Here is a 57,500-nt window from a genome sequence, read left to right on the forward strand (position 1 = left end):
TCTATATTCAATAACCGGATTTCCATGGATACTCAAAGGATTTCCATTACGCTCGGCTGTAGTCAAAGGAATCCACTCCACGGAAAAAGCGGATACGTGCGAACTGAACAACAGCAGCGTGATTACTAAAATTCGTGTCATTTTCTATCTCCAAAAACAAACAATACAACGCAATCAGTGGTCAGCACATCAAACTTGAAAGAATTATCGCCTTATCTTAAATAAGAGCTAATAAATTAAATACTTAAAACTTTAACCTTATTCTAACCGCTTAAAAGCACAGTATAGGTTTGTTATTGTATTAAAACCATAAGCAATCATTCCCTTTTTGCTAGGACATCCATATCGTCTAATCCAGTACATTTGTAATGATGCCATAGCTATAGTAAGGATTATTAACTCGATACTTGAATTCAATTTCAAGAATAAAGAGGAATTTCCCTGCTATTTCTGGAAATCAAAACTCACTCGAACCAGGAAATCTTACTGAATGAGTGAATTGTACTCATTTCGATGACTGAATACCGGTCTTGATGCATAAAATGCGCCCCCCCGATTAAGTAAGTGTGAAACCTGAAAATTTGATTGGAACCTTGGGTATACTAATTTGCCCAATGTGGACAATCCATTTTATTTGGACGGTGTCGCGGTCCAAGCAAGATACGAATATTCGATAAACCAAACTATCCTCTTTTTTAAATGAAAATTATTTTGGAATTAATTATATTTATTGTTGTTTTAAATATTTTCTTCAAAATATTTGCAGAAATACTTGGCGGCATGATTAAAACAGGTATTTAGATTAACTAATTGCTGATGTATAGTTTCTAACCATATCAAAATAAAGTAAAAGTGAAAATAAAAAAGCCGGTGTTCTCAGCTTTACAGAACACCGGCAAAATATAAGGAGTAAAATTATAATGAATACGACTGATAGGCTTTATTTCTTTGATCAAGAATGATCAAAGAAATAAGTATGACACAGAAATATACTTCTTATTACAGTTTAATAGGTTGTGCTTTAATTCTAATGTATTTTCAGAAGATTCCACTCTGCACTTGAACCCAGTGGTATATTCATGATCGCAATAATCCTCCAGGCAAATGAGCAAAGGATGCGCATCCTACCAAGCCAATATAACAATGACTATTGGGAAATCTATTGTTTTTAATCATTAGATCCTGATACGGCAAGATATGATCACATTAATCTGATAAAGATCAATGCAGTATTGACTCCACTACACGCCGATACACCGGTGAAAGCAGCAACAACAGCGCAAACCCGATTGGAAAAGCAATACCCCATGAATACAGCCATTCTTCGACAAACGCCCCGGAAAAACCAAGATTCACTGCGGTGACAGTGGCCGAAACACAACCGGTCATGGTCGCCGACATAATAAAACAATACAGACAATGCGCTAGAAATTTTTGTTTCATGTCAGTTTATCTACTCATACCAAATGTTCAGAGCCGTGCGGTGCGATAAAGCCTGCAAAATCACGTAAAATATCATAATTTAACCGCCATGGTCCTGCTTGGCGCATAAGTGACTGTTATAAATTTCCCCGTGGTAACTTTGTAACACTCTCATTGCCTCCGGACGCATCACCTCCCGCGTCACGCGAATGCCATTTTGCTGCAACTCTGCTTCCCAGTTCAACGAGCGTGGCCCTTCGTTAAAACCGATCGCTTGCGCATCTTCGGAATGCGCGCCGCAGACAAGCGCAGCTACACCGCTCCATAACAACACGCCCAAACACTGGCAACACGGCTCTACGCTGGTTACCAGTTCGAATGAACCGTGACTGGCCAGCTCATAACTACCCAGCAATTGCTCGGCTAAAGCGAGTGCCATGACTTCCGCATGTAGCAATGAAGACTTTCCCGGCACAACCCAATTGACGCCGGGTGCAATGAGTTCATGTGTGCGCCGATCAAAAACAGCGGCGGCAAACGGTCCTCCGCCGTGCTGCACGTTGGTGCGCGCCAGATCGATAACCAGCGCCATGCGCTGGTTGATTTCAGGAAAAGTCTGCGGAATACCGGCAGCCCAAGTATTGAGCCAGTCCGGTATTGGCAGTTCGATAGTAGTCCAGTGTTTCACAACGCGCATTGAATAAAAATGCCTAGACTAGCAGATACAATTTGTTAGTCCAGAGTTCAGGCAAAATTTAACCGGTTTTGACTGAAAGCGCGAAACTTTTCAGCGCAACGAATCACAACTTGACAGCCCCTGACCGGATCAAGTCTACTATCAATCAGCTGTTTAAATTTATTGGTCCGCCCTGCTGCGAAGCATTTATCCCCAGTTGTCTATCATGAAGGAATCACGTGGTGTTCTCTGCACTTAAGAGTTTTAGTTTTGTGAGGTTTATCGGTTATTTGGCTTTTGCCGCAAGCTGGCTGGCATTTGCGTATTTCTTGGGCCGGTTGATCCCGGACCGGCAGTTGTGGTTCGCTTTATTAGTGACACTGTTATTCGGTTTGCCGATTTACGTTGCGGCAATTTATGCGGTGACGATTGAAAGAATTTATTTGTCCAGTCAATTCAAAAAATTGGGCATGCTGCACTGGTTTTTTACCCGGCGGATTCTATCGTACATCGGGTGGTTGTTGTGGTCGGTTGTCTTCGCTTTTTTACTGTTGTTTTATCTCGGTTCCGCTGAGAAACAGGAATGGATTGTATTTTTTGCCGCCATTCCGGTTTTTGCCCTCATTTATGCGGTTCTTTATCCCATCGCGGCGCGTGAATACAAGCCCTACATCGCTGTGCATAAAACGCTGGCCTGGTCGCGCTGGGCGGCTGCATTAACGATGGCGGTATTTTTTGTCCTATTGGTCAACCATAGCGATGTGAACCGCCAGTATGCCTCGTTAACGGAAGCCATTGCGCAGGAAAGCCAGCGGCTGGATGGCACCACAAACAGCATCTTGATCCTTGAAACCAACCGGCTGCTGGGTTTCATCGAAGGCATGAAACGTTACGCGCTGGGCAGTCTGCATTCATTCAACGACCTGCTTTATCTCGGCGCTGTTTTCTTCGGCAGCTTGCTGTTTTTTTATAATGTAGCGTTGGGAATTTCCAGCTTCATGGTGCCCCTATCGGAATACCGTCGTGTATTTGCGCCGCTGCAGGATAGCGATGAACCGCCCGTCGTCTCACCATGGGCGTGGGCGATCACTTCGGCATTTGCCACTTTTTTTGTTTTCTTTATCTATGTGCCGTCGACGGTTTATGTCGATGCCTGGCTGCGCTCCAATCCTGAGACTATCGAAGAGATACGCGCTTCACGGCAGGTTGCCATACAAAAAGTGGAAATGATCGGTGATGAATACTATAAGCCCGGAACCGCCGGGCAGATTGAACAAGCTTACCTCGATAGCCTTAGCAAAATGGAAGCATCGCTGGGAAAGCTGCGTGAAACCACCGGCACCGGTTTTCAACAAATGACCGATAACGTCGATGCCTATCTCGATTGGTATTACAGCCTGCCGGGCGAATATGAACGGATTGTGGCATTGGCAACCGGCGTGCTGGAAAATTGGATGGCTGAGAAACTGCAAAATTACCTCATGAAAGGCAATGTGTTCGGTCCGGTACAACAATCCATCGAGGAAGTTTTGCAAAGTAATCAGCAGTTACGCACCGAGCACATGCAGAAAGTGGAACAGATTCTGGCCGAGAATCGCGTTGAGCGGCTCGATAATTCTCAACTCGAAGTCGTCCGGCACGCTTCATTAAGCGCACTCAAGGAACCGCCGGCGCATAGCGTGATTGTGAATCTGGAAAACCGTATGCTGATTTCCGGCGGCATTGGCACCGCCGGTGCGATCACCGGCGCCATCGCCGGGAAAATCACCGCTAAAGTGGCTGGAAAAGGCATTATCAAGCTCGGCGCGCAAGCCCTGATCAAAGTAACTGCCGGTAAAGCAGTCAGTGCTTTAGGCGGCGCTGCGGCTGGTGCTGCGACGGGAGCTGCATTGGGATCGTTCATTCCCGGCATCGGCACGGCCATCGGCGCGGCTATCGGTGGTATCATTGGCGGTATTACCATTGGTTTGACCGTAGAGAAACTCCTGCTGATGCTGGAAGAAGCATTTTCACGTGAAGAATTTAAACTTCAAATTCTGGAAGCGATCGAAGAAGAACGCATCGAATTTGAAAAATTCTTGAACACACCGGCTTTGTCGGATAAAACTCCCGGCAACACCGTTACAATTGAAGCGCCCTGAAGTTCAAGCCAATAAACCATAACCTTGGGATTTGAATGGAACATAACGTTGCCCTGATCACGACGATTGCAGCCGGCTTTGGCTTGGCTTTGATTTTCGGCTTCATTGCCGAACGGCTTAAAACGCCCGCACTGGTAGGCTATTTACTGGCCGGGATTGCCATCAGCCCAACTACGCCAGGGTTTGTCGCTGATGTCGGCATTGCTTCGCAATTGTCGGAAATCGGTGTGATGCTGCTGATGTTCGGCGTCGGATTACACTTCTCACTGGATGACTTGCTGTCAGTCAAGCGCATCGCAGTCCCCGGTGCCATCGTGCAAATGGCCGTTGCAACCGGTCTGGGCATGGCCGTGGCTTCCTGGTGGGGCTGGACTCCCGGCGCCGGATTGGTGTTGGGTTTGTCACTATCCTGCGCCAGTACCGTCGTGCTGTTGAAAGCATTGGAATCGCGCGGCTTTTTGGAATCGATGAACGGGCGTATTGCCGTCGGCTGGCTGATTGTCGAAGACCTGGTCACGGTGCTGATCCTGGTGTTATTGCCGTCATTTTCGACCATGCTGGGCGGATCGAATGAAAACGCCGATGCCGGTGATCCTATATGGAAAACCATTGGAATCACATTGTTGCTGGTTTCCGCGTTTATCGCTTTGATGCTGATCGTGGGCCGCCGCTTCCTGCCTTGGCTGCTGTGGCAAGTCGCCCGCACCGGTTCGCGTGAAATGTTCACACTGGCGGTTGTCGCAGTCGCCATTTGTATCGCCTATGGCGCCGCCGCGTTGTTCAATGTGTCGTTTGCATTGGGCGCCTTCTTCGCCGGAATGGTAATGCGCGAATCCAAATTCAGCCAGCGCGCCGCCGAGGAATCATTGCCGTTACGCGATGCGTTTGCGGTGTTGTTTTTTGTTTCCGTCGGCATGTTGTTCGATCCGGCGGTATTAATCGAAGAACCGATGCGCGTCCTTGCAGTGGTCGCCATTATCATCGTCGGCAAATCGATGGCCGCCATGCTGCTGGTTCTTATTTTGCGTTACCCGCTCAATACCTCGCTGACGGTTGCCGCCAGCTTGGGGCAAATCGGCGAATTCTCCTTTATTCTGGCCGGATTGGGCTTATCGCTCGAGTTGATGCCGCCCGAAGGAATGAGCCTGGTGCTTGCTGGCGCATTAATTTCCATCGCTTTCAATCCGATTGCGTTTGCAGCGATTGATCCGTTTAGAAATTGGATCTTGAAACATTCCGCTTTAGCGCGCAAATATGAAAATCGCGACGATCCTTACGCGGAATTGCCGATGAGCACAGAGCGCAAGTTTCTGAAAGGGCAAGTGGTGCTGGTCGGTTACGGACATGTCGGTCAGCGTATTGCTCTGGCATTGAACGAGAAAAATATTCCGTACATTGTCGCGGAGCAAAATCGCGAGCTGGTGCAGGATTTACGTAAACAAGGCACTACCGCGGTATCCGGCGATGCCACGGAACCCTCCGTGCTGATCCAAGCACACATTAAGGATGCCGCTATGCTGGTTATCGCCACAGCAGATCCGTTGAATGTGCGGCAAATGATCGATACCGCGCGCACATTGAATCCGGATATTGAAATCGTATTACGCAGCCGCAGCGAGGATGAAACAAACCTATTGCGCAAAGATCAGATCGGCACGGTATTTTTTGGCGAGGAAGAACTTGCCAAAAGTATGTCGTATCACATCCTGAACCGGTTCAACACAAAATCGGAATCGGCATCGTAGCATCAGGTCTGATTGTTAAGTTTTAAACAGCTTTCCGTAAATTGAAATTCTTATGAGATTATTGCAATGACAGAACAACTGTATGCCGGTATCAATCACGATGAAAATGAAGGACTCACGCATTTAGGCCGCATCGTGCGTGACGCCTGGGTGTTTGGTATTCTGCCGGAAACGGAAACCTGCGAGGGTTGGAGCGGTTCGCAGATGCAGGCATTGTACGAGAAAGTCCACACTGCTTGGGAGCCCTACGCACACTTACCCAGCCGCTTGCCGGATGAACTGCGCGAGCGTCACGCACAGCTGTATTCCGAAGCGATAACGAAAGCCAAGGCGAAAGGCTGGGATACCGAGTTAAAAGACGACGATTAATTTCTCGCCGGGAAATGAATAATCCGCGCCGGACCCTCAAGCGTGGTTTTATTGACCAGCAGCTGCAACGCTGCAGGAAATTCACTTTGTAATCGCTTCATCACAGCCAGCATGTTCTCGCGGTAATACACGGCATCGTACGCAACCGGCTGATCCAATGCATCACGTGCTTGCCGGTTAAAATTCCGCCACGCGATATCGACCCAGCATTTACGTTCGCCATCAATGAATACAAATTCTTCATTGTCGACGATTGCCATATACTGCATGCTGCGGATGGGAACGAACAAATGCCGCGTCGGACAACGCGACAATAAGGTGATCGCCAGATTGTAAGTGCTTGCCGGCAAGTGACGCGCTTCCCGGCTGATTTCAAGATCTCGATAACAAGTGATTTCCATAATGAATGCGACACAACATATTAAAATTTCATCGGAATAGTGCTTTGTTCATACTCAATCCAACAACAAAAAGCAGAGTAACCGCACTTATGTTACCTTAATGCCGTAACGCAAAGAAACTCCATTTCCACAATCATTTTATATTCAGTTACTTCCATACTTTACATCGTTGATCGCTTCTGATGCGCCCCACCCGTCTTGAAAAACCTGCCGCCACGCGCAATAACCTGAAAACCATCGCCACACTATTGCCCTATTTATGGGAATTCAAAGTGCGGGTGATCTTGGCGCTCAGCTTGCTGGTATTGGCTAAACTGGCCAATGTCTCGGTACCGCTGGTTCTGAAGGAAATCGTCGACGCCCTGGATCAGCCGCGCGCGGAACTGGTGTTACCGGTTTTTTTGCTGATCGCTTATGGTGTTTTGCGATTGTGCAGCACTTTATTCGGTGAATTGCGTGACGCCATCTTTGCCAAAGTGACGCAACGGGCGATCCGGCGGGTTGCCAACAAGGTATTCAGCCATCTGCATTCACTGTCGCTGCGTTTTCATCTGGAACGCCAGACCGGCGGTGTTTCGCGCGATATTGAGCGCGGCACGCGCGGTATTTCCTTTTTACTGAATTTCATGCTGTTCAATATTCTGCCGACGCTGCTGGAAATCGGTTTGGTATTGGCCATCCTGATCAAGCAATACGATATCCGGTTTTCCATCATCATTTCCCTGACGCTGTTGGCTTATATCGTGCTCACTTTGATCGTCACCGAATGGCGCATGATTTTCCGCCGCACCATGAACAATATGGACTCCAAAGCCAATACCCAGGCCATCGATAGCTTGTTGAATTACGAAACAGTGAAATATTTCGGCAACGAAGCCTGGGAAGCGCGGCGCTACGACGAGCATTTGCAATCGTGGGAAAAGGCCGCCGTGCGCAACCAGACTTCACTGGCGACATTGAACGCCGGACAAAGCGCAATTATCGCAATCGGCGTTACTTTGCTGATGCTGCTGGCGGCTGATCAAGTCATCGACGGCGTCATGACATTGGGAGATTTGGTGCTGATCAATGCCTTTATGCTGCAACTGTATATGCCGCTGCATTTTCTCGGCTTTGTTTACCGCGAAATCAAACATTCGCTGGCTGATATGGAACGCATGTTCACGCTATTAGACGAGAATAAGGAAATTCAGGATAAACCGGATGCCCAAACACTCGATGCCGGTCATGCAACCATCCGCTTTCATCATGTCGACTTCAGCTATGAAAACAATCGTCAGATACTGTTCGATGTCAGTTTCGATATTCCCGCCGGGCAAAACATTGCCGTGGTCGGTCACAGCGGTTCCGGCAAATCGACACTGGCGCGCCTGCTGTTCCGTTTTTATGACGTGCAATCGGGATCTATTCAAATCAATGATCAGGACATTCGCGCGGTGACTCAGCAAAGCCTGCGCGCCGCGATGGGTATCGTGCCGCAGGATACCGTGCTGTTCAACGACAGTATTTATTACAACATCGCGTACGGACGGCCGGAAGCTACGCAGGAGGAAGTGTTTGCCGCCGCTCGTGCTGCCCATATCCATGATTTCATTGAAAGCCTACCGGAAAAATATGCCACGATTGTGGGCGAGCGCGGCTTGAAGCTATCCGGCGGTGAAAAACAGCGCGTCGCCATCGCTCGCACCATTCTGAAGAATCCAGTTATTTTGATTTTTGACGAAGCAACGTCGGCGCTCGACTCCAATTCCGAGAAGCGCATTCAGGCGGAACTGAAACGCATCGCACAAAACCGCACCACACTGACCATCGCGCACCGGCTATCCACGATCGCCGATGCCGATCAGATTCTAGTGATGGATCATGGCCGCATCATCGAACGCGGCACACATCAGCAGTTACTGGCAACCGGCGGCACGTATGCGCAGATGTGGGAATTACAACAGCAGGAAGAAATCGATCAACACACGCAAGAAAGCACTATTTCCGCATCATAATCAATCGTTATTCATACGAAAGCTATCTTTTGCATGAAGAAATCACAGCATCTTCTTGAACAACCTTACCTGTTGTTTCCGTGAAGGAAATCCGCAAGCAATGAAAAAACCCGGAAATACCGGGAAAAAACCGACCTTATCCCCAAGAATGAATTCCAAGGTGATGTGTTAACTTCTCACTCCAGAATTTGCCATCAAAAAATTGCGTAATTACATTCGAGGGAGTCATCGCAATGCTTGTATCCGTTGGTTATCTCATCATCATTATTTCTGTTTTTGGCGGTTTTGCACTGGCGGGCGGGCATCTTGCTTCGCTGTGGCAGCCGGTGGAATTGCTCATGATTGGCGGTGGCGCAGTGGGCGCGTTTGTCGTCGGCAACTCGAACAAAGCGCTCAAGGCCACGTTGAAAGCGTTACCGACCGTTTTCAAAGGCTCCAAATATACCAAAGCACTGTACATGGATTTGATGACGCTATTGTACGAAGTGCTTGGAAAAATCCGCAAAGAAGGCCTGATGTCAATTGAAGGCGATGTCGACGATCCCGCCAGCAGCCCTATTTTCACCAAATACCCGGATATTCTCGCCGATCACCACATCACCGAATTTATCACCGACTATTTACGCTTAATGGTCGGCGGCAACCTCAATTCGCTCGAAATCGAAAGTCTGATGGACAGTGAACTGGAAACGCACCACCAGGAAGGCGAAGTGCCGATTCATGTGGTCGCCAAACTCGGCGATGGGTTACCGGCTTTCGGCATTGTCGCTGCGGTGATGGGCGTGGTACATACGATGGAATCCGTGCACCTTCCGCCCTCCGAATTGGGCATTTTAATCGCGGCGGCGCTGGTCGGAACATTCCTGGGAATTTTATTGGCGTATGGATTCGTCAGTCCGCTGTCGAGCAAACTGGAACATAACCTTCATGAATCCAGCAAGATGTTTGAGTGCATCAAAATCACATTACTGGCCAATTTGAACGGTTATTCACCGGTTCTGGCCATTGAGTTTGGCCGCAAAGTGCTATTCACCACCGAAAGACCGTCTTTCTTGGAACTGGAAGAGCATGTCAAACAAAGTAAATCAAAATAACCGCTCCGGAATGATGATCTATTTGAATTGCGAGAATAATTATGGCTGATGATCTTTCACAACGCCCGATAGTCATCAAGCGAATCAAGAAAGTTGCCGGCGGTCACCATGGCGGCGCTTGGAAAATTGCGTACGCTGACTTTGTCACTGCCATGATGGCATTCTTCTTACTCATGTGGCTGCTAGGATCGTCCACCAAGAGTCAATTAGAAGGTATCTCGGAATATTTCAAAACACCACTCAAGGTCGCCATGACCGGCGGATCGTCCATAGGCGAAACCAGCAGCATACTGAAGGGTGGTGGCACCGATCTGACCCGTCAACACGGTGAAGTGAAAAAAGGTGAAATCAAAGACGATATTCAAGCCAAGAAAATCATCAAGGAGCGCATTGAGCGCATCAAATTGGAAGGGCTGAAGAAAAAAATCGAAGAAGCGGTTGAAAACAACCCTACATTGAAAAAATTCGCCAATCAGCTTTTACTCGATATCACGTCCGATGGCTTAAGAATTCAGATTGTCGATGAGCAAAATCGTCCCATGTTTGCACTGGGAAAAGCCGATTTACAGCCCTATACCAAAACCATTTTGCGCGAGATTGGCAAAATGCTCAATGATGTCGAGAACAAAGTCAGCCTCTCCGGCCATACCGACGGCAAACCTTTCCCTTCCGGGGACAAAGGTTACAGTAACTGGGAGTTATCGGCGGATCGTGCGAATGCTTCGCGCCGCGAGTTGATTATTGGCGGCATGGATACCAACAAGGTTCTGCAAGTGATCGGCTTGTCGTCCGCGGTATTGTTTGACAAGGAAGACCCTGTCAATCCGATCAACCGCAGGATCAGCATCGTCGTGATGAACGAAAAGGCCGAGAAAGCCGTGACGATGGATGGCCAAACCATTGATGTCGATATGCAGGCCGAACCGAGTAAAGAAATACTGCAAAATCCATAACTCACTTAATCACTTACCATGCTAAAACGAATCCATCCCGGCATTGTTGCATTAGCTGTTCAGATGATGACCATTCTGACGGTTTATCTGGTTATCCTGTCACAAGCTTTTCCCGGTTTGAGTGTATTTGAATGGAGCTTGGCGCAAGGACTATTGGCGGGATTATTCAGTTACTTCATCCGCATGCCGGTATGGTGGACTGCTATTCATTTGGGTTTCATACCACTGGTTGTCGTCGCATTGGCATTGAATATTTCCTCGACATGGTTCCTGGTATTTTTCCTCAGTCTATGGCTAATTTATGGAAAAACCTATAGAACCCAAGTACCGCTGTATCTTTCCAGTCAACGTGCCAATCAAGCATTGGAATCGCTACTGCCGGGAAAAGAGCGATTTTCTTTTGTCGATTTGGGCAGCGGGTGCGGCGGTCTATTGAATAATCTAGCCAGAACACACCAGAATGGCCAGTTTCACGGTATTGAATCAGCTCCCTTACCTTTCCTGATCAGCAAGTTAAGAAGTTTCTTGGGCGTGCCAAATTGCAATATCGTGTGGGGAGATTTCTGGCAGCAGGATTTCTCACAATACGATGTCGTATACGCTTATCTGTCGCCGGTGCCGATGGCGGCGTTATGGGAAAAGGCCGGGAAGGAAATGCGTCCGGGAAGTCTGCTGATCAGCAATACATTCACGATTCCCGGTGTGACAGCGGATAAAAGCATCAAACTCGATGATTTTTCCAATTCCACGCTATATCTGTGGAAAATTCAGGTTCCGTGAGATAGGTTCGCTAGGTGCGGCGCCAAGTCGTTCCCTGCGCACTGTCTTCAAGGATGATGCCTTGTTGTTGCAGGTTTTTACGAATCGCGTCGGCATCGGAATAGCGGCCTTCTTCACGCGCGCTGGTGCGCTGTTGAATCAGCAGTTCAATGTCATCCGGAGTCAGTGCATCCGCTGGGCCGGTAGCGATTGCATTTTGCAGATACTCTTGCGGATTCTGCTGCAAAAGACCGAGTAACCCTCCCAGTATTTTCAGTAGCCCGGCATTCTCTTGTGAGCCTGATTTATTGATATCGCTCGCCAAATCGAACAAAACGGCGATTGCGTCCGGCGTATTGAAGTCATCATCCATGGCCATTTTGAATCGCCGCGCGTAGGCATTATTCCAATCAAGCGCTATTGCATCAACCGGTCCGGCATCTTTGAGCGCGATATACAAACGATCCAGCGCAAGCTTAGTGTCTTTGAGATGTTGATCGGAATAATTCAATGGACTGCGATAGTGCGCGCGGAGAATAAAAAAACGCACCACTTCCGGCTGGTAAAATTTTAAAATCTCCCGGACAGTGAAGAAGTTACCCAAGGATTTCGACATCTTTTCGTTGTCGACGCGCACGAACCCATTATGCATCCAGTAATTGACAAAAGGATGATCATGCGCGCCTTCACTTTGCGCGATTTCATTCTCATGATGCGGGAACTGCAAATCCTGTCCGCCGCCATGAATATCGAAGTGAATGCCGAGTAACTGTTCGCTCATCGCGGAGCATTCGATGTGCCAGCCCGGACGCCCTTTGCCCCAAGGAGATTCCCAGGACGGCTCGCCCGGCTTAGCCGATTTCCACAGCACGAAATCCAGCGGGTCTTTTTTATTGGAATCGATCTCCACACGCTCACCGGCGCGCAGGTCGCTCAGTGATTTACCGGAAAGTTTTCCGTAACTGGGAAAATCATGCACGGAATAATACACATCGCCATTTTTCGCTGGATAAGCCAAACGTTTTTCCACTAGCGTGCTGATCATTGCGATCATATGCTGTACATAATCCGTCGCGCGCGGCTCGTGGTTCGGCAGTAAAACACCCAACGCGGCCGAATCCTCATTCATCGCCTGAATGAAGCGTTGTGTCAACGTTTCGATCGACTCATTGTTTTCCTGTGCACGCTTGATAATTTTGTCATCAATATCAGTCACATTGCGCACATAACTGACTGCAAAATCATTGGCTTTGAACCAGCGGATGACCGTATCGAAAACCACTAAAACTCGCGCGTGTCCCAAATGACAATAATCATAAACCGTCATACCGCACACATAAATTTTTACTTTTCCAGGCGTTATTGAAACAAAATCTTGTTTTTCCCGGGCGATTGAGTTATAAATTTTGAGCATAAGGTCAACAGATAAAATTGTAGAGTTAGCCATCTTCTTGATAGAATCTAGCCGTTCCCACGCTATTTGAAATAGCCTGCGAGTATAACATAACGTAGGCGCAACGCCCTTACCCGCTACTTGCCAATTAGGATACTTAACTATGCATCGCTGTCAAATTCTGATTTTTTCGTTGTTAATTGCATTGTGTTTGCCCGTTCATGCCGCAGAAACCCGGGTTGAAATGAAAACCAATTTGGGGAGTATCGTTCTCGAGCTTTACCCGGATAAAGCACCGAAAACTGTTGAGAATTTCCTGCAATATGTTGAAGATGGGTTTTACAAAAATACCGTATTTCACCGTGTGATTGCCGGCTTCATGATTCAAGGCGGCGGATTCGATACAGCATTGAAGCAAAAACCGGCGCGAGCGCCGATCCAAAACGAGGCCGATAACGGTTTGAAAAATGAACCCGGAACCATAGCGATGGCGCGTACTTCCGATCCGCACTCCGCATCCGCGCAATTTTTCATTAATGTCGCCAATAATGCATTCCTGAATTATAAAGCGCCGAGTCAGAATGGCTACGGATATGCGGTATTCGGTAAGGTGGTTTCCGGTATGGAAGTTGTCAACAAGATCGCATCGCTACCGACCGGATCCGGCGGACCTTTTGGCGGTGATGTCCCGAAAAGCAGCGTCATTATTGAAGATGTGATAAAACTGCCCGCACTCGAGAAAAATACGCAATAACAACAATCATCACTTTACATAGGATAAATATGGTCAGATTACAAACCAATTATGGTGTTATTACGCTTGAACTGGATAGCGAGAAAGCGCCGGAAACCGTACAGAATTTCTTAAATTACGTGGCCAGCGGATTTTACGACAACACATTGTTTCATCGTGTTATTGATGACTTTATGATTCAAGGTGGCGGATTCGAACCTGGAATGAAGCAAAAAAAGACTCAATCGCCTATTCAGAACGAAGCTGCCAACGGGCTTAAGAACGATGCGTATAGTATCGCGATGGCTCGCACGGCCGATGTTCACTCCGCGACGGCGCAATTCTTCATCAATGTCGCTAATAACGGCTTTTTGAATTACAAATCTTCAACGCCGCAAGGTTTCGGTTATTGCGTGTTCGGTAAAGTGATTGAAGGTCAGGATATCGTGGATAAAATCAAGAAAGTTAAAACCGGTGATCACGCAGGCCACCAGAATGTTCCGCTTGAAAATGTCATCATCGAGAAAGCCGAAGTGATTTAACCGCAATCCGGCAGCCGCTTATCGCCCTGACATAGCGCCTTATGTCAGCAATCCGCGCTGCAAATCAGCTTGCAGATCCTGCACCGCTTCAAGCCCCACCGCAATACGCAACAATCCATCGGTAATGCCGGCAGCATCCCGTGCTTCCTGACTGATACGCGCATGGGTTGTTGTGGCCGGGTGGGTCAGTGTGCTTTTCGCATCGCCCAGATTGGCGGTAATCGATATCAATCGCGTCGAATCGATGACACGCCAGGCGGCTTCCTTGCCGCCTTTCACTTCAAATGTCACAATCCCACCGCCGGATTTTTGCTGACGTTGTGCTAATGCATGTTGCGGATGCGAGGCTAAGCCGGGATAAAAAACACGCGTTACATGCGGTTGTGCTTCAAGCCATTGCGCCATCTGTAACGCATTTGACGAGTGCGCTTCTATGCGTAACTTGAGCGTTTCCAGCCCCTTCAGTATCACCCAGGCATTGAAGGCGCTGAGTGTCGGCCCGGCGGTACGCAGAAATCCATAGATTCCGCCATCCATCAACAATTCGCGCTTACCGAGCACAGCACCGCCCAATACTCTACCCTGCCCGTCCAAATATTTGGTCGCGGAATGAATCACGATGTCAGCGCCTAACTCTAGCGGCTTCTGCAAAATAGGGGTACAAAAACAATTATCGACCACCAGCCAAACGCCTGCTTTCTTGGCGATTTTACTCAGTTCCGCGATATCGGAGATTTCCGTTAACGGATTGGACGGTGTTTCCAGAAAAAACAGTTTGGTATTGGGTTGTATCGCGGCTTGCCATGACTGTGCATCGGTCGCCGATACGAAAGTTGTGTCGATATTGAAGCGTTTCAATATGTTATTGAATAAATTGACTGTTGCGCCAAATAAACTGCGCGATGCGACGATATGGTCGCCCGCCGACAATAGCCCCATCGTGCAGGCCAATATTGCCGACATGCCGGAAGAAGTTGCGATGCAGGCTTCGGCTCCTTCCAATGCGGCCAGCCGTTCTTCAAACGCAGTGACGGTGGGATTGGTGAACCTGGAATAGATGTTACCCGGCTCGTTGCCGGAAAATCGCGCAGCCGCTTGAGCAGCGCTCTCAAAAACGAAACTGGAAGTCAGATACATGGCTTCGGAGTGTTCGTTGAATTGACTGCGATGAACTCCGGTGTGGAGCGCCAGCGTTTCAGGCTGTAAATGATCAGACATAAGATGAACCTTGAGCGAAAACGATAGTAATAGAAATCAGAAAAAGTAGAAATTCAATGGCCAATAGCAAAACTCAAAATGACATGATGGTTATTGAATGCCCTGCTCAGTATGCTATTCGGAAAAAACCAAGCTCAAATCCAATTGCGTATTGAGTTTAGCCTGTAATACCGAATGATTGGAATTCCGCTGTAATTCCAGGGTTTGTAAATATTCGGGAGTAATATCCCCGGTTATGTAGTTACCGTTGAAACATGAAGTTTCAAAACTTTTAACCGCAGGCAATACTTTTGAGACAGCGTGATTCAATGCATCCAGGTCTTGAAAAATCAAGAAATCCGCGCCAATTTCATTACAAATTTCTTCTGTCGTGCGATCGGTCGCGATCAATTCCTGGCGTGTCGGCATGTCGATACCGTATACATTCGGATATCGCACCGGTGGAGCCGCGGAAGCAAAGTAAATTTTATTCGCACCCGCCTCGCGCGCCATCTGAACAATCTCCCGGCTTGTCGTGCCGCGCACGATGGAATCATCCACCAACATGACATTCTTGCCGCGAAATTCGATACTCATGGCATTCAGTTTTTGCCGCACGGATTTACGCCGTTGTTGCTGACCCGGCATGATGAAAGTGCGGCCGACATAGCGATTCTTGACAAACCCTTCACGAAAATCAATGCCTAAACTGTTGGCAAGCTGTAAGGCGCTGGGACGGCTGGAATCGGGAATCGGGATGACCACGTCAATGTCCAGATGATGCATGGTATTCCTGATTTTCTCGGCCAGATGCTCTCCCATGTTTAATCGTGTTTCGTAAACTGAGATGCCGTCAATGACAGAATCGGGCCGGGCTAAATAGACATATTCAAAAATGCAAGGATTCAACGACGCATTGGGGGCGCACTGTTTATTGTAGAAATTGCCGTCTTCATCGATAAAAATGGCTTCCCCGGGCTGTATATCGCGTATCAATTTAAAACCCAGCGTATCCAGCGCCACACTTTCCGATGCAATCAGGTATTCATTGCCCAATTCATTTTCTGCGGTACCGAAAACCAATGGCCGTATGCCATAAGGATCGCGAAAAGCTAACAATCCATACCCTGCGATCATCGCCACTACCGCATAAGCGCCTTTGCAGCGTTTATGAACACCGGCCACCGCAGCAAAAATAGTCGCGGGGTCGAGCTGGCAATTGCGCGTGCTTTCCTGCAACTCATGCGCCAGCACATTGAGCAGAACTTCCGAGTCGGAATTGGTGTTCACATGCCGCAGATCGGTTCTGAACAATTCTTGATTCAGTTGTTCCGCATTGGTTAAATTGCCGTTATGGCTTAATACGATCCCGAATGGGGAGTTGACATAAAAAGGCTGCGCCTCGGCTGATGAGTTAGCCGATCCGGCGGTCGGATAGCGCACATGTCCGATACCGATATTACCCGCCAATGCACGCATGTTTCTGGTGCGAAATACATCACGCACCAAACCCAAACCTTTATGCATGTGAAAAGTATTCCCTTGTGCTGTTACAATGCCGCTTGCATCCTGCCCGCGATGCTGCAACATGAGCAAACCATCATAAAGTAACTGATTGGCGGGTGATTTTGCAACAATGCCGAGAATTCCACACATAGAAATGCTCCGTTAATTTTGTTGTCCCTGGTCCATCTTAAAGATTTTCTTTTCGTTCAAAACTAATACGTTTTGACAGATCGGCCGGAAGCCAAGGTAACACTTGCAGTGCAATCGCTTCCAAAGGACGGCTCAAAACTGCTTGTTGCCAAAATACCTGATTTGGAATTGTCGTTAAGCCGGCGATTAAAGTCAGTAACGTTACAATCGCCAGCGCCCTTAAAAGGCCAAAAATAGAACCAAACAACCGGTCAATGAATCCCAGTCCGATACCTTTGATCAATGAAGTGAGCAACATAGTCCCCAGTGCAGTGATCAGCAATACCGCAAGAAACGTTAAAACAAAGGCAATCGAAATGCGCAATGTCTCACCGATAATTTCAACCGGTAAAAATTGTTCAAAAAACGATCCGTACGCACTGGCTACTATAAAAGCAACTACCCAACCGGCAATGGATAGCGTTTCCCGGACAAATCCCCGGAAAATGCTTAAAAGTATTGAAACAAGAAAAATACCGGAAACAACATAATCAAGCGCGGTCATCAGTTAAAATCAATCCAATTCTCGTTGATTCATAACAGAAAGATAGAAACCATTCCATTATCAGCTTATTTGGGAGCCACTACGCCGTCCAGTCCAATCTTTTTTAGTTTCTTTAATTCGGCTTCCGCAGCACTTCGTGTCGTGAAAGGACCGATGCGCACGCGCGTCACCTCATTGTGATCGACTTTCAGCGTTTCAGTGTAGGCTTTAAACCCGCTCGATAATAGATTGGTATGCTGTTGCTTGGCTTTCGCCTGATCGGAAAATGCGCCCAGTTGCACGACAAACGCTTTAGCTGCATCCGCCGGTACCGCTACAGATGCTGCGGCGGACGGGCTTGCTGAGGTTGCCGCAGGCGCGGGAGCTGGGGCAGGTACAGCTGCTGGTGTATTTGCTGCAACGCTGTTTTTCACTTCAGGGGCAACGGCTACCGAACGCCGGTCAAATCTTGGTTTAATGCCTGGAATTGGAATGCGCTTCTGTTCGTTTGACATTCCGGAGAATTCATCATGCTGCTGCGAACCCGCTTTATATTTGCCGGGTAACTCAGGCGATGCCTCATCGTCGATGCCGGGAAATTCATTATTCACAGGCTCTTCTTTAAGCGTCAAATTATTTTTGTTGCTCTTAGCCGCCGGCAAATTGATAGCGATTTCCTGTTTTTCACTTTCGCCTTTTGGCTCATCGAATATAGCCGGTAATATAATCACAGCAGCAAGTACCAGTATGATAGCGCCAACCAGACGCCGCCTTGCGCGTTTCCTGAGTAATAATTCTTCTTCACTGATATTTTTATTCATTTGAAATAGCCGATTATTACCTGCTCTGTTGTGTGCTCAAATACTGCAACACGCCGCTTACCGTATAGAACGATCCAAATATGCAAATTCTATCATTTTTACCGGCTTGTTCACAGGCAAAAACAAAAGCCGCGACACTGTCGGAAAACCGGAAAATAACATCCGCATCGCTTGCAATACCCGCTTTATGAATTTCATTGATCAAATAATCGGCCGATGCGGCGCGAGGAGATTGTATAGCCGATACCAGCCAGAAATCGATATCGTTTTTTAATGCTTGAATGACACCTTGGATATCTTTGTCTTGCAGCATGGAAAATACCGCATAGGTGCGGCCGGATGGTTTCGCCGCCGCTAAATTTTCCGCCAAAACAACGGCTGCAGCGGGATTATGAGCGACATCCAGAATAATCATCGGTTGCGTCGAAACCATTTGAAATCTGCCCGGTATGACCGCTTCGCCCAATCCTTGCCGGATGTCTTTCATACTGACCGGCAACAATTCGCACAAGGTATCCAATGCGGTCAGGCAAGCACTGGCATTTTGCAGTTGCTTGACACCCCGCAATGCGGGGAATGGGAGAGAATGCCGCCGCCCTTTCGGCCCCCAGTAATCCCATTGCATACCTTTGTTTGAGTAGCCGAATTCTTTATTCAAACGGAAAAATTGAGCGCCGGAAGTTTCAATGTGCTGATGAACAGAATCAGGTATATCGGCTTCCGCGCAAATGGCCAGTTTGTTTTTTCTAAAAATCGCGGCTTTCTCAAAACCTATTTTTTCCCGCGTATCTCCCAGATAATCCATGTGATCAAGATCGATACTGGTTATGATTGCACAATCCGCATCGAATATGTTCACCGCATCCAGACGCCCGCCGAGACCGACTTCCAAGATCGCCACATCAATACGCGCTTGAATGAATATCTGCATCGCTGCCAATGTGCCAAATTCAAAAAAGGTCAACGAAGTATCGCAATCCTTTCTGGCGGCATCGATATGTGCGAAAGCTTCGCACAGACTTTTATCATCCACTTCATTTTTATCGATGCGGACTCGTTCGTTATAGCGCAGCAAATGCGGCGAGGTATAACACCCCACTTTGTAACCGGCGCAGAATAATATTGACTCCAGCATTGCACAAACCGACCCCTTACCGTTTGTGCCGCCCACCATGATAATGGGAAATTGCGGTGATAAAGCAAGTTTGGATCGAACCCGGTTGACACGCGCCAATCCCATTTCAATCGTTTTGGGATGAAGCAATTCCAGATACGTTAACCAATCAGCGAGCGAGTCAGCTTCCATTGGGTGCGCCTGTATTGAACAGGAAATGAAATGATAAACGGCGTTTAAGGAATAGGCGCAGGAATACGCATCAGTTGCGTACAGAGATTGACAATCTTGTCACGCATCTGCCGCCGGTCGACGATCATATCGATCGCGCCGTGCTGCAATAAAAATTCAGCTCGCTGGAAGCCATCCGGAAGTGTTTGACGCACTGTTTGCTCAATGACACGCGGTCCGGCAAAACCGATCAATGCGCCGGGTTCGGCAATCACCACATCGCCAAGAAAGGCAAAACTGGCGGATACGCCCCCCATGGTCGGGTCGGTCAGAACCGATATGAACGGTAACTTACGATGACTCAGCTTAGTCAGCACGGCCGTTGTTTTTGCCATTTGCATCAAAGAGAACAAACCTTCTTGCATGCGAGCGCCACCGCTGGCGCTGAAGCAAATAAAAGGCAAGTGATGATCGATGCAGGTTTTAACACCGCGCACGAATCGTTCGCCAACGACGGAACCCATCGAACCGCCCATGAAACCAAATTCAAATACCGCGACAACAACCGGCATCGTTTTGATGGTGCCTTGCAGCACCACTAAGGAATCTTGCTCGTCGGTGTTTTCTTTCGCCTGCGCCAGACGATCCGTATAACGTTTGCTGTCCTTGAATTTCAACGCATCGGTGGCAACCACTTCAGCACCGATTTCATAACGACCTTCCGGATCCAGCAGTTGATCGAGGCGGTTTCTTGCCGAAATACGATTATGGAAGTCACACTTAGGACAGACATTCAAATTCTTAGCCAAGTCCGTGTAGTACAGAACCGCTTCGCAAGTACGGCACTTACTCCACAAACCTTCCGGCACTATTTTCTTCTCACCCGCTTCTTTTCTCTTGATCTTTGGCGGGATAATGTTCTGAAACCAGCTCATCTGTAACGTTTCCTAAAACGTGTTTTAAACATTGCTTCAATTCTCATCAATGGCTTTACGTAAGGTGCCGATTAGATTTCCCACGTTCCCGAGTAACTCGGCTTCCGGAGATTTTTCGATTTCCTCAATGATGCGGCTGCCAACCACCACGGCATCGGCCAGACCGGCAACTGCCTTGGCTGTTGCGCCATCACGAATGCCAAATCCAACGCCGATCGGCAATGCGATATATTGGCGTAATTGTGCCAGCATCGCGCTGACATCTTGAAGATCCAGATGAGATGCGCCGGTTACTCCTTTAAGGGAAACATAGTAAACGTAACCTCTGGCCATTTTTGCGACTTGTTCAATACGTGCTTGCGGTGTTGTCGGGGACAGTAAAAAAATCGCATCGATTTCCTGTTGCTCCAGGCATTGCACCCATTCAGCGGATTCTTCGGGCGGATAATCGACGATCAGAATACCATCGACACCGCAATCTTTCGCCTTGGCAGCAAAGGCTGCATAGCCCAAGGCTTCAACCGGATTGGCATAACCCATTAAAACCACCGGTGTCGTGCTATCTGTTTTTCTAAATTCGCTTACCATATGCAAAACATCATGCAGACTGACGTGATGCTTTAACGCACGCTCGGACGATCTTTGAATGGTCGGTCCATCCGCCATAGGATCGGAAAAAGGCACACCCAGTTCGATGATATCGGCGCCGGATTGAACCAGCTGATGCATCAATAGAACGGTTACTTCCGGATTAGGATCACCGGCGGTAATAAATGGAATTAATGCTTTCCGGTTTTGACTTTTTAATGCAGCGAATTTCGTGGCAATACGATTTATTTTTTTAGCGTCATTCTGATCGCTGAAAATATTCAGTAAATTCTTTATAAAGCTCATATGCTCATCCGCTCTCAATTCTTCTCAGAAAACTGCAAAATACTGCTATTCATTCATTACAGCGTTAAACCGGACATTTGCGCAACCGTTGCCATATCCTTGTCACCTCGCCCGGACAAATTCACCAGCAGCAGTTTGTCTTTGGATAAAGTAGGCGCATATTTGGCGGCGTAAGCCAATGCATGGCTTGATTCCAATGCAGGCATGATACCTTCATAGCGGCACAGCGTATGAAATGCTTCCAATGCTTCATCGTCGGTGATCGAGACATATTCAGCACGGCCGCAGTCTTTAAGCCAGGCATGTTCCGGTCCTACGCCGGGATAATCAAGTCCGGCTGAAATCGAATGCGTCTCGATGATCTGGCCATTCTCATCTTGGATCAGATAAGTGCGGTTACCATGCAATACGCCCGGTTTACCCGTTGATAATGTTGCCGCATGCTGATGCGTATCAATGCCTTTTCCCGCGGCTTCAACGCCGATCAAGCGCACATTGGTATCATCAATATACGGATAAAATAAGCCGATCGCATTCGATCCACCGCCGACGCAGGCGATCAACGCATCCGGTTGGCGGTTGAAATCCTCCTGCATTTGTACCTTGGCTTCATTTCCGATGATCGCCTGAAAATCTCTCACCATCATCGGATAGGGATGCGGTCCTGCTACGGTACCGATGATGTAAAAAGTATCCTCAACGTTGGTGACCCAGTCGCGCATCGCTTCATTCAAGGCGTCTTTTAAGGTCCGTGATCCGGATTCGACCGGCACTACCGTGGCGCCGAGCAATTTCATGCGATAAACGTTGGTGGCTTGCCGTTTCACATCTTCGGATCCCATGTAAACCACGCATTCCATACCATAACGCGCCGCTACGGTCGCACTGGCCACGCCATGCTGGCCCGCACCGGTTTCTGCAATGACGCGCTTTTTGCCCATACGCCGCGCGAGCAAAGCTTGGCCGATGGTGTTGTTGATTTTGTGCGCGCCGGTATGGTTTAAATCTTCGCGCTTTAACAGTATCTGCGCGCCCCCCAAATGCTCCGACCATCTTTTGGCGTGATAAATTGGACTGGGACGTCCGACATAATGTTTTAATTCGTAGGCAAATTCTGCTTTAAATTCGGGATCATCGCGATAAAATTCATATTGCTTGCGCAAATCTTCCAAAGCTGAAATTAACGTTTCAGCGACAAATATGCCGCCATAGGGACCAAAATGGCCTTCTTTATTCGGCAGATCATAAGCACTCACAATTGTTTAACTCCTTGCATGAAAGCAATAATTTTTTTCTCATCCTTAATACCCTTCGAGGCTTCCACACCACTTGAAACATCCACCGCCCAGGGTCGGGTTTGTTTGATCGCTCTTACCACATTATCGGGATTTAAACCACCGGAAAGAATGAGCGGTAGAGACAATTGCTGTGGAATGAGTTGCCAGTCAAAAGCGTGTCCGGTACCTCCGGGCATGTCCGTAGCATAAGTATCGAGTAATAACCCTTTTGCTGCCCGGTAACGTTGGGCATATTGTAGCAAATCTGTGTCCGGTTTGACTCGAATCGCTTTAATATAAGACTGGGGGAATTGATTGCAGAATTCCGGCGATTCATCACCATGAAATTGGAGCAGATTGAGCTTGGCAGCCCGCGCGGTTTCTTTGACCCAAGCCGCATCCGGGTCGACATAGACACCGACGGTGCAGATGAAAGGAGGAATCACTTCGGCAATCCGGCCCGCGGATTCCGGATCGATATAGCGCGCGCTATGTGGCCAGAAAACAAAACCGATGGCATCAACACCGTTCTGAATCGCTGCAATTGCGTCTTCACTGCGGGTAATTCCGCATACTTTTACGCGCACTGACATGGCAATCTATATCGTCTTTCTTGTGTGTAACTTAGTTATGTATCGATAGCCCCGGAATGACCGGGAGCTGGGAAAACTCCGGCAGACCCCAGTCAGCATCATATTTCACGCCCGCCAGATACAGCCCTGCAGGAGAAAATGTCGGCGCCGCATATGTCCGGTTACGGCTGTCCAGCAGCGCATGCATCCAATCGACAGAATACTTGCCTTTACCGATATAAACAAGGCAGCCGATAATATTTCTCACCATGTGATGCAAAAATGCATTTGCACATAGCTCAAAAACAAATAAATTCCCTTGGCGGGAAATAGTCAGACGGGTGATTGTCCGTACCGGAGATTTCGCTTGACACTCCGCCGCGCGGAATGCGGAGAAATCATGTTCGCCCATCAGGATAGCCCCCGCGCTTTGCATTTGCTCCAGTTGCAACGGGTGATGATACCATCCCACCTTATTGTTATTGAGGCCGGGACGAACCGGTTGATTTAATAACAGATAGATATAGCGGCGCTCTATAGCGCTATATCGTGCGTGGAATTCGCCGGATACTTCAGCTGCCCATAGAATGGCTATATCATTGGGCAAGAGCGCATTGACTCCGCGTATCCATGCACTGACCGGGCGCTGCGCCGATGTATCAAAGTGAACGACTTGATAAAGCGCATGCACGCCCGTATCGGTGCGGCCCGCAGTGATGACGCGAATTTTTTCCTGTACGATCTTGGATAGGGCTGCCTCAAGCGTATCCTGAATCGAGCAGCCTTGCGGTTGACTTTGCCATCCGCAATAACGGCTGCCGTCATACTCTAAAACCAGCGCTATCCGCACAAACTAGAATTGCCATACAGGTTGATCGGGTGCAATGTGCGTTAATAAGCAATTACAGGTTTTTCAGCATTTTCTTTGCAGCTTTCTTTTGCTTCTCATCGCCATCCCGGATGACTTCCTCGAGCATTTCTTTGGCGCCTTCCTTATCGTCCATTTCTTGATAAGCTTTTGCCAAGTCGAGCTTGGTTTCCACCTCTTGCCATTGCTCGCTCTTTTCACTCAAGTCAGGGTTCTCATCCTTCTCTTGCGCTTGAACGGAATCTTCAAGATTCAAATCAATGCCGGCCAAATCGGGTATATTGGATTCCAATTCCGGCTCAATAGCTTCCAGCGATGAATCAAATTCCAGAGGTTCATCCAATCCGGAGAGCTTCTCACTGCTGCCAGTAGCTATTGATTCGTCATCTAATGATGGCACTTCGATTTCATTTACTGTTTTAGCATCGGTGAAATCAATATCAGAATCGCCCAGATCGAAATCCAATTTTTCATCGTCTGACGCATTGTCATTTAGATTGGCAGAATCGAGAGATTTTTCCGAATCGTCAAAATTAATTTCCAGTGCATAATCTGAAGCATTCTCAGGCGCTTGCAATTCTTCTGCAGCGTTAGATAATCCAGCTTCATCGCCAATCAATGATTGATTGGCAGCCACTTGATGCTTAGCATCAACAGCTTCGTCACTTAAATCGAAATCGATCTGATTGGCCGGATTGGTCGAATCCTGAGCGGAGTCAGCCGCTTGACCATACTCTTCTGCAAAAGTATCCTGCGCATTTTCATCAATAGGCTGTTCATCCTGCTGCAACTCGTTGGCGGATTGTTCATCGTCAACTTGTGATTCTGAAATAGCATCATATTGCGCGACATTGTCTTCGTAATACTTAGCATCCTTATCAAATTCCTCATCCTCGGAAGCAGCATTAAGATTCTGATACGTTAAATCATCTTCTTCATGCTCTGCGGCGGGTACATTAGCCGCCACATCCGTTGCAGCTTGAGCGGCAGCCATTGTCGCCATACGCGATCGCATGGCGGAGGAGAAATTCTCTTTCTTGTCTTCCTCTTCGTCACTGGCTTCTTCCAATTGATTGCGGCGTCTCTTAATAATCAGCAGAAGTAACGACAACCCTAGCACCGATGCGGCAGCAATATACTCAATGTAATTGAATAACAGATCGACCCAGGACTGACCCTCAGCGTCTTCTGGCGGCAGGGGTAATGGAGTCACTGGTGCAGTCTTTGCTGCTTCGGGCGCCGGTTGAGCGGCTGGAATCTCTTGCACTGCTGCGGATTCAGGTTGCAACTTCGGACCTTTTTCAGCTGCCGCGTCTACTGCCGGTGCAGTTTGGATTTCCGGTTTAACAGTAGTTTTGGGAGCCGGTTCCGCTTTGAGTTGAGCCTGAGCCAGAACGGAATCCTTCAGTTCTAACAGTTGCTTAAGATTATCAATGCTTTTTTCCAGCATCGCCACACGTTCATTCGCTTCCTTCAAAGCCAGGTTTCGTGCGATGGCGTCTTCCTCCATCATACGCAAGCGATCCACTAGATTTGCGTCAGGAATCTTACCGTCTTTGTCCGGCAATTGAGCGCCGCTGGATAGTTTCAGAACCTCTTTAGATGCACTAGGTGCTGCAGCGGATTTCTTATCGAGAGTGGTTGTAATCTGACCTTGATCCGATTGACTGACCGTTCGGGATGCCGGTGATTCTCTGCTAATATCCGCCAGTTTTCCTCGATAACTGCGCCAATCCGCGGTTTGCATTTTAATTTCAGCATTCGCGGTTGCTGTATCAATCGACGCGATTTCATTTTTCTCGGGTATTTTCAGCACTGTACCGGCTTTGAGCAGATTCATGTTGTCTGCAATAAAAGCATCCCGGTTTGCATGATAGAGTGCCACCAGCATTTGATTCAGGTCGACACCGGCTGGTAACACCTGGCGCGCGATGGATGACAGGGTATCCCCGCGTTTTACCGGTCCATAGGATTTTTTCGTTTGTCCCGAGGCATTATTTTTGCGTTTCGATGATGAATTTGCAGTTTGGGTATCTTTTTCAGCACTGGGTGTTCTTTCCTCATCCAGGCGGGTTGTCACTATCGCCGGAGTGGAACTGGTGCTGGCTGCCGCAATATTCTGCGTATTGGTCTCAACCGGATCAAGCAGAACGGTATATTCACGTAATATCCGCCCTGAAGACCAGCTTAGCTCCATCAATATCATCAAAAAGGGATCGTTGACAGCTTGCGGAGAGGTCAGCTTGATATAGGGATTGCCGTTCGACCGTAATTCTACCGAAGCTTTGACAGCCGATAGCACGGACTCATAGTTGATACCGGCTTGCGCAAACGCTTCCCGAGTGGCAACACTGGCTTTTAGAGATGCTACATCATCGCTGCTGGTAGTGACAATCTCGATTTCAGCGGTAAGCGGTTGTCCCAAAGCGGAATTGAGTGTCAGCTTACCAAGTCCTGCGGCTTGAATAGCAGCCCATGGCAACATCAGAACGATTACAAGCAAGCTTACTCTGAAAGATGTTTTATACACCGAAGTACCCTCTCTAGTTTTTTTGAAAAAAGATATCGAAAGGCTAACATTGTGACGCAATCATGTAAGCTGCGATTATGCCTCAAATTACAGGCTAATTCATATAAAACAGACCTATAATTGTTAAAATGTACCTAAAGTGTGAAGAAATGAGAACTTCAATGCTGAATCAGTATGCGCAGCATTCTTCGCAGCGGTTCAGCTGCGCCCCATAATAATTGATCACCGACGGTGAAAACGGATAAATATTCTTTACCCATCGCTAACTTACGTAATCGCCCGACCGGTATTGATAACGAGCCTGTTACGGCAGTCGGTGTTAATCTGGAAGTGGTTGCTTCTCTTTCATTAGGAACGATCTGCACCCAATCATTGGATTGAGCGATAATTTCCTCGATTTCATCCAATGGCACATCTTGCTTTAGTTTGATGGTGAGCGCCTGGCTATGGCAGCGCATTGCACCGACGCGCACGCAGATACCATCGACAGGAATCTGCCGGTCACTGCTTCCGAGAATCTTGTTGGTTTCCGCCTGCCCTTTCCATTCTTCCCGGCTCTGCCCATTGGCCACTTCTTTATCGATCCAAGGAATCAAACTGCCTGCCAGCGGGACACCGAAATTTTCCGTGGGGAATTTTTTATCGCGTAATGTGCCGGCAACTTCGCGGTCAATTTCCAGAATACTGGAGGCGGGATCGTTCAACAAATCCTTCGCTACGCGATGCGCTTCGCCCATTTGTTGCAGCAATTCGCGCATATTTTTTGCACCGGCGCCGGAAGCTGCCTGATAGGTCATGGCGCTCATCCATTCCACCATACCTTTCTCAAAAAGGCCGCCGACTGCCATGAGCATCAAGCTGACCGTGCAATTACCGCCGATATAATTTTTTACGCCGTCATGCAGCGCTTGTTCAATCACCGGTTTATTGACCGGGTCCAGGATGATCACGGCATCCTTTTCCATGCGTAATGCGGATGCTGCATCGATCCAATAGCCTTGCCAGCCGGATTGGCGCAATTGCTTGAAAACCTGATTGGTGTAATCCCCACCCTGGCAGGAAATGATGATATCCATTGCGCTCAGTTGAACCAGATCGAAAGCATCTTTCAATGGCGGCGTTTCCTTGCCGATTTCAGGACCCGTGCCGCCTCTTTGCGAAGTGGTGAAAAAAACAGGATCGATCAGAGAAAAATCTTCTTCTTCCCGCATTCTTTGCATCAAGACGGAACCCACCATGCCACGCCACCCAACAAAACCCACTTGTTTCATTGCTTATCTCTTACCTTAAAATTGACAACCGGTTAATCAAATAAAAACACTGTTTAAATATTAGCTTACATTACGAATCGATAATTAATGAGTAATGCGCCAATACACCGCCAATTCAATCATTCATCCATTAATCCGTTACCAAGGCGCATTTACAACGCCGACAACACCGCATAACCCATCGCCTTAGTGCCAACCGTCTTCATTCCGGATTCATCGATATCTTTTGTACGGTAGCCCGCAGCCAAAACTTTCTTGACGGCATTCTCGATGCGCTGCGCAGCTTCTTCCCGGTTGAATGTATAACGTAACATCATGGCCGCCGAGAGTATCGTCGCCAGAGGATTCGCCAGATCCTTTCCGGCAATATCCGGCGCCGAACCATGAATCGGTTCGTACAAACCTTTGTTATTTTCATCCAGCGAAGCGGAAGGCAGCATGCCGATAGATCCCGTCAACATCGAGGCTTCATCGGACAATATATCGCCGAACATGTTTCCAGTTACGATGACATCGAATTGTTTCGGATTGCGCACTAACTGCATCGCGGCATTATCGACCAGCATATGCGACAGCGTGACTTGCGGATATTCTTTCGCCACTTCGATAACCACGTCGCGCCATAATTGCGTGCATTCCAGCACGTTCATTTTATCCACGGAGCACAATTTTCTTTGCCGTTTGGCAGCGGCCTGAAAGGCAACATGGGCAATACGCCGTATTTCGGATTCACTGTAAATCATCGTGTTATAACCGACACGCTGGCCGTCGCGCATTTCAATTCCGCGCGGCTCGCCGAAATAAATATCGCCGGTCAATTCACGCACGATCATGATATCGAGGCCCGCAACCACGTCATATTTCAAACTGGAAGCATTGGCGAGCTCGGGGTAAAGTATCGCCGGGCGCAGATTGGCAAATAAATTCAGTTCTTTCCGGATAGCAAGCAGCCCTCTTTCGGGGCGCTGATGCCGTGGTAGCGTATCGTATTTCGGTCCGCCAACGGCTCCGAGCAGAACGGCATCCGCTTGGCTGGCCAATTGATGCGTTGCAGCGGGATAAGGTTCCCCGGTGGCATCGACCGCGCAACCGCCGATCAATCCGTACTCCAGTTCGATAGCCAAGCCATCCGTTTTTAAAGCATCCAATACACGTACGGCTTGTGCGATGATTTCAGGTCCAATGCCATCGCCCGCTAAAACAGCAATTTTCATCATATTTTATTTTTAGTAGTGATCTTTATACAAACAACCAAGGCTGTTCATTACGCCGTTTTTGTTCAAATTGTTTAATTTTCTCAGCCTGCTGCAAGGTAAGACCGATTTCATCCAACCCATTGAGCAAGCAGTGCTTACGAAAAGCATCGACTTCAAATTTATATTCTGTGTTCTGCGGTGTAATCACCGCTTGTTTCTCAAGATCTATCGTCAAGCGATACCCGGCTGTCGATTTGACATCTTCAAACAGGCGATCCATTTGTGCTGTATCAAGCACGACCGGCAGCAAGCCAATCTTGAAACAGTTGTTAAAAAAGATATCCGCAAAACTAGGCGCGATGATGACGCGAAAACCATAATCCTGAAGCGACCAAGGTGCGTGTTCGCGGCTCGAACCGCAACCGAAATTGGCACGCGCCAGCAGTATCTGCGCACCTTGGTAGCGCGCTTGGTTCAGCACAAATTCCGGATTCGGTTGGCGCTGCGCCGCATCCATGCCCGGTTCTCCATGATCGAGGTAACGCCATTCATCAAACAAGTTTTGACCAAAACCGGAACGTTTGATCGATTTAAGAAATTGCTTTGGAATGATGGCATCGGTATCGACATTGGCACGATCCAATGGTGCTACCAAGCCGGTAAAAGTATGAAATTTTTCCATTAATTTGTATGAGCAGTTACTGCAATCCGTAATCTATTGATTGAATTCACGCACGTCGACAAAATGCCCGGCAATTGCAGCTGCCGCGGCCATCATAGGGCTGACCAGATGCGTTCTGCCGCCAGGGCCTTGCCGTCCTTCAAAATTCCGATTGGAAGTCGAGGCACACCGTTCACCCGCGGTCAGCCGGTCATCGTTCATTGCCAAGCACATGGAACAGCCGGGTTCACGCCATTCAAATCCAGCCGCGACAAAAACTTTATCTAGTCCTTCTTGCTCGGCTTGTTTTTTGACCAATCCTGAGCCAGGAACGACCAACGCCTGTTTAATATTGGCGGCAATGTGTTTTCCTTTGACGATATGCGCCGCTGCACGCAAATCCTCAATGCGCGAATTCGTGCACGAACCGATGAAAATTTTATCGAGCATAATCTGCGTAATGGGCACATTGGCGCGCAGCCCCATATAATTCAGCGCTTGCTGCATATCATGACGTTTGACTTCATCGTTAATCAGCGCGGGATCCGGCACTGCGCCATCCACCGTTGTCACCATTTCAGGTGAAGTGCCCCAAGTCACTTGCGGTTTAATGTGTGCGGCATCTAAAGCCACGGTCCGGTCGAAAACCGCGCCATCATCGCTATAAAGGGTACGCCAGTAAGTGGCCGCGCTTTCCCATAGCTCGCCTTTGGGCGCAAACGGCCGTCCTTTAATGTAATCAATCGTCGTATCGTCTACCGCCACCATACCGGCGCGCGCACCGGCCTCAATCGCCATATTGCACAACGTCATACGGCCTTCCATCGATAACGCGCGTATAGCGCTGCCGGCAAATTCAATCGCATAACCGGTACCACCCGCGGTACCGATCTCACCGATGATGGCCAAAGCGATATCTTTGGCAGTAACGCCAAATCCCAATTTGCCTTCCACGGCAATGCGCATGGCTTTGGATTTTTTCATCAGCAAACACTGTGTCGCCAGCACATGCTCGACTTCCGATGTGCCGATACCAAATGCCAGGCAGCCAAATGCGCCATGTGTGCTGGTATGCGAATCCCCGCACACCACCGTCATCCCGGGTAATGTCGCACCCTGTTCCGGACCGATGACGTGCACGATACCCTGACGCAAATCATTCATCTTGAACTCGGTGATTCCGAGCTCGTCACAATTCTGATCCAGAGTATCCACTTGCAGGCGTGAGATGGGATCATGAATGCCATGACTCCGGTCGGTAGTCGGCACATTATGATCCGCGACAGCAAGAATGGAATTCAGGCGCCAGGGTTTTCTTCCCGCCAGTTTCAAGCTTTCAAATGCTTGCGGACTGGTTACTTCATGCACGAGGTGACGGTCGATATAGATCAATGCCATACTGCCCGGATCGTCAGACTCAGTATGCACCACATGTTGATTCCACAGTTTGTCGTATAGCGTTTGCATCGGGTCGGGTGAAATTTAAAAATCGTTAACGTGCGATTATCCCATAAAGTTTACAGGTTCAACAAACCAAACACGCGCTTGCATTACTGACTGAATGATTTCATTTTCCATGCAATTAAGATTAGGCCAACGAATGCCGCCACCGCGCTGATGAAGAAAGTGATCTCCGCGCCCAGCCAATCCCAGGTGTAGCCGCTGAATACCGCGCCCAATGCGCCGCCCACGCCATACGCCGTACTGGTATAGATCGCTTGTCCTTTCGCCTGATGACGCCCCTGAAAGAATTGATGCACGACCATCATGGCGGCAATGTGATGCGTGCCATAAGTCGCCGCATGCAGAATTTGCGCAAAAATAATGACAACCGGCCATTCGACATATTCTCCCAACAGCACAAAACGCAGCATGGCGCAGGCGAAGCTGAAAATCAGAATGATTTTTAACCGAAAATACCGCATCAGCCAGGGCATGATGAAGAAAATACCGATCTCGCAGATCACCCCGGTCGCCCACAGCCAGCCGACAAATCCTTTGTCATACCCATGCTCCACCAGATAAATGGAGAAAAACGTATAGTAAGCGCCATGCGCAAATAACATCAGCACGCTGGAAAGCAAAAACGCCATGACTTCCGGGCGCAGGCAAATCTGCCGGACCGAATGCAACCCGGCGGCATGACGCATGATTTCTTTTTCAGGAATGTGATAGGAAAAAATCACGATACCCAGCTTGAGTCCCAATACAACCCAGAGCAGCCAGATAATCTCCACATTTTCGAGCAAATAACCGATCCCGACCACCGCCAGAACGAAACCCACCGACCCCCAGGAACGGATCCGTCCATACTTGTCGGTGTAACTTCCCAAATGAGACAGCGTAATGGCTTCCATCAGCGGCAACGAAGCGCTCCAAAAGAAGCTCATCAACAGCATGACAAAAAATAGCCAGGCAAAGGATTCGCCCGCGAAGAAGCCGCAAAAACTCAGAAGACCACTGACTGCGGCCACCTGTACAACGCGCACGCGCTTACCGGTATGATCTGCCAGCCATCCCCAAACTGCCGGTGAAAAAATCCGCGCGACCAGCAACAATGACATCAGCACACCGATTTGCAATGCATTAAACGACAGCGACTGCAAATATAAGCTCCAATACGGCGAGAATGCACCAATGAATGCAAAGTAAAAGAAATAAAAACCGGATAGGCGCCAGTAAGGAAGTGATGGCATAGCGTGCGTAAAATCGATGCAGAAATTAAACTCAGAGAACCAACTCAAAGAAAGAAAACATAAAACGCACTGAACCGGACCCAAACGACGGCAATACATTCTGAGTCACCGGAAACGCTTATTCTACAAGAATTCACACGGCAAATCTTTTCTCCCTCCGCTGAAGCATCGCACGGTTTCCCCCTCACGTCCTCGTAGATAGTTGACAATCCATAAGCCCTTCGATAGTCTCCACGCACGGATTGGATTTTGTATTTTTACGCACTCGCCATGCGCTGATTAAGCTGAAGGAAACGTTGGCAAGATGCACAACCATCACTTCATGTCCCCGTTTCTCAGCCAGTCTCAGTTTTGCGCGATACGAAAATGCATTTTTTTCATCTCTATGAACTATAAAAACTCGTCAATCTAAAAAGGAGAGCATGATGGAATTGAAAGGATCAAAAACCGAAGGAAATCTGAAAGCCGCTTTTGCCGGTGAATCCCAAGCCAATCGCCGGTATTTATATTTCGCAGCAAAAGCTGACGTAGAAGGCCAAAACGACGTGGCTGCCGTATTCCGTTCTACCGCTGAAGGTGAAACCGGCCATGCGCACGGCCACCTGGAGCATCTGGAAAGCTGCGGCGACCCGGCTACCGGCTTGCCATTCGGCTCTTCCCGCGACAACCTGAAAACCGCTATCGCCGGTGAAACGCACGAATACACCGATATGTATCCAGGCATGGCAAAAACCGCGCGCGACGAAGGCTTTGACGAAATCGCCGATTGGTTTGAAACACTCGCTAAAGCGGAACGCTCGCACGCCAACCGTTTCCAGCGTGCGCTGGATAGTCTGGCCGATTAATTTTATCGTGCTGCGATTATTTCGCTGATTCCAAAAATTCTGCGGGGTTTTCCGGTTATCCGGCCAACCCCGCAGCCGCAATCCGAACTAACACTTTGTATACGCTGATATCCCGCTATGGCTACTCGTGAAGGCAGTCTCGAAGCACCGAAACGTCATCCTATCGACTGGAAAAATCTGGATTTCTATGATGAGACCAGTCTCAATCAGGAAATGGAACGTGTTTTCGACATTTGCCACGGCTGCCGCCGCTGCGTCAATCTTTGCACGGCATTTCCACGTTTGTTCGACCTGATCGACGAAAGCGCTAGCGGTGAATTGGATAGCGTCAACAAGCTGCAATTTTGGGAAGTTGTCGATCGCTGCTATCTGTGCGATATGTGTTTCATGACCAAATGTCCTTATGTGCCGCCGCATGAATGGAACATTGACTTTCCGCACCTGATGCTGCGCGCCAAAGCGGTCAAATATAAAAACCAAGGCGCCGGTTTTCGCGACGAACTGCTCTCCAGCACCGATTTAATGGGCAAACTGGCAACGATTCCCGTGGTGGTTCAAGCCGTCAATGCCATGAACAATACCCCGGCTGTCCGCAAAATCATGGATAGCACGCTGGGCATTCATGCCGAGCGTAAATTACCTGAATATACAGCGGATAAATTTCGTGCGAATGCGAAACCAAACGATACCTTCCCCGTTAAAGACGGTGCGCGCACGCCCGGCAAAGTCGCCATTTACGCCACTTGCTATATCAATTATAACGAACCCGGCATCGGTCACGATTTACTGAAAGTGCTGGAACATAATGAAATTCCCGCGCGTCTCGTGGAGAAAGAAGCCTGTTGCGGCATGCCAAAACTGGAATTGGGCGACCTGGACGCCGTGGAAAAACTCAAAAATGAGAATATTCCGCACTTATTGAAGCTGGCGCAGGACGGCTATGCCATTCTCTCGGCAGTCCCTTCCTGCACGCTCATGTACAAACAGGAATTACCGCTGATGTTCCCGCACGATGCAGCAGTGCAAGCTGTCGCTGCCGCCATGTTCGATCCGTTTGAATACTTGGCTTTGAGAAAACAGGATAATTTGCTTAAGACGGATTTCAAGAAACCGCTGGGCAATGTCGCCTACCATATCCCTTGCCACCAGCGCGTGCAAAATTTCGGGAAAAAAACCAGAGATATCCTGCAACTCATTCCGGATACCACCGTCAACACCGTGGAACGCTGCTCGGGTCATGATGGTACCTGGGGCGTGAAAAGCGAGCACTTTGCCGATTCGATGAAAATCGGCCGCCCGGTTTTCAAACAGATGGCCGCTTCAAATCCGGATTACATCAGCTCGGATTGCGCGATTGCCGCGCGCCATATTGAACAAGGCATCGGCGAAAGCAAAGCGCAGAAATTGCATCCGCTCACGTTACTTCGTCTGGCTTATGACCCTGACAACACGCATGAACCGGCAGTGAGCGGCGATCAACCCGGCAACCAAACTCCTTCACCCGGTGAAAAACAAATGACGACCACACTCACCCGCGAAAACCTTTTGACGCTGGAAGCTTATGCCAAAATCCGCAAAGACTTCCGCGCAGAAATCATGGCGCACAAGAAAACACGCAAAGTCCCCTTGGGGGAAAATATCACGTTGATTTTTGAAGATACTTTAACAATCCGTTATCAAATCCAGGAAATGCTGCATGTCGAACGTATCTTCCAGGAAGCAGAAATCACCCATGAGCTCGAGACCTATACACCATTGATTCCGGATGGACATAACTGGAAAGCCACGATGATGATTGAGTATGCCGACCCGGTTGTCAGAGCCGCCAAACTCGCGACTTTGGTCGGTATCGAAGATAAAGTGTGGGTAAAGATTGCCGGTCATGAACCGGTCTTGGCCATCGCCGACGAAGATCTGGAACGGGAAAATAGCGAAAAAACGTCGTCCGTCCATTTCCTGCGTTTTGAACTCACACCGGCAATGATTCAAGCGCTCCGTCAAGGCGCAGCAGTAAGCATGGGCGTTGATCACCCGGCTTATCAGGCCGCAATCGATCCTGTCGCTGCCGATGTCCGTGCGTCGTTATTGAATGATTTAACCACGGCATGAAACCTGCTCTCACTGCGCTGATCTGCGCTTTGCTGCTGCTTTCCTGCGCTAAGCCGCCATTTAAAGATGAGTTCGAAAGCGACAAACCCTGGGTTGAGCAAATGACGCAGCTGCCCACTTACCCCGAGGTGAAGAATCTGCTCGCGTTTGATGCCGGCGCCGTGACGAGCAACCAATATTTGGTCGACACCACTTCCATCCGGATCGGTCAAGATGAGGTTATCCGCTTCACGCTGGTGGTTAAATCGTCGGCGGGCGCCATGAATGTCAGCTATGAAGGCATCCGCTGCGCTACCAGCGAAAGGAAGCTCTATGCGCTGGGGCGCGATGATAAAACTTGGGCGAAACCCCGGGTATCGGAATGGCAAAAACTGGATTATGTCCGTCAATTTTACGCACAGCGCGAACTTTCCAAGAACATCTTTTGCCCGCATCAGCAAATTGTCACCACCACCGAAGATGCCATCCAAGCGCTGAAAGCTGGCATGCATCGAAGCATTTTCCGCTGATATAAAATAAATAGCAGCTGCCCAAATTCAGTGTTTCCTCCCGGACACTGCTGTCCTTCCTTCGTTCATCAACCCATATTCATTAGAAATCAGAATTTTATTTTCCCCTATTGTTTTTGGGGGAATTAAAGCTCACACTCTGTGTGGGGACATATCAGATGTCACCCCTCCTCTGGATCTCGTCGAGGATTAACCCGAGAAATCACTAGAATAAGGAAGAATCACATGAAAAAAAGCTTTAGCTTGATATTGCCGGGCGCAATAAGTCTGTTTCTCCTCAGTTTCAGTAGTTGGGTCAGCGCAGAAGCCGCGCCAGCCTTGAGCGAAGCGCGCACAGTCGCGCAATATAATTACATCATCCATATTCTTGCCATGCTGCTGATCGGTTTCGGCTTTTTAATGGTTTTTGTACGCCGCTATGGGTTCGGTGCTGTCACAGGTACTTACTTGGTTGTCGCCACCGGTTTGCCTTTATATATTCTGTTCCGCGCCAATGGTATTTTCGGTCATCAACTTTCGCCGCATTCGCTCGACGCGCTCCTGTATGCCGAGCTATCGGTTGCCACCGCATTGATCGCAATGGGCGCGGTGCTGGGGCGTTTGCGCGTTTTCCAATACGCCCTGCTGGCTTTATTGGTCGTTCCGCTCTATCTAATCAACGAATGGCTGGTGCTTGACGATGCCATCGGCTATACCACCGGCTTTCAGGATTCCGCCGGATCGATTGTGATTCATGCCTTCGGCGCTTATTTCGGGTTAAGTATGTCGCTGGTACTGACCACGGCCTATCAACGCAGCCAGCCGATTGAATCGGATCACACATCGGATCGTTTCGCGATGCTCGGCTCCATGGTGCTTTGGTTATTCTGGCCGAGTTTTGCCACCGCGTTAGTGCCGCTGGAAAACATGCCGCAAACCGTAGCCAATACATTGCTGGCACTGTGTGGCGCGACCATTGCCACGTATTTCCTCAGCAGCAAACTGCACGGCGGCAAAACATCTATGGTGGATATGGCGAATGCCGCGCTGGCCGGTGGCGTTGCCATCGGTTCGGTGTGTAATATCGTCTCGCCTACCGGAGCTTTCGGCATCGGTTTGCTGGCCGGCATCGTCTCCGTGCTGGGCTATGTTTTTCTGCAACCTGTGCTCGAATCCCGCTTTAAACTGGTCGACACCTGCGGCGTGCACAACCTGCACGGTATGCCGGGATTACTGGGCGGATTGAGTGCTTTCCTGGTCGTGCCGGATGTCGCCATCGCGCAATTCAACGGTATCGTCATCACATTGATCATCGCAATCACTGGCGGACTGCTTGCCGGTGCGATCATCAAAGCGACGGGAACCACGCGCGAACCGTACGAGGATAGTGTCGAGTTTACCCATCTGGCAGGGCCTGAAACCGAGAATCTGCCAGAATTGCTGGAAACCCGGGTAGAAGCCTTGGAAAGCCATGCTTTGGCCGCTAAGCCGCAAATTCCCGTCGAGTCATCCGAAACAAAAATACTCGTCGCACGACTGGAATCCCGTCTTCAGATTCTGGAAAGCCAAGTCGCAGCCGGACAAACTCAAAGCACCGGAGATAAACCGGAACCTCAGAGTTGATCTGCTTCCACTAATACCATACCCCGCCGCACAGAGCGGGGGTTTTTATCGATTCTTCCGATCAACCGAGTCCAAATTCCTATGCATTTTTCTCCGTCGTGGCGGAACGCTGCGCGTACGGTTTGAAAACCTTTGTACCCGGATAATAGGTCATTCCCCATTTGACCAACGCTTCCAACACCGGACGCAAGTCTTCCCCTTTTTGCGTCAGCACGTATTCATATCTTAGCGGCTTCTGTTGATAGGCATGCTGCACAATGATTCCCGCGGCTTCCAATTTTTTCAGCCGGTCTGCCAATATATTGGTGGCGATCTGCTCCGGCGATGTTAGAAATTCTTGATAGCGCTTTTTACCCAACAAAAAATCCCGCACCAGCAGCAGCGTCCATTTATCGCCCAGGTTATCGAGCGCGCACGCAACCGGACAGCATGATCGCTCAAATTCTGTTTGGTTTAAATCGTCCGCCATAAATTACCCATTCACTATAAAAATGACTCCACCCTATTAATGTACTTTATTGACTTGCATTTAACAAGCTTATAATATAGATTAACTTGCAATACACAAGTCACTATCGTATGAATAACATGAGGATAAAAAAATGCTGAAACTGTATCAATTTGAACGTACTTGGGGCATTCCAAATTTGAGCCCTTTCTGCTGCAAAATAGAAACCTACATGCGCATGGCCGGTATTGAACATGAAATTAAGCCCGCATTACCGATGCGCGCGCCCAAAGGAAAATTGCCCTATATCGACGATGATGGCAAAGAGCTTGGCGATTCTCGCTTTATCGTTACGTATCTCAAATCCGCCTATACCGATTTGGATGCCGTATTGACCGCTGAAGAATTGGCCGTATCCACTGCCATGCAACGCTTGCTGGAAGAGCATTTATTTTGGGTTGTACTGTACTCCCGCTGGCAATATACCGATGAAAATTGGCAAATCAATAAAAAAGCCATCTTCAACCCATTACCGCCAATAATCCGGGATATTGTTGCCAACCTTTGGCGAAAAAAGATTCAACAGCAAATTTACGGCCATGGCATGGGCCGGCATCAAACGGAAGAAATCTTCGCATTGGGCAAACAGGATATTGACGCATTGGCGGCACATCTCGGCCACAAATCGTATTTCTTTGGCGACCGGCCAACAACATTGGATGCATCGGCATTCGGGTTATTGATCAATATCAGCGGTTGTCCCATTGAATCTCCACTTAAAGAACATGCATTAACTAAAGAAAATCTTGTCGCTTATAGCAAGCGCATTATGCACAGTTTTTATCCGGATCTGCAGCATCCATAAAACAACACGCAGCTGAATGCGAGCAGGTGCTTAGCCATTTGACCGATGGCACTAGTACAAATCGCTGATTATCTAGTAGTAAAACAGGAGCGATGGACTATGGAGTCAACCACAGTCAGTAGGTTATAGTCGGCAAATCAGTGAATTATATAATCCCACTGTGCAATTTCGATTGAATAGTCAAAGTTCAATCTGACAGTAAGAAACGACGTTACGGATATCATTTAAGAATTTTAATGACTTGTCGCGAAACTGGCTTGCTTAATACTGATTGGAAAGAGATTTGGCTGCTTATACACACAAAACTGGAGACTATTATGACGAAAAATATTTCACCTGCTCATTTCATTGCTGTTGCAGCTGTCACTTTGATCGGATTGGCGCCGTTGCAATCAACCCATGCGGCATCCGTGCTCTTTCAAGATTTGACGCCAACCGGTATTCTTTCCAGCCCAAGCAGCATCACACGTAGCTTTGCATCAGGCAGCGGCGCAGGTAATATTTCTTTCGAGATTCAAGGTTATTTGAGTCTGGATGGCTCAAATTGCTGTACCGACACATTCAGCTTGTATAACGATAGCGACCTGCTGTTTCAAGGTACGTTCAATCTCGGCGGCGGCGGCGCGGATATCGTATTCGCCAACCCGAATGGCGCAACCTACTCTGCGGTCAATCTTGGCTACTTCAATGGCGGCTTATTAAATGTATCCATTCCGGTCACTTTCACTGCCGGAAACCATGTGCTGACATTCGATTACGCCGGTAGCGCGCAAGGTCTTGGCGATGAAGGCTGGGGACTAAACAACATCACTGTTGAAGGTGTATCGGCCGTACCCGAACCTGAAACCTACGCTATGTTGCTGGCTGGATTGGGTATGATCGGTTTCATGGCACGCCGCCGCAAAAATGATTCGGTCTGCTGATCGTAACTGAAATACTCGCAACCAATAGTTCAAACGGGAGCCTCGGCTCCCGTTTTTCATTCCGCGCCTCGTAACATTCAATATCATCAATAACCGTTTGGGTAGTTATTGTTCGAGCATTTTCTCCGGTATCGTCATATAAACAGCGTGAAGCTAATCCGCTCTGCTACCTTATTAATCCGGTGTTAAAAATTGCCGCAGACATCGATTCTTTACAAAATTAATCCCATTTTTATGGGAATATTTCCCACAAACTATTTACGCGGTAAATTTTCCCACGTATAATAATTTTCGTGTGGGAAATTATCACACACATAATTCACTCCAATGAGTGAAAACAAAACCTCATGAAATTAATTTAAGGAGAATTAACAATGAAAACAAAAATGTTAAAAGTTTCAACACTGTTAGGTGCAGCCATTGTATTTTTTGCAACGTCACTATCCGCAGCGGATGCAAATGCTGCCGGCATTCGCATCAAATGCGAGAAAAAATCAAACCGCTCTTCGGTTTCGGTGGATGGACGTAACCTGACACCCGGCAGCTACTCTGCGGTTGTCAAATCGGGTGACAATAAAGCCAGCGCTGAGCTTAAATCGAGTACCGGCGATGAAGTCGAGTTTGATTTCGATAGCGATCAAGGTGATATCGTAGCGGGTGCTGTTGCGATCAGTCCGATATTCATCCAAGGCGGAAAAGTAACCGGTCAAATCAAAGATGCTGACGGATTTATCGTTATCGAAGGCACAAGCTCTTGCCGCGTACGCTAGAAATGAATTAAGTAATCGACACTACTTGCAATGATCAAAACAGTTCCGTGCTACACCATTCCCTCCGGTAGCTTCGGAACTGCCCTTCATCGGCCATCGCAGACTATGCATGCACGCTTTCCCACAGTTTCTGCAACCGTTTAACCGATACCGGAAACGGCGTTTTCAATTCCTGCGCAAACAGTGAAATGCGTAACTCCTCGATCTGCCAGCGGAATTCATCGAGATTGTCATCCTGCAATCCCAATTTCCGATGCTTCTCCCGATGCTGAAGGTATTGCTGCCAGAATGGCGCGATTTCGGCGCTGTTGCGCTCATCGCGCTCGGGATTCGTCGGTAATTTCTCCAGTCGTAACGCCATTCCTTTCAAATAACGCGGGAATTGCTGCAACCGCTGCCACGCGGTTTTACTGAGAAAACCGGGGTAAATCAGCATTTCAAGTTGTTCATCCAGTTCGGACTTGACCCGCGTGTTTCGCGCCGATGCTAATCGTCCGAGCACGATCTGATAGTCACTGCCAATCTGTTGCAACAAACGGGCAAGCGCTGCGGTCACTTCCGGCAGGCGGCCTTTGGCGCGTTGACTGTGAGCGGAAAATTCAGCTTCCGTGCGTGGCAATGGGTCGTCATTGAGCAAAGCGCGATCGATGATGGCATCGAGCATATCCTGCTTCAATTCGCCCGGATTGATCCGCGTGGCCAATTGCATGCTCGCCTGTTTTAATCCCGAAAGGTTCTTTTCCAACTGCTTGAGCTGCTCTTTAAGCGCCAAACACAGCAATCTCCTGATGCCTGATCGCATCGCGCCATCCGCCGCCTGACGCGTATCGAACAAACGGATCGCGGCGCTTTCCGTTTGATCGGTCAACGCCGGATAACCGATCAACGCATGGCCATTGCGTTGAAATGTTATTTCCGCCGGTAAATCGCCAAAATCCCATTGCGTGATGTGATCGCGTTCGATGCCGGTGTTCGCATGACCGGCATCGCGTTTCACAAAAGTCATTTGCGCGGCTTTACCCAACTGCGATTGTAAATCGGCGAGACTACGGCTCATCGCCAATTCCTGTCCGGCATCATCCAGCACCCGGATATTCATCAGCAAATGCGCCGGTATCTCATGGGCTTGCCAGGTTTCTGCCGGAACCGATAGCGTGGTTTTCTTTTGAATGAATTTTTCCAACGCTTCCTGCAAGGAAATATGTTGCCAGGTAGGGGTTTGACTATCCAGGAATCCGGTCACCGAATCCGGCAATGGCACCAGAATACGGCGGATTTGCTTCGGCAGCGCTTTCAAATACCAGGTGATTTTTTCCCGAATCAACCCAGGAACCAAGTAATCCAGCTGCTTGGCGTCCAGACGATTCAACAACGGCAGCGGCACGGAAACGGTTACGCCGTCGAGCACATGGCCGGGATCGAAGCGGTAAGTGAGCGGCAAAACACTGCCATCCGCAAGCAGCAAATTTTCCGGAAATTGCACTTCGGTGATGTGATCGGCTTGATGCCGCATCAACAATTCACGCTGCAAATACAACAAGCGCGGCTCTTGTTGTTCAGCCAGTTTGCGCCACTTCTCAAATCCTGCGCCATTGCTGATGTTTTGCGGAATGATGGCATCATAAAAAGCGAAAATCGCGTGTTCATCGACCAAGACATCCTGCCGCCGCGCTTTATGCTCCAGCTCTTCGATTTCATGAATCAACGCTTGGTTGTGAACAAAGAAAGGCGCTTGCGTCACATACTCCCCCGCTACCAGCGCCGAATGGATAAAAATCTCGCGCGATTCCTTGGGATTGATCGAACCGTAATGAACCGGCCGTTTCGCAACGACAATCAAGCCGTACAACGTGACGCGTTCATAAGCCATTACCTGCGCTTGTTTCTTTTCCCAATGCGGATCGAAATAATGCCGTTTGCATAAATTTCCGCCGATCCGCTCCAGCCACTGCGGTTCGATTCTGGCCGCGCACCGGGCGTAAAGCTTGCTGGTTTCGACCAATTCCGCCGCCACCACCCATTTGGCTTTACCTTTTTTCAGCACCGAGCCGGGAAAAATCGCAAACTTGATGCCCCGTGCGCCGAGATATTCCCCTTCATTCTCGGTTTTAAAACCGATGTTACCGAGCAAACCGGGCAGCAGCGCGCGGTGAATCTCGTCGTACCCCGCCGGAATTTCATTCGGTTTGAAACCCAGCTCCGTCATCAGCACGTGCAATTGCCCGTGAATCTCACGCCATTCACGCAAGCGCCGGTACGACAGAAAATGCTCGCGGCATTGCGCCATCAGTTTCTTGCCGGATTTTTTGTGCTTCAGCAGATCGTCAAAGAAATCCCACAGCTTCAAGTACGCCATAAAATCCGAGCGGTCATCCTGGAAGCGGCGGTGCGCCTGGTCGGCAGCAGCCTGATGCTCAAACGGCCGGTCGCGCGGATCTTGCACGCTCAACGCCGATGCGATGATCAGGATTTCGTGCAGACAGTTTTCCTGTTTCGCAGCCAGAATCATGCGGGCGATGCGCGGATCGATCGGGAATTTCGCCAAACGCCAGCCGGTTGCAGTCAGCTGCCGGTTGTCATCGACCGCGCCCAGTTCCGCCAGCAACTGATAACCGTCGGCGATCATGCGCGGCGACGGTGGCTCCAGAAACGGAAAATCTTCCACATCGCCGATTTTCAGCGACTTCATGCGCAAAATCACCGCCGCCAGCGACGAGCGCAAAATCTCCGGATCGGTAAACTCCGCCCTGCCCTGAAAATCCTGTTCTGAATACAAGCGGATGCACACGCCGTTCGCCACCCGGCCGCAACGCCCCGCCCTTTGATTCGCCGATGCGCGTGAGATTTTCTCCACCAGCAATTGCTCGACCTTATTGCGGTAACTGTAACGGTTGATCCGCGCCAGACCGGTATCGATCACATAATGAATGCCCGGAACGGTCAATGACGTTTCCGCGACGTTGGTCGCCAGCACGATACGGCGCGCACCATCCGGCTGAAAAACCCGCTCCTGCTCGGCGACCGACAATCGGGCAAACAGCGGTAAGATCTCGATACTCGAATGAAAACGGTGAAATGAATGTTTGCGCAGGGTTTCGGCGGTTTCTCGGATCTCGCGCTCACCCGGCAAAAACACCAGAATATCGCCCGAACCCAGCGCCATCAACTCATCGGCCGCATGAATGATGGCTTGTTGCACATCGCCGTCGCTATCGTCGTCCTCATCAGCCAACGGCGAACGGTAATGGATCTCGACCGGATACAATCGCCCGCTGACCTCGATCACTGGCGCAGCGCTGAAATGCCGCGAGAAGCGCTGCGCATCGATGGTCGCCGACGTCACGATCACCTTTAAATCCGGCCGCTTGGGCAACAATTGCTTGAGGTAGCCGAGCAGAAAATCGATGTTCAAACTGCGCTCGTGCGCCTCGTCGATGATCAGCGTATCGTACGCCTGCAACAGCGGATCGCCCTGCGTCTCGGCGAGCAAAATACCGTCGGTCATCAGTTTGATGTAACTATCTGCGCCGATCTTATCGGAAAAACGCACCTTGTAACCCACCGCCTGCCCCAACGGACTATTCAACTCCGCCGCAATCCGCGCCGCCACCGTCCGCGCCGCAATCCGCCGCGGCTGCGTATGCCCGATCAGGCCGTGCACACCGCGTTTGAGTTCCAGGCAGATTTTAGGGATTTGCGTGGTTTTACCGGAACCGGTTTCCCCGCAAATGATTACTACTTGATGCCGCTCAATTGCTTGCTTGATTTCTTCCCGGCGAGCATTGACTGGTAGTTCTTCGGCGTAAACCGGGTTTGGAAAATGAGCCAATCGCTTGGCGATGACTTCGGGGGAGAGTTTTTTCATAGAAATATCCAGAATCAGATCAATTGTGATTAATTTTTACTAATGATCTGAAAGACTCGCAATAACTTTACAACGCTAATTCAAAACATGCGAAGAATCTTTTATGTTGATACGCAAAAAATTACTGTTTTGATTGAATTTATACCTTAATACTGGATACCTATGAGACATGATGTTCATTAGTCAGATGAGACAATTACCGTTCCATCCCAATCACACCCATCTCAGCCGGATGCCGCTTGCCATGAAAAATAATATAGTGTTTAATCCATGAAATATAAGTTTTTTCCATGCTTAAACTATAGTTCTTGTATCTTATTTTCTCACAAACTTGATCGAGCAATTTTTTAGTCGGTGGCATTGTCGTATTTACTCATGACATTTGTCTTATTGATTTACTAATTAGCATTAAAATACATGATGATAATCCAACATAACTGCAATTATACGGCAACATCTACAGAATTATCGGATGAAATATCTTATATATTACGTTAGCAGGTAATAATTCAAATGCTCATGAACACAATAAAGACTAGAGTGACATTGTAATGCTTGAATTGATTACAGGTGCTGCAATAGGAGCAATAGTATCCATTGCCATAGCTGAGATATATCATCGAAGAGCAAGCAAGGAAACACAAAATGAAATTAATAATCTAAAAATTCTTGCGAAAGAGCTTCAAGAAACAATAAACGAAACCAAGGAATCATCACAATATATTGCAGAACAAAGAGAACTAGTAAAGAAGCATATAGTTGCAGGAACATCTGATGATCCAAATTTTCCGTACAAATAACAATAAAAGCGTAATAGCACGGTAGGTTGGAGTGACGTTAGGAACTCCAACATTTTGCTCCAAAACCCGCAGCACATGCTGCCCCGGTAAATGGAAGTCCGTTAGGATGTTCCGCTGTGATATGACAGTTAATACTATCGAAAACTAAACAAGAAATAGATATGCCAGAAATTGCAAGATTTTATGGAATCGTGATAAAACTCTTCTTCGGCGATCATCCGCCTCCGCATTTTCATGCGGTGTACGGGGAATATGTCGGCTTATTCAATATCGATACCCTTGAAATGATCGAGGGAGATCTGCCGAACAGAGCAAAGGATCTGATTATCGAGTGGGCTGCAATTAATAAGGAAGAAATGAAAAAGATGTGGGAGAAACAGGAATTTCACAAGCTGCCTCCTTTGGAGTAAAAGGATGCGATATCCAAAAGTAAAATCAGCACTTGCTATCGATGATCATACTTTGCTGGTTGAATTCGACAATGACGAAAAGAGAAAATACGATGTCACTCCGCTGCTAAGAAAAGATATGTTCTCCCGGCTGAGGAACCCGGCTTTTTTTAAGTCGGTGCAAGTAGAGCAAGGCGGGTACGCGGTCGTTTGGGATAGTGCCATCGATATCAGCGAATATGAATTATGGCAGCACGGTCAGGCGGTGCCATAACCCGTATAACCTTAAAGCGGAAGCCCGTGAGGGTGTTCTGCCGTTTGCACGGCATTCAATGCAATAGCTTTATCGATCTATCACACTGTGAAAATCATTCCGGCTGATTTTTCATGTGCATTACGCCACTGCAAGTCGTGTCGTTAAAAAATTTCAGATAAGATATTCCTTCGTTCCAGTCCATTACCTTTTTACTCACACATAGCGACGTGATATGACAAAACCAACAAAGAACACTATCTGCCTTTGGTACGATGGCGGCGCCGAAGAAGCGGCACGCTTTTATGCCGATACCTTTCCCGATTCATACGTTGGCGCAATTCTTCGCGCGCCGGGAGATTTTCCGTCCGGAAAACAGGGGGATGTGTTGACGGTCGAGTTCACCGTGATGGGTATTCCGTGTCTCGGATTGAACGGTGGGCCCGCGTTCAAACACGACGAAGCGTTTTCATTCCAGGTTGCAACTGCGGATCAAGCCGAGACAGATCGGTACTGGAACGCCATCGTCGGCAACGGCGGTCAGGAAAGCGCGTGCGGCTGGTGCAAGGATAAATGGGGATTGTCCTGGCAGATCACACCGGTCGCCTTGACGGAAGCAATCACCGATCCCGATCCTGCCGCCGCCAAGCGGGCATTCGATGCGATGATGCAGATGAGAAAAATCGACATCGTCGCAATCGAGGCGGCGCGACGCGGCTGAAATGCTGGCGATCAGTCAGCTTCTTTCTGCATTATGTTTTGAAACAATTCTGAACCGGTCAACCGGTCCAGCCAAGCGATCAGATGATGATAGCGAGAAGCATAAAACCAATCCGGATTGACATTGCTAAACTGCCGGACGAAAGGGAAGATGGCCATATCCGCTAATGTGTAGCGGCCGCTCAGCAAATAACCATTCTTGCTTAAGCGCGCATCTAAACCGGCTAAGAAAGGCTCCGCTTGTTCGCGGTAATAAGCCTCGGAATGTTCCGGAAAGCGCACGGCATATTTGTAAAGATCCAGCGCCGGTTTGAATGATTCATCATTCTGCTTGATCAGCGACATGACTTCAGCCATCACAGCTTGATCGGGATCCAGCCAATGCTCGGGATCATGGATCGACAGCGCCCATTGCATGATATCCAGGCTCTGCTCGAGCACAGATCCGTCGGCAAACTTTAATACCGGCACAGTGCCTTTGGGAGAGCATTCCAGCATTTCTTTGGGCTTGGCGCGCAGACTGACTTCCTGCTGACCGACTTCAACGCCGCTGACTTTGATCGCCAGCCGAGCACGGATCGCAAAAGGACAACGGCGGAATGTGAACAATAGCGATTTCATTTAATTTCGACTATACGAGCTTAAGCCCCTGTACGCTTCAAATCCCGGCTCTTTTTGATTAAATCGTAAGCCGTTTGCACTTCCTTGGCTTGTTCGGTCGCGACGGCGATCATTTCTTCCGGCACACCCTGCCCCATCAATTTATCCGGATGGTATTGACTCATCAATTTGCGGTAAGCGTGTTTGATTTCCTGATCCGTGCTGTCTTTGCTGACACCCAATGCTTTATAGGCATCTTCCAGCGCATTGGCCGAGGTGCTTTGCCCTCCGGCAAAGTGCGCTTGATTGATGATCATGCCGAGCAACTGATCGAAGGCGGCTTGGTGATAACCCAAACGTCCGGCGATGGTTCGCAACAGTTCCTCTTCAGCGGAATTCAGATGGCCGTCGGATAATCCCATGATGATGAGATAAACCAGCAGCATTTGCCGCAAATTAGGGGAATAGCCGCATGTTTTCAGGAATTCATCGAGTTGCGGATGAATATCGTAATCGCCTGAAGCGCCTTGCTTGAACAGCGTGATAGCTTTCAGCCGGTGATCGCGCGTCATGCGCAATTTCTGCATGAATTGCTCGACGTGCGACACTTCCGTTTCGGATACCCGGCCATCGGCTTTGGCCAGCTTGCCCATCAGAATGAAAACGGTCTCCAGGAAAACCGACTGACGCCGCGCGGCGTTGAACGGATTCATCCCGCCCGGGCCAAAAGCTCTGAACCGGTCGATAAAGCTCCCGATGAAATAACCCAGGAAAATGCCCCAGAAACCAAGAAGGAAAAAACCCGCTAAAGCGCCTAGTAATCTAAACAATGAAATTCCAGATAAATCGATAACAAAAGGCAATCATAGTGAATTGCCGGTTGATAAAATGACTTGAAATCTTGAATGCCCGGTCAAAGCCTAATTTCTTGAAACGCTCAGGATTTATTCGACCATTGCTCGGGCGTTAGCGTTTTCATCGACAACGCATGAATATCTTGCTTCATTTTTTCGCCCAGCGATTTGTAAACCAGCTGGTGCTGTTGAACCATATTCTTACCGGTAAATTCCGCACTGACGATCAGCGCATGGAAATGGCGTCCGTCGTCGCCTTCCACTTGCACGTGCTGACAAGGTAATGCCGATTCAATATACGTTTTTACGTTTTCTGCAGTAAGCATTTTTATTCTCCTTCACGCATGATGAACATGCAAAATCAAACAATCGTTATTTTCAATGCCGCAATTTATATCCGGTTTTGAGCATGCGGATAGTCAGCATGGATATTGCCACCAAGCATATTGCCACAATCAAGAGACTTATATAAGGCGAAATATCCGATACACCGAAGAAGCCGTAGCGGAATCCGTCAATCATGTAAAAAAACGGGTTCAGGTGAGAAAAATACTGCCAGCCGGCCGGTAGCGAATGAATGGTGTAAAACACGCCGGATAAGAAAGTCAGCGGCAAAATGATGAAATTCTGGAAAGCCGCCAATTGATCGAATTTGTCCGCCCAGATGCCCGCTATCAGCCCCAGCGCACTCAGTATCGCGCTGCCGAGCACGACAAAAAGGATCGACCAGACCGGTTGCGCGAGCGGAATATCGAAGAAAAACAGCGTGACCCAATAAACTCCCAGTCCGACCAACAACCCGCGCACGATGGAAGCGATGATGTACGCAAAGAATATGGCGTGGTAGGACAATGGCGAGAGCAGGATAAATACGATATTGCCGCTGATTTTCGACTGAATCATGCTGGACGATGCATTGGCAAACGCATTCTGAATGACCGCCATCATCACCAGTCCAGGGATCAGGAAAGCGGTATACGCCACACCGGGATAAGCTTCGACGTGCGCTTCCATCACATGAAAGAAAATCAGCAAATACAGCAGCGTGGAAACCATCGGCGCGACTATCGTCTGAAAACCGACTTTCCAGAAACGCAGCAATTCTTTGTAGAGCAATGTGAAGAATCCGATCATGTCACTTCGTTCCCACTGTTTCTCATCATGTTGACGAACACATCTTCCAGATCCGGTTGCTGCAAGTGCATTTCCAGTATCTCGATTTGCGCGGATCGCAAAGCCGATAGTATTGATTCCACTTGCGCATAGGTGTCGATCCGCAATTCAACTATTCCGCCACTATGACTGAGTTGTAATGTCTGTAGCGCGGCTGGTAAAGTATCGGGCAGCAATCTTAGCCGCACCGATTTACCGGCAGGCAGCTTTCCGATCATATTCTGCGTGCTATCCAGCGCAATAATTTTTCCTTCTTTCAGCATCGCCACCCGGTTGCACAGCGTTTCCGCCTCATCCAGGTAATGTGTCGTCAACACAATGGTGTGTCCATTCTGATTGAGTTGGCGGATAAAATCCCACAACGATTGACGCAATTCCACGTCCACACCGGCCGTCGGTTCATCCAGAATAATGACCGGCGGTTTGTGCACCAGTGCTTGCGCCACCAAAACCCGGCGTTTCATACCGCCCGACAACGCACGCATGTTGGCGTTGGCTTTGCCGGTCAAATCCAGCCGTTCAATAATTTCATCCACCCAATCGCCATTGTGTTTAATACCGTAATAACCGGATTGGATTAACAATATTTCACGCACCGTGAAGAAAGGATCAAACACCAATTCCTGCGGCACCACGCCTAAACTCTGCCGCGCCTGCCGGTATTCTGTAATGACATTATGTCCCATCACGCTGACCGAACCGCTATCGGCCAGAGTCAAACCGGCGATAATGCTGATCAGCGTCGTCTTACCCGCGCCATTCGGACCCAGCAACGCAAAAAATTCTCCCGCGTGAATCTCAAGATCGATACCGGACAGTGCGCGCACATTGCCGAAGCGTTTGGAGACGTGCTTAACTTCAATAGCGGGTTGCATCGGATACAGAAATCAGAAGGAGAATAATTCGGAACTTCAGGAATGGCAAAACAACATCCGGTCAGGAAGCGTTTTGCACGGGAACTGGATTGACCGCGAGCGGAATTAACTCCGCAACCCCATATAATTGGATCAGGCTCTTAAGACTCTCGGGCATATTGATAAATTGCAGTGCATGGCAGTTTTTACGCGTCGCGCGCTGCCATTCCAGCAATACGCTGACGATGGTTGAATCCACTTCGGTCACCTGATCGAGATCGATTGTCAGCGGTTGATCGTCGAACAACGCAATGCCGCTTTTCGTCAGCATCACCGCATTATCGATCGTCACAGCGCCCTGCACGATCACGGTGTTGCCCTCACGAAAGATCATCGGAACCGAAGGATTCAATTGATTTCCTGCCGTTACTACTTTTTACCTTCCAGGGATTTGTTTTTATCCGTCAAGACTTTCAGCAACCCCTCGACGCCGCCTTTACGCACCTGGCTGTTAAAGCTTCCGCGGTAATTGGTCACCAGACTGACACCGGCGACTGTCACGTCATAGACTTTCCAGCCATCCGGCTTTTTCTCCATGCTATAGTCAATCGGCAATGGTTCTTTTCCATTTCCCTGAATCACTACAGTCCGGACTGTGGTTTCCGTTTGATCACCCAGTTGCTTGATCGGATTGACTTTAATCGTTTCGTGACTATGACTGTTCAAGGCGTTGGAATACGTGCGCACTAACAATGTGCGGAATTCATTCACCAGTTTTTGTTGTTGTTCCGGCACTGCGGTTGACCAGTGCTGTCCCATCGCGAGCTGCGTCATACGGGTAAAATTGAAATGCGGCAGTATTTTAGTCTCGATCAGATCGAGCATTTTTTCTTTATTGCCATTTTTCAATTGCTCATCTTTTTGAATAATTTCCATCACTTCCTTGACCGTTTTGTCGACCAGCCGGTCCGGCGCCAGCTCCACCGACCATGCCGGGAACGCCAGTAAGCTCGAGAGTATTAATATCATTATTCCAAGAAATCTCTTCATCATGCCCTCACCAAAATTTTTAGTCATAGTTACAATACTAAACCAACAACCGCAAAATTAACAAATATCCATTGAAATCACAAAGAATCGTCTTCCGACGCTTTATTGAATAAAAAACGTCCGATCAGTTCTTCCAGCACCATAGCTGAATTGGTTTTCATGATTTTATCGCCATCTTTCAACATGGCCTCGTCCCCGCCCGCGGCCAATCCTATGTACTGTTCACCCAGCAGCCCCGAAGTCAAAATACTGGCAAATGTATCTTTAGGAAATAGAAACCGGCTATCCATGCTCATGGTAACCACTGCATCGTACGTTTGCGTGCTGAATTGAATATCCGTGACGCGTCCGACCACAACGCCGGCGCTCTTCACCGGCGCGCGCACTTTCAGGCCGCCGATATTTTCAAAATTTCCGCTAATGACATAGCTTTGAGAAGGATTATACACATTGAGATTGCCCACTTTAAGACTCAGGATCATCAGCGCGATGACGCCCATGACCACAAACAATCCCACCCACAAATCCATCGTTGTCCGCTGCATTAACTCACTCCTCTAAACATGAAAGCGGTCAAAATAAAATCCAATCCCAGAATTACCAATGACGACGTAACCACGGTGCGCGTTGTCGCGCCCGATACGCCTTCCGCCGTCGGCGGTGCATCGTAACCTTCAAAAACCGCGATGGCCGTTACCACCACGCCAAAACAGCAACTCTTAATAAAACCGTTCATGATATCAAAGCGGAAATCCACCGCACTTTGCATTTGCGACCAATAAGAACCTTCATCCACGCCGATGAAGACCACGGTCACGAGATAGCCGCCAAAAACACCCATAACGGAAAAAATGGCCGCCAGAAACGGCATCGAAATCACACCGGACCAGAAGCGCGGCGCTACCACACGCGCAATCGGATCAACCGCCATCATGCCCATCGCCGCCAGTTGCTCGGTCGCTTTCATCAAACCGATTTCTGCGGTGATCGCGGAACCTGCGCGGCTGGCAAACAACAATGCAGCCACGACCGGACCCAATTCGCGCACCAGCGACAATGCCACCAACGTGCCGACTGCGGATTCCGAACCGTATTTTTGTAACGTTTCATAGCCTTGCAACCCGAGCACCATGCCGACAAAGAGTCCTGACACGACAATGATGATCAGTGACAAGACACCGGTGAAATACAGTTCCCGTATGACGAGATTGAAACGGCGCAAGCTGGTGCCGGATTTTAACAGTACCAGGATGAAAAAGCGGCTGGCGATGCCCAACCGCCACACACCTTCAATCACGCGATGGCCGATATGTCGAATACCGGATATGAGTCGGCTAGGCAAGAGCATTCTCCAGATTCAAATCCTTACGGTAGGATTGCGCCGGATAATGGAACGGCACCGGACCATCCTCTTCACCATGCACAAACTGATGCACAAACGGCGCAACGGATTCGCGCACTTCTTTCGGCGTACCTTCGGCGGCGATTACACCATCCGCAATAAAGTAAACATAATCAACAATTTTCAGCGATTCCTGCACATCATGCGTGACCACAATCGAAGTCATACCGAGCGCATCCGTCAAACGGCGGATCAGATTGCCGATCACGCTCAGCGAAATCGGATCCAATCCGGTGAACGGTTCATCGTACATAATCAACATCGGATCCAATGCGATGGAACGTGCCAACGCAACGCGACGCGCCATACCGCCGGACAATTCATTCGGCATCAAATGTTGCGCGCCGCGCAAACCCACGGCGTGCAGTTTCATCAGCACCAGGTCACGAATCATCGATTCCGGCAAATTGGTATGCTCGCGCATCTGAAACGCGACATTGTCAAACACCGACAAATCAGTAAATAACGCACCAAACTGGAACAACATGCCCATCTTACGGCGCAGTTTGAACAAGGCGTCGCGATCCAGCTCATGCACGACTTTTCCGGCAAATTTCACATAACCCGAAGTCGGCTGGATTGTGCCGCCAATCAAGCGAAGCAGCGTGGTTTTTCCCGATCCGCTGCCGCCCATAATGGCGATCACTTTTCCGCGTTGCATCGTCATATCGATGCCTTTCAGAATCGCGCGCGTATCGTAGGAAAAATTCAATCCGCTGATTTCAATTAAATTTTCAGATGTCATGCTGCACAGTTAAATAAACAAGGGGAAATCCGGAAGTGGCCGTTATTGCGATGATTGAATCTACTGTTGGCGCTGAAATAATCCAGAATGCATCGGTTAAATTTTCACTTAATTTTATAAGGGGCAATTTTAATCCACTTTCCTCAAGAATATTGCGCTATATTAGATTTCGCCAGGCGATTTTTTATGTTTTTTGAAATTCTATCCGTTAGTGGATCGCATGAAGTACAAAACTCCTGCTACTGAGATAAAGAAAACACAACACAGTTTTTACCTGATGATCCAGATACCTAAATCGTATTCAGCCTAAATAACCCATGTTCCGCAGCAAACCGGTCCGCCTGCTTTTTCTGCTTTTCAGTCTCGCTGCAACCGCAGCACCGGCAAGCGGGATTTACCGCAGTGTCGATGCGCAAGGACGTGTCACTTATTCCGATACCCCTGCGGCCAATGCCCAACCGGGGGCAGCCCAGCCGCCAACTGCATCAAGTCGCCCGGGTCTACGATGGCGACACGATCATCCTGGAAGGCAGGAAACAAGTCCGTCTGCTGGGAGTCAACACGCCGGAAATCGAAAGCCGTCACCGCAGCGAAGAACCGGGGGGAGTTGCCGCAAAAAAATGGCTGCAAAATCAGTTGCGGGACAATCAGGTTTATCTGGAATTTGATCAAGTGAAGCGCGATAAGTACAAGCGTCTGCTGGCGCATGTATTTTTGCCGAATGGCAAGCACGTGAACCTGGCTTTACTGGAAAGCGGTCTGGCTGCGATCAGCATCATCCCGCCCAACGGCCGCTATAGCGACAAATTGATCCAAGCACAGCAATACGCTGAGAAACAAAAGCTCGGCATATGGTCCATGCCGGAATACCAATCCCGGCCCATCAGCGAAATCGCCAATCACACCAAGGGCTGGCAGCGATTTACCGGAACCCCGGTGGCGATCAGAAAAAGCCGTAAATTTACCCGCCTGCTTTTTAACGACAAAATCGATATCCGCGTCGCCAACAGTAATCTCAGGTTATTTCCAGAGCTTGTAACTTACGTGGGGAAACCGCTGGAAGTCCGCGGCTGGGTGGCACGCAACAAAGATCATTACACCATGTTGATTCAGCATCCCAGTGCACTAATCGCACAATAAGGTAATGCAGTGTGGTTAAATTCAATAAGTTCTGGCTTTCGGCGGGAAAGATTCGACCGTGATCGGCTTCAGCCGCACCGGTTTGTAATCCAACCGGTTGTCTTCGCTGAAAAACAACGTATGTTTTAACCATTTAACGTCATCGCGTCCGGGAAAATCGTCGCGGGCGTGTGCGCCGCGGCTTTCGCGCCGGGCTTCGGCGGAAATCATGGTGGCAATCGCGACTTCTTTCAGATTATCCAATTCCAGCGCTTCGATCCGCGCGGTATTAAACACTGCGCTTTTGTCCTTAATTTCCGTTTGTCCCACGCGCTGACCGACTTCCAGAATTTTTTCCACGCCCTTTTGCAGCATGTCTTCAAAACGAAAGACACCGCAGTAGGTTTGCATTGTCTTTGCAAGCGCGGCATGCACTTGTGCGACATTTTCGCCGTCTTTCTGATTCTCCAGGCGCGTCAGGCGGTTCAAGGTCCTATCCGCGGCATTCTCCGGCAATGGTTTGTGGTGCGGATGGATTTTCAAATCTTCAATAATTTGATTGGCCGCGGCGCGGCCAAATACGACCAGATCAAGCAGCGAATTGGTGCCCAAGCGGTTGGCGCCGTGCACCGATACACAAGCACACTCGCCGACGGCGTAAAACCCCGATACGACTTCTTCCGGTCCGGTTTTATACGGCGCCACCACTTGTCCGAAATAATTGGTCGGTATGCCGCCCATCATGTAGTGCGCGGTCGGCACCACCGGAATCGGTTCGTTGATCGGGTCGACATGCGCAAATTTCATCGCCAGTTCACGGATACCGGGCAAGCGGGTTTTGATGATTTCCGCGCCCAGATGATCCAATTTCAACAACAAATGATCGCTTTCTGCGCCACAACCACGCCCGTCCTTCATTTCCGTCGTCATGGCGCGCGACACCACGTCGCGGCTGGCTAGATCCTTGGCATGAGGGGCATACCGTTCCATGAAACGCTCGCCTTCCTTGTTCAGCAAATAACCGCCTTCCCCGCGCACGGCCTCGCTGATCAAAACACCCACACCATAAACACCGGTCGGGTGGAATTGCCAGAATTCCATGTCTTCCAGCGGAATTCCGGCGCGCGCCGCCATCCCTAAACCATCGCCGGTATTGATCAAAGCGTTGGTGCTGGCTTGAAAAATCCGCCCGCCACCGCCGGTGGCAAACAAAGTAGCCCGGGCTTGCAGGATCGAAACTTCGCCGGTTTCCATTTCCAGCGCGGTGACGCCAAGCACATCGCCCTGTTCGTCGCGAATCAGATCCAGCGCCATCCATTCGACAAAAAACTGCGTATTGGCGCTGACATTGCGTTGATAGAGCGTGTGTAACAATGCATGGCCGGTACGATCCGCCGCTGCACAGGAACGCGTTGCCTGCGCGCCACCGAAATTCTGCGATTGTCCGCCGAACGGGCGTTGATAAATCTTGCCGTTTTCCAGCCGGTCGAACGGCATGCCGAAATGTTCCAGTTCATATACAACTTCATTGGCCTGGCGGCACATGAATTCGATGGCATCCTGATCGCCCAAGTAATCGGAACCTTTGACGGTATCGTACATGTGCCAATGCCAATGGTCTTCCGTCACATTTCCCAGCGCCGCGGCAATTCCGCCTTGCGCCGAAACGGTATGCGAACGGGTGGGGAACACCTTGGATAGCACCGCCACTTTCAATCCGGCTTCGGATAACTGCAATGCCGCGCGCATTCCGGCGCCGCCCGCACCCACGATGACCACATCAAATTTTCTTTTGGTTATTGCCACATCAACTCCACAATATTTCCGTAGCCCATATCAGATAAAACAGCAAAGCAGTGATGACGGCAATTTGCACAGACAGGCGGATCGCCGTGGCATGCACGTAGTCCATCAGAATATTGCGCATGCCAATCCAGGCATGCCAGAACAGACAAATGAAAAATACCAAGGTGGCGATGCGCAATCCTGCATGGCTGAATACAGCTTTCCAGGCGGCATAATCCTGCGGTGTGGCAATCAGCAAAACTGCTGTCAGCGCGATGAGATAAATCACCATCAGCACGGCTGTCACACGTTGCGCCAGCCAGTCCTTCAGGCCATAGTGCGCGCCCGTCACGGCCAGTCTCGATGGCCTCACCATAGCTGCCACCCGATCAATGCCGTCAACAAAAATCCGGTCGCCAGCACCAGCTTGCTGCTAGTACGCGCTTGCGCCAATTGAATGCCGATTTGCAGATCCAGCAAGACATGGCGGATACCGGCGCACAGATGATGCAGAAAAAACCACAAGGGAAGCAACAGCGTAAGTTTAATCACCGGATTGCGCAGATAGTCCTGCACAACTTCAAAGCTTTGCGGCGATTGCAATAGCATCTGCAAACCACATAGCAGCAAGGGAATGCCGGGGAAGAACAGCAACGCACCGCTGATTCGATGCAGAATGGAAACCACCGCCGGTAGCGGTTGCTTGATCTTGAACAGATTCAGATGTTTGGGGCGTTTATGATGTAATTTTGCTTCCATGCGAGAAATTCTACAGTAGAAAATGCTATCGCCAGAACCCGGCTAAAACGCTAAAAATTGCAACCAAGTGTATTCTGTTACGCTGCCCGATACAAGCCATAACTCGATCGAATAGACAAACCCCGGCCGCCAGCAGCCGGGTTCCCATGCAAAAAAGATAATCGATAGCTGCTTACTGCGCGCGCCGCCCGTCCAAACTATAACCGCCCGCACCATGCACCGCCAACAGTATGAATCCGCCGGTTATCGCGATATTCTTCAGGAACATGATCATTTGCATCTGATCCGATAAGTTGCTGTGAAAAATCGCCGCAGCTGCTAGCGTGAATGCAGCCAGCGCAATCGATACCCATCGTGTTTGCCATCCCGCCACAACCGCCAGACCGCCCCCAATTTCAAGCGCTATCACCAGCGGCAGCAGCATGCCCGGCACACCCATCGCTTCCATATAACC

60 protein-coding genes (2 of these 60 cut by a window edge) are annotated in these 57,500 nt (G+C 49.0%); 22 read left to right on the forward strand and 38 right to left on the reverse strand.

Annotation, left to right across the window (positions count from 1 at the left end):
• The 3 genes from ABD07_RS01420 to ABD07_RS01430 all read right to left on the reverse strand — a co-directional run.
• A protein-coding gene (locus ABD07_RS01420; RefSeq protein ID WP_160816807.1) for a PEP-CTERM sorting domain-containing protein crosses the window boundary here: on the reverse strand, window positions 1-141 show its 5' end (the start). 492 nt of this gene lie to the left of the window's left edge; only the first 141 of its 633 coding nucleotides appear in the window; its start codon is at window positions 139-141; its stop codon lies off the left edge, out of view.
• Between the two features lie 1,080 nt (window positions 142-1,221).
• Entirely contained in the window at window positions 1,222-1,443 is a 222-nt protein-coding gene (locus tag ABD07_RS01425; protein WP_090319640.1) for a DUF2798 domain-containing protein, read from the reverse strand.
• Between the two features lie 79 nt (window positions 1,444-1,522).
• Entirely contained in the window at window positions 1,523-2,119 is a 597-nt protein-coding gene (locus ABD07_RS01430; RefSeq protein ID WP_160816808.1) for a nucleoside deaminase, read from the reverse strand.
• A gap of 221 nt (window positions 2,120-2,340) precedes the next feature.
• On the opposite strand from ABD07_RS01430, the gene ABD07_RS01435 reads away from it, so the two are divergent.
• The 3 genes from ABD07_RS01435 (at window position 2,341) to ABD07_RS01445 (ending at window position 6,353) form a co-directional block, all read left to right on the forward strand.
• On the forward strand, window positions 2,341-4,239 hold the full coding sequence (locus tag ABD07_RS01435; protein WP_160816809.1) for an MFS transporter: 1,899 nt from the start codon (window positions 2,341-2,343) through the stop codon (window positions 4,237-4,239).
• Window positions 4,240-4,274: 35 nt separating this feature from the next.
• Window positions 4,275-5,984: a cation:proton antiporter domain-containing protein gene (locus ABD07_RS01440; RefSeq protein WP_160816810.1), complete on the forward strand. Its 1,710-nt coding sequence runs from the start codon at window positions 4,275-4,277 to the stop codon at window positions 5,982-5,984.
• Between the two features lie 66 nt (window positions 5,985-6,050).
• Window positions 6,051-6,353, forward strand: a complete 303-nt coding sequence (locus tag ABD07_RS01445; RefSeq protein WP_160816811.1) for a hypothetical protein — start codon at window positions 6,051-6,053, stop codon at window positions 6,351-6,353.
• Here ABD07_RS01445 and ABD07_RS01450 read toward each other — a convergent pair.
• The gene (locus tag ABD07_RS01450; protein WP_108698941.1) at window positions 6,350-6,754 is read right to left on the reverse strand and encodes a hypothetical protein; all 405 of its coding nucleotides are present in this window, start codon (window positions 6,752-6,754) and stop codon (window positions 6,350-6,352) included. The genes ABD07_RS01445 and ABD07_RS01450 overlap by 4 nt on opposite strands.
• Window positions 6,755-6,936: 182 nt before the next feature.
• Between ABD07_RS01450 and ABD07_RS01455 the strand changes: the two genes are divergently transcribed.
• From ABD07_RS01455 to ABD07_RS01470, 4 genes are all read left to right on the forward strand, one after another.
• Window positions 6,937-8,751, forward strand: coding sequence for an ABCB family ABC transporter ATP-binding protein/permease (locus ABD07_RS01455; RefSeq protein ID WP_160816812.1), 1,815 nt, complete (start codon window positions 6,937-6,939; stop codon window positions 8,749-8,751).
• Between the two features lie 233 nt (window positions 8,752-8,984).
• On the forward strand, window positions 8,985-9,845 hold the full coding sequence (motA, locus tag ABD07_RS01460; protein WP_090319663.1) for a flagellar motor stator protein MotA: 861 nt from the start codon (window positions 8,985-8,987) through the stop codon (window positions 9,843-9,845).
• Between the two features lie 41 nt (window positions 9,846-9,886).
• Window positions 9,887-10,798: a flagellar motor protein MotB gene (motB, locus tag ABD07_RS01465; protein WP_108698939.1), complete on the forward strand. Its 912-nt coding sequence runs from the start codon at window positions 9,887-9,889 to the stop codon at window positions 10,796-10,798.
• Between the two features lie 18 nt (window positions 10,799-10,816).
• Window positions 10,817-11,578, forward strand: coding sequence for a class I SAM-dependent methyltransferase (locus tag ABD07_RS01470; RefSeq protein ID WP_160816813.1), 762 nt, complete (start codon window positions 10,817-10,819; stop codon window positions 11,576-11,578).
• A 10-nt stretch (window positions 11,579-11,588) separates the two neighbouring features.
• Here the strand turns inward: ABD07_RS01470 and cysS are convergent, their stop codons facing one another.
• The gene (cysS, locus tag ABD07_RS01475; RefSeq protein ID WP_160816814.1) at window positions 11,589-12,971 is read right to left on the reverse strand and encodes a cysteine--tRNA ligase; all 1,383 of its coding nucleotides are present in this window, start codon (window positions 12,969-12,971) and stop codon (window positions 11,589-11,591) included.
• A 142-nt stretch (window positions 12,972-13,113) separates the two neighbouring features.
• On the opposite strand from cysS, the gene ABD07_RS01480 reads away from it, so the two are divergent.
• Window positions 13,114-13,704: a peptidylprolyl isomerase gene (locus tag ABD07_RS01480; protein WP_108698936.1), complete on the forward strand. Its 591-nt coding sequence runs from the start codon at window positions 13,114-13,116 to the stop codon at window positions 13,702-13,704.
• 29 nt (window positions 13,705-13,733) lie between these two features.
• Window positions 13,734-14,225: a peptidylprolyl isomerase gene (locus ABD07_RS01485; RefSeq protein WP_160816815.1), complete on the forward strand. Its 492-nt coding sequence runs from the start codon at window positions 13,734-13,736 to the stop codon at window positions 14,223-14,225.
• Window positions 14,226-14,264: 39 nt separating this feature from the next.
• Here the strand turns inward: ABD07_RS01485 and ABD07_RS01490 are convergent, their stop codons facing one another.
• From ABD07_RS01490 to ABD07_RS01565, 16 genes are all read right to left on the reverse strand, one after another.
• Complete coding sequence (locus ABD07_RS01490; RefSeq protein ID WP_160816816.1) at window positions 14,265-15,443, reverse strand: O-succinylhomoserine sulfhydrylase; 1,179 nt, start codon at window positions 15,441-15,443, stop codon at window positions 14,265-14,267.
• Window positions 15,444-15,557: 114 nt separating this feature from the next.
• Window positions 15,558-17,078 carry an amidophosphoribosyltransferase gene (gene purF / locus ABD07_RS01495; protein WP_108698933.1) on the reverse strand — a complete coding sequence of 507 codons (1,521 nt, stop codon included), beginning with the start codon at window positions 17,076-17,078 and terminating at the stop codon, window positions 15,558-15,560.
• A gap of 37 nt (window positions 17,079-17,115) precedes the next feature.
• Window positions 17,116-17,622, reverse strand: coding sequence for a CvpA family protein (locus tag ABD07_RS01500; protein ID WP_160816817.1), 507 nt, complete (start codon window positions 17,620-17,622; stop codon window positions 17,116-17,118).
• Window positions 17,623-17,687: 65 nt separating this feature from the next.
• Window positions 17,688-18,422: an SPOR domain-containing protein gene (locus tag ABD07_RS01505; protein WP_160816818.1), complete on the reverse strand. Its 735-nt coding sequence runs from the start codon at window positions 18,420-18,422 to the stop codon at window positions 17,688-17,690.
• Window positions 18,423-18,438: 16 nt separating this feature from the next.
• Window positions 18,439-19,728: a bifunctional tetrahydrofolate synthase/dihydrofolate synthase gene (folC, locus tag ABD07_RS01510; protein WP_160816819.1), complete on the reverse strand. Its 1,290-nt coding sequence runs from the start codon at window positions 19,726-19,728 to the stop codon at window positions 18,439-18,441.
• A gap of 44 nt (window positions 19,729-19,772) precedes the next feature.
• Window positions 19,773-20,642, reverse strand: coding sequence for an acetyl-CoA carboxylase, carboxyltransferase subunit beta (gene accD, locus ABD07_RS01515; RefSeq protein WP_090319696.1), 870 nt, complete (start codon window positions 20,640-20,642; stop codon window positions 19,773-19,775).
• A 36-nt stretch (window positions 20,643-20,678) separates the two neighbouring features.
• Window positions 20,679-21,479, reverse strand: coding sequence for a tryptophan synthase subunit alpha (trpA, locus tag ABD07_RS01520; protein WP_108698951.1), 801 nt, complete (start codon window positions 21,477-21,479; stop codon window positions 20,679-20,681).
• 113 nt (window positions 21,480-21,592) lie between these two features.
• Window positions 21,593-22,792 carry a tryptophan synthase subunit beta gene (trpB, locus tag ABD07_RS01525; RefSeq protein ID WP_108698929.1) on the reverse strand — a complete coding sequence of 400 codons (1,200 nt, stop codon included), beginning with the start codon at window positions 22,790-22,792 and terminating at the stop codon, window positions 21,593-21,595.
• Window positions 22,789-23,406: a phosphoribosylanthranilate isomerase gene (locus ABD07_RS01530; protein WP_160816820.1), complete on the reverse strand. Its 618-nt coding sequence runs from the start codon at window positions 23,404-23,406 to the stop codon at window positions 22,789-22,791. Before ABD07_RS01530 ends, trpB begins: the two co-directional genes overlap by 4 nt.
• A 31-nt stretch (window positions 23,407-23,437) precedes the next feature.
• Window positions 23,438-24,235 carry a tRNA pseudouridine(38-40) synthase TruA gene (gene truA, locus ABD07_RS01535; protein WP_160816821.1) on the reverse strand — a complete coding sequence of 266 codons (798 nt, stop codon included), beginning with the start codon at window positions 24,233-24,235 and terminating at the stop codon, window positions 23,438-23,440.
• Between the two features lie 52 nt (window positions 24,236-24,287).
• The gene (locus ABD07_RS01540; RefSeq protein ID WP_240142363.1) at window positions 24,288-26,756 is read right to left on the reverse strand and encodes a motility hub landmark protein FimV; all 2,469 of its coding nucleotides are present in this window, start codon (window positions 26,754-26,756) and stop codon (window positions 24,288-24,290) included.
• Window positions 26,757-26,941: 185 nt separating this feature from the next.
• A complete protein-coding gene (asd, locus tag ABD07_RS01545) occupies window positions 26,942-28,054 on the reverse strand; it encodes an aspartate-semialdehyde dehydrogenase (protein WP_160816823.1) in 1,113 nt (370 codons plus the stop codon).
• A 152-nt stretch (window positions 28,055-28,206) separates the two neighbouring features.
• The gene (gene leuB, locus ABD07_RS01550) at window positions 28,207-29,268 is read right to left on the reverse strand and encodes a 3-isopropylmalate dehydrogenase (RefSeq protein WP_160816855.1); all 1,062 of its coding nucleotides are present in this window, start codon (window positions 29,266-29,268) and stop codon (window positions 28,207-28,209) included.
• Between the two features lie 25 nt (window positions 29,269-29,293).
• Window positions 29,294-29,932, reverse strand: coding sequence for a 3-isopropylmalate dehydratase small subunit (gene leuD, locus ABD07_RS01555; protein ID WP_160816824.1), 639 nt, complete (start codon window positions 29,930-29,932; stop codon window positions 29,294-29,296).
• 33 nt (window positions 29,933-29,965) lie between these two features.
• Window positions 29,966-31,378 carry a 3-isopropylmalate dehydratase large subunit gene (gene leuC / locus ABD07_RS01560; protein ID WP_160816825.1) on the reverse strand — a complete coding sequence of 471 codons (1,413 nt, stop codon included), beginning with the start codon at window positions 31,376-31,378 and terminating at the stop codon, window positions 29,966-29,968.
• Window positions 31,379-31,461: 83 nt separating this feature from the next.
• On the reverse strand, window positions 31,462-32,607 hold the full coding sequence (locus ABD07_RS01565) for an MFS transporter (RefSeq protein ID WP_160816826.1): 1,146 nt from the start codon (window positions 32,605-32,607) through the stop codon (window positions 31,462-31,464).
• Window positions 32,608-33,032: 425 nt separating this feature from the next.
• Between ABD07_RS01565 and ABD07_RS01570 the strand changes: the two genes are divergently transcribed.
• The 4 genes from ABD07_RS01570 to ABD07_RS01585 all read left to right on the forward strand — a co-directional run bounded on the left by ABD07_RS01570 (window position 33,033) and on the right by ABD07_RS01585 (window position 37,672).
• Window positions 33,033-33,452, forward strand: coding sequence for a rubrerythrin family protein (locus ABD07_RS01570; RefSeq protein ID WP_108698921.1), 420 nt, complete (start codon window positions 33,033-33,035; stop codon window positions 33,450-33,452).
• A 117-nt stretch (window positions 33,453-33,569) separates the two neighbouring features.
• A complete protein-coding gene (locus tag ABD07_RS15255; protein ID WP_160816827.1) occupies window positions 33,570-35,561 on the forward strand; it encodes a DUF3501 family protein in 1,992 nt (663 codons plus the stop codon).
• Window positions 35,558-36,070 carry a CNP1-like family protein gene (locus ABD07_RS01580; protein WP_160816828.1) on the forward strand — a complete coding sequence of 171 codons (513 nt, stop codon included), beginning with the start codon at window positions 35,558-35,560 and terminating at the stop codon, window positions 36,068-36,070. The genes ABD07_RS15255 and ABD07_RS01580 overlap by 4 nt, the downstream gene beginning before the upstream one ends.
• 225 nt (window positions 36,071-36,295) lie before the next feature.
• Window positions 36,296-37,672 (forward strand): ammonium transporter, encoded by a 1,377-nt coding sequence (locus ABD07_RS01585; protein ID WP_160816829.1) that lies wholly within the window; start codon window positions 36,296-36,298, stop codon window positions 37,670-37,672.
• 79 nt (window positions 37,673-37,751) lie between these two features.
• Here the strand turns inward: ABD07_RS01585 and ABD07_RS01590 are convergent, their stop codons facing one another.
• Window positions 37,752-38,141: a winged helix-turn-helix transcriptional regulator gene (locus tag ABD07_RS01590; protein ID WP_160816830.1), complete on the reverse strand. Its 390-nt coding sequence runs from the start codon at window positions 38,139-38,141 to the stop codon at window positions 37,752-37,754.
• A gap of 133 nt (window positions 38,142-38,274) precedes the next feature.
• Between ABD07_RS01590 and ABD07_RS01595 the strand changes: the two genes are divergently transcribed.
• The 3 genes from ABD07_RS01595 to ABD07_RS01605 all read left to right on the forward strand — a co-directional run bounded on the left by ABD07_RS01595 (window position 38,275) and on the right by ABD07_RS01605 (window position 40,678).
• Window positions 38,275-38,985 (forward strand): glutathione S-transferase family protein, encoded by a 711-nt coding sequence (locus tag ABD07_RS01595; RefSeq protein WP_160816831.1) that lies wholly within the window; start codon window positions 38,275-38,277, stop codon window positions 38,983-38,985.
• A gap of 317 nt (window positions 38,986-39,302) precedes the next feature.
• Window positions 39,303-39,908: an FxDxF family PEP-CTERM protein gene (locus ABD07_RS14890; protein WP_240142364.1), complete on the forward strand. Its 606-nt coding sequence runs from the start codon at window positions 39,303-39,305 to the stop codon at window positions 39,906-39,908.
• A gap of 374 nt (window positions 39,909-40,282) precedes the next feature.
• A complete protein-coding gene (locus tag ABD07_RS01605; protein ID WP_160816832.1) occupies window positions 40,283-40,678 on the forward strand; it encodes a hypothetical protein in 396 nt (131 codons plus the stop codon).
• Window positions 40,679-40,781: 103 nt separating this feature from the next.
• Here the strand turns inward: ABD07_RS01605 and hrpA are convergent, their stop codons facing one another.
• Together hrpA and ABD07_RS15305 are read right to left on the reverse strand one after the other, a co-directional pair.
• The gene (hrpA, locus tag ABD07_RS01610) at window positions 40,782-44,543 is read right to left on the reverse strand and encodes an ATP-dependent RNA helicase HrpA (RefSeq protein WP_160816833.1); all 3,762 of its coding nucleotides are present in this window, start codon (window positions 44,541-44,543) and stop codon (window positions 40,782-40,784) included.
• 196 nt (window positions 44,544-44,739) lie between these two features.
• Window positions 44,740-44,904, reverse strand: a complete 165-nt coding sequence (locus tag ABD07_RS15305) for a phage integrase N-terminal SAM-like domain-containing protein (RefSeq protein WP_108698914.1) — start codon at window positions 44,902-44,904, stop codon at window positions 44,740-44,742.
• Between the two features lie 190 nt (window positions 44,905-45,094).
• On the opposite strand from ABD07_RS15305, the gene ABD07_RS01620 reads away from it, so the two are divergent.
• From ABD07_RS01620 to ABD07_RS01635, 4 genes are all read left to right on the forward strand, one after another.
• Window positions 45,095-45,343, forward strand: a complete 249-nt coding sequence (locus tag ABD07_RS01620; RefSeq protein ID WP_160816834.1) for a YtxH domain-containing protein — start codon at window positions 45,095-45,097, stop codon at window positions 45,341-45,343.
• Between the two features lie 161 nt (window positions 45,344-45,504).
• On the forward strand, window positions 45,505-45,753 hold the full coding sequence (locus ABD07_RS01625) for a DUF4160 domain-containing protein (RefSeq protein ID WP_108698912.1): 249 nt from the start codon (window positions 45,505-45,507) through the stop codon (window positions 45,751-45,753).
• A 4-nt stretch (window positions 45,754-45,757) separates the two neighbouring features.
• On the forward strand, window positions 45,758-46,006 hold the full coding sequence (locus ABD07_RS01630; RefSeq protein ID WP_160816835.1) for a DUF2442 domain-containing protein: 249 nt from the start codon (window positions 45,758-45,760) through the stop codon (window positions 46,004-46,006).
• Window positions 46,007-46,220: 214 nt separating this feature from the next.
• A complete protein-coding gene (locus ABD07_RS01635; protein WP_160816836.1) occupies window positions 46,221-46,706 on the forward strand; it encodes a VOC family protein in 486 nt (161 codons plus the stop codon).
• An 11-nt stretch (window positions 46,707-46,717) separates the two neighbouring features.
• Here the strand turns inward: ABD07_RS01635 and ABD07_RS01640 are convergent, their stop codons facing one another.
• The 10 genes from ABD07_RS01640 to ABD07_RS01685 form a co-directional block, all read right to left on the reverse strand.
• Window positions 46,718-47,326: a glutathione S-transferase gene (locus ABD07_RS01640; RefSeq protein ID WP_160816837.1), complete on the reverse strand. Its 609-nt coding sequence runs from the start codon at window positions 47,324-47,326 to the stop codon at window positions 46,718-46,720.
• Between the two features lie 20 nt (window positions 47,327-47,346).
• Window positions 47,347-48,135 (reverse strand): co-chaperone DjlA, encoded by a 789-nt coding sequence (gene djlA, locus ABD07_RS01645; protein ID WP_160816838.1) that lies wholly within the window; start codon window positions 48,133-48,135, stop codon window positions 47,347-47,349.
• Between the two features lie 107 nt (window positions 48,136-48,242).
• Window positions 48,243-48,485 (reverse strand): BolA family protein, encoded by a 243-nt coding sequence (locus ABD07_RS01650; protein ID WP_160816839.1) that lies wholly within the window; start codon window positions 48,483-48,485, stop codon window positions 48,243-48,245.
• Window positions 48,486-48,537: 52 nt separating this feature from the next.
• Entirely contained in the window at window positions 48,538-49,293 is a 756-nt protein-coding gene (locus tag ABD07_RS01655; RefSeq protein ID WP_160816840.1) for an ABC transporter permease, read from the reverse strand.
• A complete protein-coding gene (locus ABD07_RS01660) occupies window positions 49,290-50,207 on the reverse strand; it encodes an ABC transporter ATP-binding protein (RefSeq protein WP_160816841.1) in 918 nt (305 codons plus the stop codon). The genes ABD07_RS01655 and ABD07_RS01660 overlap by 4 nt, the downstream gene beginning before the upstream one ends.
• 61 nt (window positions 50,208-50,268) lie before the next feature.
• Window positions 50,269-50,598 carry an STAS domain-containing protein gene (locus ABD07_RS01665; RefSeq protein ID WP_240142365.1) on the reverse strand — a complete coding sequence of 110 codons (330 nt, stop codon included), beginning with the start codon at window positions 50,596-50,598 and terminating at the stop codon, window positions 50,269-50,271.
• A gap of 17 nt (window positions 50,599-50,615) precedes the next feature.
• A complete protein-coding gene (locus ABD07_RS01670) occupies window positions 50,616-51,236 on the reverse strand; it encodes an MlaC/ttg2D family ABC transporter substrate-binding protein (protein ID WP_160816857.1) in 621 nt (206 codons plus the stop codon).
• Window positions 51,237-51,313: 77 nt separating this feature from the next.
• Window positions 51,314-51,781 carry an outer membrane lipid asymmetry maintenance protein MlaD gene (mlaD, locus tag ABD07_RS01675; protein ID WP_160816842.1) on the reverse strand — a complete coding sequence of 156 codons (468 nt, stop codon included), beginning with the start codon at window positions 51,779-51,781 and terminating at the stop codon, window positions 51,314-51,316.
• Window positions 51,781-52,578 carry a lipid asymmetry maintenance ABC transporter permease subunit MlaE gene (gene mlaE / locus ABD07_RS01680; RefSeq protein ID WP_160816843.1) on the reverse strand — a complete coding sequence of 266 codons (798 nt, stop codon included), beginning with the start codon at window positions 52,576-52,578 and terminating at the stop codon, window positions 51,781-51,783. The genes mlaD and mlaE overlap by 1 nt, the downstream gene beginning before the upstream one ends.
• The gene (locus tag ABD07_RS01685; protein ID WP_160816844.1) at window positions 52,571-53,383 is read right to left on the reverse strand and encodes an ABC transporter ATP-binding protein; all 813 of its coding nucleotides are present in this window, start codon (window positions 53,381-53,383) and stop codon (window positions 52,571-52,573) included. The genes mlaE and ABD07_RS01685 overlap by 8 nt, the downstream gene beginning before the upstream one ends.
• 317 nt (window positions 53,384-53,700) lie before the next feature.
• On the opposite strand from ABD07_RS01685, the gene ABD07_RS14895 reads away from it, so the two are divergent.
• Together ABD07_RS14895 and ABD07_RS01690 are read left to right on the forward strand one after the other, a co-directional pair.
• Window positions 53,701-54,051: a DUF4124 domain-containing protein gene (locus ABD07_RS14895; protein WP_240142366.1), complete on the forward strand. Its 351-nt coding sequence runs from the start codon at window positions 53,701-53,703 to the stop codon at window positions 54,049-54,051.
• Entirely contained in the window at window positions 53,954-54,523 is a 570-nt protein-coding gene (locus ABD07_RS01690) for a thermonuclease family protein (RefSeq protein ID WP_338040447.1), read from the forward strand. Before ABD07_RS14895 ends, ABD07_RS01690 begins: the two co-directional genes overlap by 98 nt.
• Before the next feature lie 21 nt (window positions 54,524-54,544).
• Here ABD07_RS01690 and sdhA read toward each other — a convergent pair whose 3' ends face one another.
• The 4 genes from sdhA to ABD07_RS01710 form a co-directional block, all read right to left on the reverse strand.
• Window positions 54,545-56,308, reverse strand: coding sequence for a succinate dehydrogenase flavoprotein subunit (sdhA, locus tag ABD07_RS01695; protein ID WP_160816845.1), 1,764 nt, complete (start codon window positions 56,306-56,308; stop codon window positions 54,545-54,547).
• Window position 56,309: 1 nt separating this feature from the next.
• The gene (gene sdhD, locus ABD07_RS01700) at window positions 56,310-56,663 is read right to left on the reverse strand and encodes a succinate dehydrogenase, hydrophobic membrane anchor protein (protein ID WP_160816846.1); all 354 of its coding nucleotides are present in this window, start codon (window positions 56,661-56,663) and stop codon (window positions 56,310-56,312) included.
• Window positions 56,657-57,046 carry a succinate dehydrogenase, cytochrome b556 subunit gene (gene sdhC / locus ABD07_RS01705; RefSeq protein ID WP_160816847.1) on the reverse strand — a complete coding sequence of 130 codons (390 nt, stop codon included), beginning with the start codon at window positions 57,044-57,046 and terminating at the stop codon, window positions 56,657-56,659. The genes sdhD and sdhC overlap by 7 nt, the downstream gene beginning before the upstream one ends.
• A 172-nt stretch (window positions 57,047-57,218) precedes the next feature.
• Window positions 57,219-57,500 carry the 3' portion of a DoxX family protein gene (locus ABD07_RS01710; RefSeq protein ID WP_160816848.1) on the reverse strand. 96 nt of this gene lie beyond the right edge of the window, so 282 of the gene's 378 nt are visible here — the last part of the coding sequence; the start codon falls outside the window, past its right edge; its stop codon occupies window positions 57,219-57,221.

This window comes from Nitrosomonas oligotropha (assembly GCF_009833085.1).
GTDB lineage: Bacteria > Pseudomonadota > Gammaproteobacteria > Burkholderiales > Nitrosomonadaceae > Nitrosomonas > Nitrosomonas oligotropha.

Bases quoted from the DNA above. Each gene is read 5' to 3' on its own strand.
- ABD07_RS01425 (WP_090319640.1), bottom strand. From the start codon at position 1,443: ATGAAACAAAAATTTCTAGCGCATTGTCTGTATTGTTTTATTATGTCG.
- ABD07_RS01430 (WP_160816808.1), bottom strand. From the start codon at position 2,119: ATGCGCGTTGTGAAACACTGGACTACTATCGAACTGCCAATACCGGAC.
- ABD07_RS01440 (WP_160816810.1), top strand. From the start codon at position 4,275: ATGGAACATAACGTTGCCCTGATCACGACGATTGCAGCCGGCTTTGGC.
- ABD07_RS01445 (WP_160816811.1), top strand. From the start codon at position 6,051: ATGACAGAACAACTGTATGCCGGTATCAATCACGATGAAAATGAAGGA.
- ABD07_RS01450 (WP_108698941.1), bottom strand. From the start codon at position 6,754: ATGGAAATCACTTGTTATCGAGATCTTGAAATCAGCCGGGAAGCGCGT.
- ABD07_RS01455 (WP_160816812.1), top strand. From the start codon at position 6,937: ATGCGCCCCACCCGTCTTGAAAAACCTGCCGCCACGCGCAATAACCTG.
- motA (WP_090319663.1), top strand. From the start codon at position 8,985: ATGCTTGTATCCGTTGGTTATCTCATCATCATTATTTCTGTTTTTGGC.
- motB (WP_108698939.1), top strand. From the start codon at position 9,887: ATGGCTGATGATCTTTCACAACGCCCGATAGTCATCAAGCGAATCAAG.
- ABD07_RS01470 (WP_160816813.1), top strand. From the start codon at position 10,817: ATGCTAAAACGAATCCATCCCGGCATTGTTGCATTAGCTGTTCAGATG.
- cysS (WP_160816814.1), bottom strand. From the start codon at position 12,971: ATGCTCAAAATTTATAACTCAATCGCCCGGGAAAAACAAGATTTTGTT.
- ABD07_RS01480 (WP_108698936.1), top strand. From the start codon at position 13,114: ATGCATCGCTGTCAAATTCTGATTTTTTCGTTGTTAATTGCATTGTGT.
- ABD07_RS01485 (WP_160816815.1), top strand. From the start codon at position 13,734: ATGGTCAGATTACAAACCAATTATGGTGTTATTACGCTTGAACTGGAT.
- ABD07_RS01490 (WP_160816816.1), bottom strand. From the start codon at position 15,443: ATGTCTGATCATTTACAGCCTGAAACGCTGGCGCTCCACACCGGAGTT.
- purF (WP_108698933.1), bottom strand. From the start codon at position 17,078: ATGTGTGGAATTCTCGGCATTGTTGCAAAATCACCCGCCAATCAGTTA.
- ABD07_RS01500 (WP_160816817.1), bottom strand. From the start codon at position 17,622: ATGACCGCGCTTGATTATGTTGTTTCCGGTATTTTTCTTGTTTCAATA.
- ABD07_RS01505 (WP_160816818.1), bottom strand. From the start codon at position 18,422: ATGAATAAAAATATCAGTGAAGAAGAATTATTACTCAGGAAACGCGCA.
- folC (WP_160816819.1), bottom strand. From the start codon at position 19,728: ATGGAAGCTGACTCGCTCGCTGATTGGTTAACGTATCTGGAATTGCTT.
- accD (WP_090319696.1), bottom strand. From the start codon at position 20,642: ATGAGCTGGTTTCAGAACATTATCCCGCCAAAGATCAAGAGAAAAGAA.
- ABD07_RS01530 (WP_160816820.1), bottom strand. From the start codon at position 23,406: ATGTCAGTGCGCGTAAAAGTATGCGGAATTACCCGCAGTGAAGACGCA.
- asd (WP_160816823.1), bottom strand. From the start codon at position 28,054: ATGAAACAAGTGGGTTTTGTTGGGTGGCGTGGCATGGTGGGTTCCGTC.
- leuB (WP_160816855.1), bottom strand. From the start codon at position 29,268: ATGAAAATTGCTGTTTTAGCGGGCGATGGCATTGGACCTGAAATCATC.
- leuD (WP_160816824.1), bottom strand. From the start codon at position 29,932: ATGGAAAAATTTCATACTTTTACCGGCTTGGTAGCACCATTGGATCGT.
- leuC (WP_160816825.1), bottom strand. From the start codon at position 31,378: ATGCAAACGCTATACGACAAACTGTGGAATCAACATGTGGTGCATACT.
- ABD07_RS01565 (WP_160816826.1), bottom strand. From the start codon at position 32,607: ATGCCATCACTTCCTTACTGGCGCCTATCCGGTTTTTATTTCTTTTAC.
- ABD07_RS01570 (WP_108698921.1), top strand. From the start codon at position 33,033: ATGGAATTGAAAGGATCAAAAACCGAAGGAAATCTGAAAGCCGCTTTT.
- ABD07_RS15255 (WP_160816827.1), top strand. From the start codon at position 33,570: ATGGCTACTCGTGAAGGCAGTCTCGAAGCACCGAAACGTCATCCTATC.
- ABD07_RS01580 (WP_160816828.1), top strand. From the start codon at position 35,558: ATGAAACCTGCTCTCACTGCGCTGATCTGCGCTTTGCTGCTGCTTTCC.
- ABD07_RS01585 (WP_160816829.1), top strand. From the start codon at position 36,296: ATGAAAAAAAGCTTTAGCTTGATATTGCCGGGCGCAATAAGTCTGTTT.
- ABD07_RS01590 (WP_160816830.1), bottom strand. From the start codon at position 38,141: ATGGCGGACGATTTAAACCAAACAGAATTTGAGCGATCATGCTGTCCG.
- ABD07_RS01595 (WP_160816831.1), top strand. From the start codon at position 38,275: ATGCTGAAACTGTATCAATTTGAACGTACTTGGGGCATTCCAAATTTG.
- ABD07_RS14890 (WP_240142364.1), top strand. From the start codon at position 39,303: ATGACGAAAAATATTTCACCTGCTCATTTCATTGCTGTTGCAGCTGTC.
- ABD07_RS01605 (WP_160816832.1), top strand. From the start codon at position 40,283: ATGAAAACAAAAATGTTAAAAGTTTCAACACTGTTAGGTGCAGCCATT.
- hrpA (WP_160816833.1), bottom strand. From the start codon at position 44,543: ATGAAAAAACTCTCCCCCGAAGTCATCGCCAAGCGATTGGCTCATTTT.
- ABD07_RS15305 (WP_108698914.1), bottom strand. From the start codon at position 44,904: ATGCCACCGACTAAAAAATTGCTCGATCAAGTTTGTGAGAAAATAAGA.
- ABD07_RS01620 (WP_160816834.1), top strand. From the start codon at position 45,095: ATGCTTGAATTGATTACAGGTGCTGCAATAGGAGCAATAGTATCCATT.
- ABD07_RS01625 (WP_108698912.1), top strand. From the start codon at position 45,505: ATGCCAGAAATTGCAAGATTTTATGGAATCGTGATAAAACTCTTCTTC.
- ABD07_RS01630 (WP_160816835.1), top strand. From the start codon at position 45,758: ATGCGATATCCAAAAGTAAAATCAGCACTTGCTATCGATGATCATACT.
- ABD07_RS01635 (WP_160816836.1), top strand. From the start codon at position 46,221: ATGACAAAACCAACAAAGAACACTATCTGCCTTTGGTACGATGGCGGC.
- ABD07_RS01640 (WP_160816837.1), bottom strand. From the start codon at position 47,326: ATGAAATCGCTATTGTTCACATTCCGCCGTTGTCCTTTTGCGATCCGT.
- ABD07_RS01650 (WP_160816839.1), bottom strand. From the start codon at position 48,485: ATGCTTACTGCAGAAAACGTAAAAACGTATATTGAATCGGCATTACCT.
- ABD07_RS01655 (WP_160816840.1), bottom strand. From the start codon at position 49,293: ATGATCGGATTCTTCACATTGCTCTACAAAGAATTGCTGCGTTTCTGG.
- ABD07_RS01660 (WP_160816841.1), bottom strand. From the start codon at position 50,207: ATGCAACCCGCTATTGAAGTTAAGCACGTCTCCAAACGCTTCGGCAAT.
- ABD07_RS01670 (WP_160816857.1), bottom strand. From the start codon at position 51,236: ATGAAGAGATTTCTTGGAATAATGATATTAATACTCTCGAGCTTACTG.
- mlaD (WP_160816842.1), bottom strand. From the start codon at position 51,781: ATGCAGCGGACAACGATGGATTTGTGGGTGGGATTGTTTGTGGTCATG.
- ABD07_RS01685 (WP_160816844.1), bottom strand. From the start codon at position 53,383: ATGACATCTGAAAATTTAATTGAAATCAGCGGATTGAATTTTTCCTAC.
- ABD07_RS14895 (WP_240142366.1), top strand. From the start codon at position 53,701: ATGTTCCGCAGCAAACCGGTCCGCCTGCTTTTTCTGCTTTTCAGTCTC.
- sdhD (WP_160816846.1), bottom strand. From the start codon at position 56,663: ATGGTGAGGCCATCGAGACTGGCCGTGACGGGCGCGCACTATGGCCTG.
- sdhC (WP_160816847.1), bottom strand. From the start codon at position 57,046: ATGGAAGCAAAATTACATCATAAACGCCCCAAACATCTGAATCTGTTC.